This window comes from Erwinia sp. E_sp_B01_1 (genome assembly GCF_036865545.1).
In the GTDB taxonomy this organism is placed as follows: domain Bacteria; phylum Pseudomonadota; class Gammaproteobacteria; order Enterobacterales; family Enterobacteriaceae; genus Erwinia.
In genome coordinates this window covers 4,024,101-4,081,544 of the sequence record NZ_CP142208.1, presented here as the reverse complement: position 1 = coordinate 4,081,544, position 57,444 = coordinate 4,024,101, and the positions used below count along the sequence as shown (strand labels likewise).

The window sequence follows — 57,444 nt, the reverse complement described above, 5'->3', positions numbered from 1 at the left end:
TTGCTGGGCATCAGTGCCGGATGGGCACAGATTTTATTTGGGGGTGAAACGGGCAGGGCAGTCACAGTATACGCCGGTGATGCCGTGTTAATTCCGGCTGGCGTCGGCCATCAGCAACTGGCCGCCAGCGAAGACTTCTTTGCCGTAGGCGCTTATCCTCGTGGCATGCAGCCCGAAACCCACCGGGATGAGCCGCAGGTGATGAACCAGGCTTTACTGGAAATCAAGCGGGTCCCACTGCCGCAGACCGATCCGATCACCGGCAAAGAGGGCGCAGTGACTGAAATCTGGCATCCTCTGGCGCAAAACTGATAGCTTTTTAAACGCACCTTTTCGGTGCGTTTCCTTTCCTGCCTTCCTTTCATGGACCGATGCCACACGGCTATATCCAGTCATGCTGCGGAGTAAAACTGGCGCTGCATCGACCCCCTCCTGTCTGCGATGTGGACTGGCACGTTTTGTGCAGATTCAGAGACGGGTTCACTGAAAGTGGAAGGGAAATCATGAATCAAGGCTATGAAGTCGCATCAGGTTTTTATGATGAAATGCTGCTGGGCAGTGGACAGCATCGCCAGCACTATCGCGATTACTGGCACTGGCTGCAGAAATCTGACCACCAGGCCTTCATCCGCAAACGGGAAGAGGCCGAACTGCTGTTTCACCGCGTAGGGATTACCTTCAACGTTTACGGTGAAGAGGGTGGCGCAGAGAGAGTGATCCCCTTCGACAGCGTGCCGCGTATTATTCCGGCCAGCGAATGGGCAATGCTCGACAAAGGGATCCGCCAGAGAGTTCAGGCGCTTAACGCTTTTCTTCATGACATCTATCACGAGCAGCATATTCTCAAAGCGGGGATTATCCCGGCGGAGCAGGTGCTGGTGAATGACCAGTATCAGCCCTGTATGCAGGGGATCGCTCTGCACCGGGGTATCTATGCGCACATCTGTGGCGTGGATATGGTTCGCAACAGTGATGGGGAATACTACGTGCTGGAGGACAACCTGCGTACCCCGTCGGGCGTCTCCTACATGCTGGAAAACCGCAAAATGATGATGCGGCTCTATCCTGAACTGTTCGCGCAACAGCGTATCGCTCCCGTAGAACGTTATCCATCCCATCTGCTGCAAACCCTGCGCGAAAGCTCTCCGGTCAACGATCCTGTGGTGGTTGTGCTGACGCCGGGACGGTTCAACAGCGCCTATTTCGAACACAGTTTCCTGGCCCAGCAAATGGGCGTGGAGCTGGTTGAGAGTGCCGATCTCTTTGTGAAAGATGGCGCGGTCATGATGCGAACCACCGCCGGGCCGTGCAAAGTCGATGTGATTTATCGCCGTGTGGACGATGCGTTCCTTGACCCACTGGCCTTCCGGGCAGACTCCATGCTGGGGGTGCCAGGGCTGTTGTCGGTTTACCGGGCCGGGAATGTGGTGCTGGCTAATGCCATAGGGACCGGCGTGGCGGATGATAAATCGATCTATCCCTACGTGCCGGATATGGTGAAGTTCTACCTCTCTGAAGAGCCGATCCTGAACAATGTGCCGACCTGGCAGTGCCGCCGGCCTGACGAGCTCTCCTGGGTACTGGCGAACCTGGCAAAGCTGGTGGTGAAAGAGGTGCACGGGGCGGGCGGCTACGGCATGTTGATTGGCCCCGTCGCCAGCCAGAAGCAGCTGGATGAGTTCCGTTCCCTGTTACTTGCCAGGCCGCATAACTACATTGCCCAGGAGACGCTGGCGCTTTCAACCTGTCCGACTTTTGTTGGCCAGGGGCTGGCACCCCGGCATATCGATTTACGGCCCTTTGCCCTGAGCGGCGCGGAGATCCGTCTGGTGCCGGGCGGCCTGACCCGCGTGGCGCTGGCTGAAGGATCGCTGGTGGTGAACTCGTCGCAGGGCGGAGGCACCAAAGATACCTGGGTTCTGGAGGATGACGCATGCTGAGTCGCACAGCCAGTGGCCTGTACTGGATGGCGCGCTATCTGGAGCGTGCCGAAAATATTGCCCGCGTGCTGGACGTGACGAATCGCCTGTCATTGATGCCGGTTCGTAGCAGCCTGGATGATGAACTGCGCGTGCCGCTGAATCTTACCAGCACCAGCGAGCTGTTCTGGACGCTGAACGATCGGCTGACCATGCCGCAATTGTTCAACTTTTTTGTGCTTGATGAGCGCAATCCCGGCAGTATTTTTTGCTGTTGGGAATCCGCCTGGAACAATGCCCATGCCGTGCGTGGCAGCCTCTCTTCTGAAGTGTGGGAAAGCATCAACTCCAGCTGGATTGAGATGCGTAAGCTACGCCGCAAAGGGGTGGACAGCAGCGGAGCCGACGCCTTTTTTGACTGGGTAAAAGAGCGTTCGCATCTGTTCCGTGGCGCCATGTTTGGCACGCTGATGCGTGGTGATGCCATGAGCTTTATCCGGCTGGGAACCTTGCTGGAGCGGGCAGACTGCACCGCGCGATTGCTGGATGTCACCCTCTCTCTGACCGAGCAGGATGATGATTCGGTGCGGGAATATTATCGCCTGGATACCTTGCTGCGATCGGTTTCGGCCCGCGAGGCTTATCACACTATCTACAGGCAGCAGCTCGCCAGTGGCAGCGTCAACGAGATGTTGATCCTGCGCGAAGAGAGCCCGCGATCCCTGAGATCCTGCATTGAAGAGATCGTCAACCAGCTGAATCTGATCGGCGGCAGTGGTGAAAACCGCCCACGCCTGCTGGTGGCGATGCTCTATGCGCAGCTACGCTTCACCTCTTATGACTCGCTGGTCAGTGCAGGGATCCACAGCTGGCTACGCAATTTTCTGGGCGATCTGGGCACCATTGCAGAGAGCATTCAACAGACTTACCTGGAGGCCAAATGAAACTGGATATTGCCCATAAAACCTGTTTCAGCTATCAAAGCCTGGTGAAGCAAAGCACCCAGTATCTGCGGCTGACGCCGCAGGATTCCATTCATCAGCAGATCCTTTCGTGGGATCTCTACCTGCCTGAACAGGCTATCTGCACTACAGATACCTATGGCAACGTGCTGCATGTGCTGACGCTGGATACGCCCCATCAGTCAATTGAGATTGAAGCGCGTGGGGTGGTTGAAATTCTGGATGACGGCGATCTGTCGCCCGATCCTGACAGCCGTCTTTCCCCTCTGGTGTTCCTGCGTCTCACGCCGCTGACCCAGCCTGATGCCGCTATCCGGGATTTTGCCCAGCGCTATTTCCGGCCGGAGGCACCGCTTGCGGGGCTGGATCGCCTGATGGATGAACTGCTGCTGAAGATGCCTTACCAGCCCGGCAGCACCATAGTGACGGATAGCGCGGCAAAAGTGTTTGCAGCGGGAACCGGGGTCTGTCAGGACCACAGCCATGTGTTCCTGGCCTGCTGCCGCAGTCTGCATATCCCGGCTCGCTATGTAAGCGGATACCTTTATACTGATTCAGTAGAGCATGTGGCGACCCACGCCTGGGTTGAAGCCTGGGTGGAGGGAAGCTGGCACAGCTTTGACATCACCAACAATACCCGCAGCACCCGACAGCATCTCAAACTGGCGATAGGCGTCGACTATATGGACGCCTGTCCGGTCAGGGGGATGAGGCTTGGTGGCGGCAACGAAGACATGCTGGCAGTGGCTGCGGTGCAACTGGTGAATTCGCAGCAGTAATAATCTTATCGGGCAAACTATGACTTACTGTGTGGCAATGCGTTTATCGTCAGGGATGATTTTTGTATCGGACTCCCGGACTAATGCGGGAGTCGACCATATCTCTTCCTTCCGGAAGCTGCACGTTTTTCAGCAGGATGATGAGCGTACGCTGGTGCTGCAAAGCGCCGGTAATCTCGCCACCACACAAAGTGCCCTCAGCCTGCTCAGGCGAGGGTGCGAAGACGCCAGCAAGCCTAACCTGATGAGCTGTAGCAACATGTATGACGTGGCTCTGCTGGTGGGGGAAACCCTGCGTGAAGTCATCAAGCGTGACGGGGAGGAGTTTGGTGGCACGCTGATGCTGGGCGGGCAAATCAGAGGCGAGGAGCCACGGCTGTTCCAGATTTATCCCCAGGGAAATTTTATTGAATCCAGCACTGATACGCCCTATTTCCAGATAGGCGAGAGCAAATACGGCAAACCGATTATCGACCGGGTACTGCGTTTTGATACGCCGCTGGACCAGGCGATGCAGTGCGCGTTGATCTCAATGGATTCCACGCTCGCCAGTAATATCTCCGTAGGCTTGCCGCTGGATGTGATGATCTATCCCTGCGACAGCTACAGCACCGCACAGCAGTACCATATCACTGAAAAACATCCCTATTACTCGCAGATTCGCCAGCTATGGAGCGCCGGTCTGCTAAGCGTATTTGCCCAGCTTCCTCCGTTGCAACTGGACGACTAACCGCTTTCCTGAAGGCGGCACGTCTGCCGCCTTTTACTTACTCTCTGCCAGCTTCATCAGTTTGCCGCTCTGAACCGCCAGGTGCCGTGCTGGCTCCTGATACTCCGGGCTTACTGAATTTGCCGCGTTGGGCTGACATGCGCCAGGGCGATCCTCACTCTCAGCCAGCCGCATCAGCATCCGGTGGCCAATATCATTGTCCCAGTTAAAGCTGTTCTGCAGCACGACTATGGCCGTGCGGTGTTTGATATCCATCCCGATATAACTGGCATAGCCCCCGATAAACCCGGACTGATACATGATGCTCTGGCCATTGATATTGTTGCTCAGCCAGGCCAGCGCGGAGGAGTCGTTTTGCGGCTCCTTAAAGCGAATGGTGGTCGCATCGTCAAAAGCCCGATCAAGGCTGACACTGCCGCTGCCATTAAGATGCGCATCAAGGTAGGTCAGCAGATCGTTGGCGCTGGACCACAGCGACGCGGCTCCCACCATATAGCCGGAAAAATGCCAGTCTGGCACTCTCTCTCCCCGACGAACAAATTTCGGCTGATCGCCCGCATGTCCTCTGGCCCGCTGTGCGTAACCCGGCAATATTTGCGGAACATATCCGGTATGTTTCAGGCCAAGAGCCGCGATGATTTGCTGCCCGGCGATCGTCTGGGGCGGCTGCCCGCTGTGCTTCGCGATCGCGTAATCCAGCAGGGAGTAGCCAAGGTTGGAATAGATAACTGAACGCCGGGCAGGGCGATGGAAATCGCTCAGGTAAGCTGTGAAATCGCCTTTATCCAGATCGTCGTAAAAAGGCTCTCCGGTAAAGAGATAGCGGGCTAATTTCCCCAGCATTGGCAGCGTATCCACCTGCCGTGGCAGACCTGAAGTGTGGGTGGCCAGCTCAGAAAGGGTGATCTGACCTGCATCTTTGCTTAACGGAATCTCACTGCCCAGCATCTCACGCAGGGTGCTGCTCCAGTTCAGCCTGCCCTGTTCCACCAGCAGGGCGGCACTTTCAGCGGTGAATCCTTTGGTGACGGACCCTACGGCAAACAGCGTGTCACCTGTCACCGGAATTTTGTGGTCGTTATCGGTATAGCCGTAACTGAACACCTGGCGCTGGCCGTTATGCAATAACGCCACCACCACGCCGGGGGTGCGATGCTGGTCAATCAGCGGCTGCGCCAGGGCATCAATCTGATGCTGAACAGAGATATGGCAGGTTGCCAGCAGGCTGGCCTGCTCAGAAGTGTCGATATTATTGCTGGAGAGGGAAGCGCAGCCGCTGAGCAGCAAACATCCGGAGAGCAACAGGGATTTCAGGTTTGTCATAGTGCCATGCCGTACTGATGATTTTGGCTGCCGCGTGGTATTTAGCTTCATCAGTAAGACATCAGCGTGATATTCCACGCCAGATTTCCGTTAATGCCAAAGAATTACGTCTGCAGTTAATTAAAATAATCAATCAAAATAATGGGTTAGATTTAGTTCTATTTTAACCTGGTGTGAATGTGTACGGCAAGCGCAGTGGCCTGATGATGTTGCACTATAAACTGTGAGGCCGGTCAAATAATTAACCCACTGAAAAACAGTAAAAAACCGCCTGGTGCCACAGAGTACCGCTTAGCCCGCCTGAACAACCACTGAGTCATTTATTCCCCCGGCAGGAGCAGAAATTAGCCAACATAGTACCGGCCCACGGGGCGGCTCTTTTCTGATAAATGGTCTTGATAAGCCAGTCAAAATATCACTGCCGTTTGATTCTTTATTAACATCAGGCATCTCAATATGATCGGAAAAAAATAACCAGGCATCTGCCCTGGGCGATTATCGGCCTTATCGGGGCTTTCTGTCTGGCAACGGTGGCCTTACGCCGGGGTGAACACGTCAGTGCGCTGTGGATTGTCGTCGCCTCTGTGTCGGTTTATCTGGTGGCTTACCGCTATTACAGCCTCTATATCGCGCAAAAGGTCATGAAGCTTGACCCAACCCGCGCGACGCCAGCCGTTATCAATAATGACGGGCTGAATTACGTCCCCACCAATAAATTTGTCCTGTTTGGTCACCACTTCGCGGCAATCGCCGGGGCTGGTCCGCTGGTGGGGCCGGTGCTGGCGGCACAGATGGGCTATTTGCCGGGCGTTCTCTGGCTGCTGGCCGGTGTGGTGCTGGCCGGCGCGGTGCAGGACTTTATGGTGCTGTTTATCTCTTCCCGTCGAAACGGTGCCTCTCTGGGGGAAATGGTGAAGGAGGAGATGGGGGCAGTACCGGGAACCATCGCGCTGTTCGGCTGTTTTATCATTATGATCATTATCCTGGCGGTGCTGGCGCTGATCGTGGTGAAAGCGCTGGCCGAAAGCCCCTGGGGCGTGTTTACCGTCTGCTCAACGGTGCCGATTGCCCTGTTTATGGGTATTTATATGCGCTTTCTGCGCCCTGGCCGGGTGGGTGAAATCTCCGTCATCGGCATTATTCTGCTGGTTGCCTCTATCTGGTTCGGTGGCGTGATTGCTCATGATCCCTACTGGGGACCGGCGCTGACCTTTAAAGACACCACCATCACCTTTACGCTGATTGGCTATGCGTTTGTCTCTGCGCTGCTGCCGGTCTGGCTGATTCTGGCCCCGCGCGACTATCTGGCAACCTTCCTGAAAATCGGCGTGATCATCGGGCTGGCGCTGGGGATCATCATCCTGAATCCGGACCTGAAAATGCCGGCAATGACCCAGTACATCGATGGCACCGGGCCACTGTGGAAGGGAGCATTGTTCCCATTCCTGTTTATTACCATTGCCTGCGGGGCCGTTTCCGGCTTCCATGCCCTGATTGCTTCGGGCACCACACCCAAGCTGCTGGCCTTCGAAACTGAAGCGCGGTTTATCGGATATGGTGCCATGCTTATGGAATCCTTTGTGGCGGTAATGGCTCTGGTGGCGGCTTCCATTATTGAGCCTGGCCTCTACTTTGCCATGAACACGCCACCGGCCGGGCTGGGCATCACTATGCCCAACCTGCACGAATTGGGCTCGGCCAATGCGGCAGCGATCATGGCACAACTGCATGAAGTCACGGCGCATGCGGCGGCCACGGTCAGCGCCTGGGGCTTTGTGATCTCCCCTGAGCAGATTTTGCAAACGGCGAAAGATATTGGCGAACCTTCAGTCCTTAACAGGGCGGGTGGCGCACCGACTCTGGCAGTGGGGATTGCGATGGTGTTCCATAAGATTGTACCGGTAGCGGATATGGGCTTCTGGTACCACTTTGGCATCCTGTTTGAAGCGCTGTTTATCCTGACCGCACTGGACGCGGGCACCCGTTCCGGACGCTTTATGCTGCAGGATCTGTTGGGGAATTTTGTTCCCTTCCTGAAAAAAACGGATTCGCTGGTAGCGGGGATCATCGGCACAGCTGGTTGTGTGGGACTCTGGGGCTACCTGCTCTATCAGGGCGTGGTGGATCCGCTTGGCGGCGTGAAAAGCCTGTGGCCACTGTTCGGTATTTCGAACCAGATGCTGGCGGCAGTGGCTCTGGTGCTGGTGACCGTCATCCTGGTCAAAATGCAGCGTACCCGATATATCTGGGTGACGGTGGTTCCCGCCAGCTGGCTGCTGATCTGTACCACCTGGGCGCTGGCAATGAAACTCTTCAGCAGCAGGCCAGAGATGGAAGGTTTCTTCTATATGGCAAAAGAGTACAAAGCTCGTGTTCTTGCCGGTGAAGGCGAACTCACAGCCCAGCAAATTGCCAACATGAATCACATTGTGGTCAATAATTACACCAATGCAGGGCTGAGTATTCTGTTCCTGGTGGTAGTCTACAGCATTATCTTTTACGGCATCCGCGCCGCAATCAGGGCGCGCCGCTCTCCGGAGCGTACGGATAAAGAGACGCCGTATGTCGCGATACCGGAAGAGGGTGTGAAAATATCTTCCGGCCACTGACAGTCCTTGAAGCCCCGCTCAGGCGGGGCCGTCCAGTCGGGAGACGTTATGTTTGGTAATTTAGGCGAAGCAAAAAAATACCTGGGCCAGGCCGCCAAAATGCTGATCGGCATTCCCGATTACGATACCTATGTTCAGCATATGCAAACCAACCATCCGGACAAACCGGTCATGACCTATAACGAGTTTTTCCGCGAACGCCAGCAGGCCCGTTACGGTGGTGATGGAAAGGGCGGCATGCGCTGTTGCTGAGAAATACAGGAGAGTGGGCATGACCCAGATTGCGGTAACGGTATTAACCGGATTTTTAGGGGCAGGCAAGACCACGCTGTTGCGCCATATTCTTCATGAGCAGCACGGCTACAAAATTGCAGTGATAGAGAATGAGTTTGGTGAAGTCCCTGTCGATGATCAGTTGATCGTCGCCCAGGCCACCCAGCTCAGAACGCTGAGTAACGGCTGCATTTGCTGCACCCGCTCGACTGAACTTGAAGAGACGCTGCTGGACCTGCTTGCCAGCCTGGATCGTGGGGAAGCAGAGTTTGACCGGTTAATCATTGAGTGTACCGGAATGGCCGATCCGGGGCCGATCGTTCAGGCGTTTTTTACCCATGAAACGCTGTGCGAGCGCTATCTGCTGGATGGCGTTATCACCCTGGTGGATGCCGTCCATGCGGAACAGCAGCTGGATAAATTCACCGTGGCACAGTCTCAGGTGGGTTACGCCGATCGTTTGTTGCTGACCAAAACGGATCTGGCAGGAGAGAGCAGTGAGTTGACTGCGCGGCTGCAACGTATCAACGCTCGGGCGCCTGTTTGTCCGGTGGTAAATGGCAGAATTGATCTGGCGCTGCTGTTTAACACCCGGGGGTTTATGCTGGAGGAAAACGTGGTCCAGACCGGGCAGCGCTTCCACTTTATTTCTTCGCAGCAGAACGAAGTCACTTCAGTGGTGGTGGCGCTGGACTATCCGGTGGTGCTTGAAGAGGTTTCTGCCGTGATGGAAAAGCTGCTGGTGAGCTTTGCGGATAACCTGTTGCGCTATAAAGGCATGCTGTGGATTGCTGGCGACTCACGCCGTCTGTTATTCCAGGGCGTGCAGCGCCTCTACAGTGCAGACTGGGATCGTGAGTGGCAGGTTGATGAGACGCCGCAAAGTCAGCTGGTCTTTATTGGCATTCAGCTACCTGAGCAGGCGATTCGCCAGGCTTTCGCAGGCTTACGCCAGAACCCGGATGCGGCGCTTACAGCCCCAGGCTTTTCTTCAGCGGTCTCAGGTAACGACGACTGACCGGCTTGATAAGGCTGTTGTGCAATATTTTACAGCCCCAGGCTTTTCTTCAGTGGTTTCAGGTAACGACGACTGACCGGTACGGTAAGCCCGCTGCGCAGTAACAACTCCGCCTGGCCATTATCCTCCAGGCGGATCTCCTTCAGATGCGCCATATTCACCAGATACTGGCGATGGCAGCGCAGTAAAGCAGTCCGTCCCTCCAGCGTGCGTAGCGTCAACTCGGTGATCCCCTCATTACCGGCGGCGCTGGTGACGTATATTCCGCTCAGGCGGCTGCTGACAAAGGCGACATCCTCCATCGGTAACAGATAAATACGGCTGTGACCGCTACAGGGAATAAACTGCAAAGGCTGCTGGCTTTCCGGCAGTAGCGACAGATCCTGAGGTTTCTGCTCCTGACGCAAACGGGTCAGGGTTTTCGCCAGGCGCTCAGCGGCCACGGGCTTAAGTAAATAGTCAAAAGCGTGTTCCTCGAAGGCTTTCACTGCGTACTCATCAAAAGCGGTCAGAAAAACGATCCGGGGGCGGCGGGCATCATCCAGCATGCTCACCATTTCCAGCCCGTTGATGCGTGGCATCTGGATATCCACAAACAGCACGTCGGGCTGCAAGCGGTGAACCGCGGCAATCGCCTCAACGGCGTTGGCGCACTCTCCGACAATGTCGATATCCTGTTCATCCTGTAACAGAATGCGCAGGTTTTCCCTCGCCAGGGGTTCATCATCGACAATCATTATTCTCAACATGGCGTCTCCAGCCTCAGGCTGTACAGGTTATGCCGTGCCAGCCGATTCTCACCGACAATCATTATTCTCAACATATTCCTTCCTCCAGCGGCAGCCGCAGGATGATGCGGGTTGACTGCTCCGGTTCGCAATGCACGGTGATGCCGTAATCATCGCCAAAATGGGCCCGTAACCGCTTATCCACCAGGTTCATCCCTAATCCCTGCGTATTCTGAGGCTGATAAAGCCCGGCGTTATCCTCTATGGCCAGAAGCAGATGCCCCTGTTCCTGCCGCGCCTGGATAAAAACGTCACCTCTGCCAAGCTGCTGTGAAGTGCCGTGCTTTATCGCGTTTTCAACCAGCGGTTGCAGGCTGAAAGCGGGTAGCTGGCAATGTGATAATGCGTCCGGAATCTCTATCCGCACGTTAAGCTGTGACTGAAAGCGCGCCTTTTCAATTTGCAGGTAGGCATTCACATGTTCAATTTCGTCGGCCAGCGTCACTATCTCCGAGGGGCGCTTGAGATTTTTACGGAAAAACGTCGACAAATCCTGCACCAGCAGTCCGGCCTGATCCCTGTCGCGACGGATCACCGCAACCAGCGTATTCAGCGCATTAAACAGAAAATGCGGGTTAACCTGAGCGTGCAGCAGTTTAATTTCCGACTGAGCCAGCAGCGCCTTTTGCTGTTCGTACTTACCGGCAAGAATCTGTGCCGACAGCAACTGGGCAATACCTTCACCCAGCGTGCGGTTGATCGAACTGAACAGCCGGTTTTTGGCTTCATAGAGTTTGATGGTGCCGATCACCCGTTGATTCTCACCCCTCAGCGGGATCACCAGGGTGGAACCCAGCTTGCATTGAGGATCGATCGAGCAGCAGTAGGGGACTTCATTGCCGTCGGCATACACCACTTCTCCGGTATCGATCGCGCGAAAGGTATAAGCGGAGGAAATGGCCGTGCCCGGCAGATGATGGTCATCGCCAGTACCGGTGAAGGCCAGCAGTTTTTCGCGATCGGTGATAGCAACCGCGCCAATCTCCAGCCCGGAATAGATGACCTGAGCCACTTTCAGGCTGTTCTCTTCGTTAAACCCCTGCCGCAGGATCCCCTCAGTAGAGGCCGCAACCCTGAGGGCTACCGCCGAAAAAGCCGAGGTATATTTCTCAAACATCGCCCGCTTATCCAGCAGGATACGCATAAACATCGCGGCCCCCAGCGTGTTGGTGACCATCATCGGCGCAGCAATGCTTTGCACCAGGTGCAGTGCGTCCTGAAACGGACGGGCGATCAGTAAAATGATCGCCATCTGCACCAGTTCGGCAATAAAAGTAATTACGCCCGCCGTCAGGGGGCTGAAGACTTTATCGGCACGGCCCATTCTGATCAGCACGCTGTGCATCAGGCCGCCCAACAGCCCCTCGGCAATGGTAGAGATCATACAGCTCAGCGCCGTCATCCCGCCAAGAGAGTAACGATGCAACCCTCCGGTCAGGCCCACCAGACCGCCCACCACCGGGCCGCCCAGTAAGCCGCCGATCACCGCCCCGATAGCGCGCGTATTGGCTATTGAGTCTTCGATATGCAACCCGAAATAAGTGCCCATGATGCAGAAAATTGAGAAGGTGATATAGCAGAGAAGCTTGTGCGGCAGGCGCACGGTAACCTGCATTAAAGGGATAAAAAGGCGGGTTTTGCTCATAAGCCAGGCGATGACCAGAAACACGCACATCTGTTGTAAAAGCAGTAAAATCAGATCGACTTCGTACATGCCCGCCGCTGCCCGTCAGGAAAAAAGGCAACATACGCGAAAACCAGCACCATTGGATTGTGTGGCGGCACAAAATCCTGGAAACGTGATCCACATCGCCCAGGGCAGACGTGTCGGGACCAGGGACAATCCCTTGTTCAGGCGCGGATCAAACTCTCCAACGGAATGCCAAATTGCTTATGCAGGTTCCGAATCATATTAAGGCTCAGGCTGCGTTTTTTAGTCAGTACTTCATACACCCGATTTGATTTACCGATCGCCGGTTCCAGATCTTTCACCGTGAGCCCCCGTTGTTCCATATGAAACTTGATGGCCTCAATCGCATCTGGAGGGACGACGGGATAATATTTTTTTCGTAAGCTTCAATCAGCAGACAGGTGATTTCAAAAAAATCACCCTCAGGCGTGCCCATCGCAGGCTCATTGTCGAACAAAGGGGAAACAGCTTTTAAAGCAGCCTGATAATCTTGTTCTGTATGAATGGGTTTGATGTTCATCATTTACTCCGGTTCAACCGTTTCGGCGTTAATAACGTCATATTGCTTATGCGTGCCGATAAATTTTACAAACACCCATCCACGTTGGTACGCGATAGCCGCTATCAGCCGGTAATTGTTTCCTTTAATATTGAATACCACGCGCCGGTTTTTCAAAATGCTGGCGCTTCGGTAATGTTCTTTTATCTTTGCGGGTGTCTTCCATGCCGCCTTTCTGACTTCATCCACCCACGCCTTGATCGGTTGCTCTGCATCCGGGTAGTTCGCCCAGAAGCTGCGCAGTGTTGCCAGCGTGATTATTTTCATACGGCGACAATAGTCCCAATAAGGGACTTTTTCAACTACTACATCCCATTTTGGGACCTAAGTTATCAACCGAGAATAATTTGCCAGGCAGAGCGGGGAAGGGGGCTGAAGTCTTTGATCAACAGCGCATTGAGCATCGGCCGGTTAGCAGGATCGTTCACCACCTGTGTCAGGCCATCACGCAGCGCAGCAACTCTTTCTACAGGTGTCTCTGCTGAGGTAATTAACGGCAAACCAGGAACGCTGGCGGTGCGATCAATAATTTTCAGACCGGCCAGTTCGGCAGGAAAGTCCCGCAGCAGCAAGGCCCAGCTGACACAGTCGATGGCCGCTATGTCTGCTGCACCCTCGCGCACCAGTGCAACTGAACGGCGGTGGCCGCCGGAGGGGGCAGTGGCTGAAAAGAAGTTCGGGCCGCCCGTCATCTTCATAATGGCCTGCCAGCCAGACTGGGAATCTTCGCTGTTAAAAGCCAGCCTGCGGCCCTGAAAATCGGCCAGCGACTGGCCTTTCTCTTCTTCCCGCACCACAATCCAGCTGCGGTAGTCTGGCCCCTCGCAACCCGGAGCAGCGTAATGAAATGCACCCACTACCTGCACCCCGGTCAGTTTAGTGGCCAGCGGATAGCCGCAGGTCTGGCTGAGCAATAAATCGCTGCGTTGCCAGTGCGGTAATAGGGGATCAGGCCAGCTCAGGTTTGCTGGCAGAGGCAGTGAGGGCAGAGCCATCCTCAACTTCTGCCAGAAGCCCTCCACCTGAGGAGGAGAAAAGGGGTACATCGGCAGTGACGCTATCATCAGCAGGACTCGCTTGATTGGCAAAAGGGTGGATTTTTACCCCGATGGGGGTCAGGAAAAAGGCCAGCCAGGCGCTGTACCCTTCAACAACATAGCCTTCGCTGCGTTGCTGATAAGCTTCACGATCTGCCAGATAAACCTCACGCAGGCCATACCAGGGCAACCCCGGCAGGTCGTGATGAACCAAATGATAGTTCAGATTTAAAAACAGCAGCCGCCAGAACGGACCTGCTTCATTCAGAACGGAACGGGCCTCAGGATTCACTTCAGCCCTGTGCTCATAAAAAGAGCGGATTTTTGTCAGGCCAAGGCTGGGATAACTCACGGCCAGCAGATACCACCCAAAAGAAATACCCTGTTGGTGCAGCCAGAAAAAAGCCCCGCCAGCAGCAGGGCATGAAGCAACCACATCTGCTGCTCCTGCTTATCGCCGGCCAGCATTTTTCGTGTAGCGTCTTTCAGGGTCCCGGCAATATCCAGCAGTGGGCCAAGCAGGACACGGCCAGGCAACGTATTCCTTACCGCAGCAAGCAGCGGAAACAACCTGGGATAACGCTGCCATTGTGCCGCACTGTAATACAAGGTTTCGGGATCCTGATCCGGCAGAGTCAAAAACTCGTTACGGTGGTGCTGAAGATGCGAGTCACGGTAGAGGCGGTAAGGATACCAGACCGCTAATGGCAGCTGTCCAAACAGCTGATTTACCCTTTCCCAGCGGGTGGGGTGGCCGTGAATCAATTCATGCTGAAGAGACATGTACCAGGTAGTCAGCAGGATCAGCAGAGGTGTGCCAGCCCAGGGGCCGAGGGCCTGCCAGTTTGCCACCACGCAAAACCAGCCGCTGTAAACAGCCACTATCAGGGCCCAGGTTGGGAGTTCACTGCGCCACAGCCAGTGGGTTTCCCGCTGTTTTATAGCTTTGCGTTGCTGTGCATTCAGATAATAAGCCATGACGGCCCCCCCAGAAGAAGAGTTTTCAGTATGCCGGAGGGGGAAAAAGGGCGGAAATAGCGAAAATGCAGGAGGTTATGCAGCAGACGGCATTACGCCCGTTAGCGAAGCAACATCATGCGATAAAGAGCGCCTTCCCTGTTCTGATTCATGCTGATGACAAGCAGAATGTGAAATTTATCCGGTGAAATAAGCAGCTAAACATCAGCTATTCCTCGCCTCAATCCAGCGTGCATTATGGCAAATTTATGCTCAGCAAAATGGGCTTTTCTTTACTGCCTGAGGCGTTGTGACGGCTTTCATCAGGACGATATCAGGTTCAGGCCGGACTTTATCACCCACCTGAACAGAGAGTATATGAGAGCAAATTCACTGATTACAGGGTGTGAAAAATGATTGAGCTTGCTGATTTAAAAGTATTTTTACAGGATCCGGAATTAACAAAGACCCTGGATGAAGTCTGGGATCGCGTCAGTGACGACTTTATCTCAGCACAGGCTGAATTACCGCCTGAGCTGGCGATGGCGCGAAAAGAGCTGTCGTTTCACAGTCACGTAAAATGCCTCGGATACCTTTGCTGGTTGCTTTCCAATGCCAATGCTGAGGGCGACATCATTGAAATCGGCGTCTGGAAAGGCAAATCCACCTCGTTTATGAATGAGGTCTGCCAGCGTAAAAGAAGGATTATCAGTATTGATCCAATGGAACTGCCGAAACAGGAGCTTGAGCTGGGTTTTTACCACCAGAAACTCTTTCCGGAAGTGCATCTGATTCGGGGGTATTCCGAACTCAGCGTGGAGCGCGTTAAGGCGTTAGCACCAAGAACAGCACTGTTACACATTGATGGCGGACATCAGGGACGTCACGTCTTACTCGATTTTCTGCTCTATTCTCCGACCGTCATACAGGGCGGATTCATTGTCTTTGATGACTATCGGGATCATCAGTATTCCCCGGAAGTTGGCCCGGCTGTGGATCTGCTACGCGCGGGCGGCTATTTCTCTGCCTATGACGTAATTGGCAGCATTCCTGGTTTTGAAAACAGCTATTTACTACAAAAGAAATAATCCTGCCACAGCGGGTGGCTTGCCCGCTGTCACCCTTCTGTCATCTACCCTGGCAGGCACTGCCTTAACGTCTTCAGTTTTATAAGGAACGGCAATGCGCCCTCGTTATTCCCTGCTGGCCGCAGCCCAGGGCGCTTATCCAGATGGGCACACCAACACCGCCTGTACCGGTGCTCTGCTGCTGGATGAGAGACTGCCTTAAAGCCCTCTTTTCGGACCTGACCTCAGTACAATTGATAAATATAAATTGTCGATTATCGTGGTACAGTACTTTCATCTTCCCTGGCTAAGAGTGCAGCATGATGTCGCTCAACGTGTCACTTCACCGTTATCAACCCCGTTTTCAGCAGGCCGTTCTGGCGTTGATTTTGCCCATTCAGACGCAGGAATTTGGCATTGCCATTACCGCCGAACAGCAGCCGGATCTTAACGAAATTGAGCAGTATTATCAGCGCGGAACAGGCGATTTCTGGCTGGCGCTGGCCGGGGATCGGGTTGTGGGATCTATCGGTCTGAAGGATATCGGTCTGCAACAGGCTGCACTGCGAAAGATGTTTGTGGCCAGCGACTATCGCGGCAAACAGCATGGCGTAGCGAATGCGCTGTTAAATACGCTGCTTGGCCATGCCAGCCAGCGTAAGCTGAAGGATATCTGGCTGGGCACCACCGACAAATTTATCGCCGCACACCGATTTTACGAGAAAAACGGTTTTCGTGACGTCAGTGTAAACGCTCTGCCTTCTGCGTTTCCGCTGATGCAGGTCGACACTAAATTCTATCGTTTGTCGCTGCCGAAGTAGGACGCTGGAGTCTGCAAAGGGTGATCGGCGGCGCTGACAGGCAGTAATGAGAAAGGAGCCCTGAAGGCTCCTTTTTAACGGTCTGTGAGCAAGTGACGCTCTTCGCCAGGGGCGATTAAGACTGAGGATTGCTGGTGCTGCTCATTTTCATCAGGTCTTTATCGACGAAGAACATACCCTGTCCACCGGTACCCACCAGCGCCAGTTTATCCAGCACTGATTTGAACAGTTTCTCTTCTTCATGCTGCTCGGAAACGTACCATTGCAGGAAGTTAAAGGTCGAATAGTCCTGGGTAGTCATGGCTGCATGAGCCAGCTCGTTGATTTTACTGGTGATCAGCTTTTCGTGCTCGTAAGCCTGTTCCAGCACTTCATTCAGCGAGTTAAAGGTAACCGGCGGGGCCGCAATGGAACCCAGAACCGGCATGGCTCCGGTGTCACTGAGGTAGTTGAACAGACGCTGCATGTGCTGCATCTCTTCTGCTGAGTGCTCACGCATAAACGCTGCAGCGCCCTCAAAGCCTTTATCAGCACACCAGGCACTCATTTGCAGATAAAGATTGGCAGAAAAGAACTCAAGATTTAATTGATCGTTCAGTTTGGCGGTCATATCAGCAGTCAGCATAGTGGCTCCATTAGGTAATATTTTTTTCAGCGTTAATGGTGGGCATTATGCACGTCTGTTGTTGAAATAAAAACCATTTAATGGCTTTTTTATCCCCCGACGTTATCTGCATAACACTCTGATAGTTAAGTGATAATTATTTACGTTGTAATATTAACTATTCCGCTAAATAAATGGTTTTGATAACCATTACCATTGTTATTTGATACCGCGATTTCCTGCATCTTTCTTTTAAAAACGGGAATTGATTCTGTCTGATAAAGAAAAAATTTATCTCAAAGGCCGTGAGGGCCGGGGCGCGCTTAACGATTTTCCCCCCGTAGCCAGCAAAGTGCTCAGGCCAGAGAAGGGGCTGACCATTCTGCTCAGGGGACCGTTCCACGCCACCCGGTGAGCCAGGCGGCGAGCGTATCATTAAGGCATCGACCATACGCTCTTCGCATCGCGGCCTGAAGGCCCTCACGCGAAGCTTAAAAGCTCGCCGGGAATCTGCCTCAACGACTGTATATCCGCAGACAAACGATCCGTTAAAAAATGAAGACTCAGAGAATTAACGTCGAAAGGTTTTTCCGGCATTCTTTGACGGGGAGGAGGGGAGATGTTCAGAAAATCAGTTCTCCGCTTAAAAAAACGAGAGCAGAAAAATCTGAAAAAAATAACGTTTTTTATAAGTTAAAACTGAAAAGTTTGTTTTTTATTAGCCTGGTAAGTAAATATTACTAAATGCGGAAGTTAACAGAATGAATTTATTGAGAATAAAAAAATAAAAATATTTAAATCTTATGTTCGAACTCAATGAGGGTTTTCATCTCTATCCCCAATCCTCTCGCCAGGATAGCGATAACTTCCAAAGTCGGGTTGCGCAAACCTCGTTCAATTCCAGAAACATAGGTGCGATCCAAGCCGCATTTTAATGCAAAAGCTTCTTGCGACAAGCCTGCCTGCAGTCTGAGTTGTTTTACTCTTTTTCCAAAAAGAATTTTAATGGTGTTTAGTTTTTCCATCTGCTCAGCATTGCGCTTTGTAGTCTTTTAGTCCACGGACTATTAGTCACAATTGAAAAATATCGTGGTATCATTGTGACTCATCGTCTACAAGTGAGACTTTTATCCGCAACGCTGAGAAGAACTATGAATCGAGTGGATTGGCACCCCGCAGATATTATCGCGGCATTAAAGAAAAAAGGAACAACCTTATCGGCTTTATCCCGCGATTCCGGGCTGGCCTCTTCAACCTTATCCAACGCTTTACGCCGTCCCTGGCCTAAAGGAGAGCAGTTGATAGCGGCTGCCCTGGATGAGACACCAGAACAGATTTGGCCTACGCGATACAAATCAAAAAAATAGTCCTTCTCGCGTTGATTCACCTCCGGCTGCGGGCTTTTTGCGCCTGACGGGCGCTTTTATGCCGCCTGTTTACGGCTCATCCACCGCACCACCATGCTGCCCAAACCTGCCGCGGTCAGCAGCATAACCACGCCTTGCCAGCCCGCTTTTTCAAGGATCAGGCTGCCAAGTGCCGAACCTGTCGCCATGCCGATAAAGACACCGGTAAACATCAGCGCGTTAAGACGGCTGCGGGCGGCTGGTTCCAGGCTAAAGATGATGGACTGATGCGAGACCAGCGTTGACTGGACGCCAAAATCAAAGCCGATGGCCGAAACCACAATCAACGCCAGCTGCCACGGCGCCGGTAACAACGGCAGCAGAAACATCGCCGCAAAAGAGAGAGTAGCCAGAGAGGTGCCGATGCGTGTCACCAGTTCGGGACCACGACGATCTGCAAGCGTTCCGGCCAGCGGTGCTGCCAGTGCGCCTGCGGCACCCGCCAGACCAAACATCCCGGCGGTGGCGCTTCCCAGGTGATAAACGTCATGTAACATCACCGCCAGCGTGGACCAGAAGGCACTGAAGCCTACAGAGAGCAGAGCCTGGGCCAGCGTGGCTCTGCGCAGCGGTTTATAAGCGGTCCAGAGATGACGCATCGACGCCAGCAAGGCGGGATAACTCAGGGGAGTGCTGGCAGGAATCGCAGGAAGGCTGCGCCAGATCACCAGAGTAATAGTGACAACCATCACTGCGGCAGCGACGAACATACTGCGCCAGCCAAAATACTCGGCCACAAAACCACTCAATACCCTGGAAAGCAGAATGCCCAACAGCAGACCGGTCATCACAGTGCCAACCGTCTTGCCCCGTTGTGCCGCAGGCGAGAGCGTCGCGGCAGCCGGAACGATATCCTGGGCCATGGTAGCCGCAATGCCTACCGCCAGACTGGCGACCATCAGCATGGTGATACTGCCGCTGAAGGCGCTGAGCAGTAAAGCTAACGTCAGCAGCAGGCCTTTCAGAATAATGATCTGGCGGCGATCATGGCGATCGCCCAGCGGAGCCAGCAATAAAATCCCCAGCGCGTAGCCAATCTGGGTCAGAGTGGGCACCAGCCCAACAAGACCGACGCCGGCATGTAACTCATTGACCAGAATCCCGAGCATAGGCTGGCTGTAATAAATAGAGGCTACGGCGAATCCGGCTCCGGTAGCGAGCATCAGCACAGTGCTGCCGCTGACCTTTTGCTCTGAAGTAGGGACTGACTCTGTAAGGGACATAGGGTTTACCTGTTGTGCGATGATGATCACATTTTTACCCTATTCAGCGCTTCAGGGTAGCCCCCCGGCCAGTAGAACTGTTATACGTTGTACGTATGAATGAATCCTCTCTGTCAGGCATTGATCGCATAGAGTTAATGCAAACTTTTGTACGGATAGTCGAAGCGGGCAGTTTGTCTGCGGCGGCTGTGCGTCTCAACACCACCCAGCCTACCGTCAGCCGACGGCTGCAATCCCTTGAGCGTCTGCTGGGCGTAAAGCTGCTGCAACGCACCACCCACATCATGAAGCTGACGGAAGACGGTGAACGCTGTTTCACTCATGCCAGGGCGCTGGTGGAGAGATGGCAGGCGATCGAGGACGATCTGCGGGGATCGGCAGAGGAACCTAAAGGCACGCTGCGGGTGCTGGTCCCGCACGCTTTTGGGCAGGATCAGATGATTGCGCCCCTGCAGGAATACCTGCGTAACTATCCCAAAATGACCGTGGAATGGATGCTCAGCGACCGGCGTCCGGAATTTATTGCAGAGGGAATAGACTGTGCTGTTCACGTGGGGGCGATGACGGATCCTTCCGTGGTTGCGGTGCTGGTGGCAGAAGTTCCACGCATCCTGATCGCCTCGCCCGCCCTGTTAAAAGACCGCCCGGTAGCAGAACATCCAGCCGCGCTGGCCGATTTTCCCTGGGTTGCCCTGAGCACTTTTTATCGTCAGGAAGTGGTGCTGAATAACGGGCAGGGGGAAACGCAGCGCATTGATATTCGTCCACAGTTGCTGACCGACAGCCTCTATGCGCTGCGCCATTCTGTGCTGGCAGGCATGGGCATCGGGATTGCCTCGTCATGGGTGGTAAAAGAGGACATTGAACAGGGAAGATTACGGCACCTCTGCCCGGCGTGGCATGCAGCGCCCCTCCCCGTCTATCTGGTTTATCCTTATGCACGCTTCTATCCGGCCAAACTGCGAACCTTTCTGGCACTGATGCGCGAAGTGCTGCCCGTGCTTGGGGGCACACAGGCACCGCGGGGATAAAACAGGATTATGTATTGCTCAGCCAGCACCAGCGCTGCTTTTCACTGCTGAAAAGGCGGAAATAGCGCTGGAGACTGTCATGAGACATTGCGCTGATAACTTCGGGCGTCAAAACCGGCAGAGCAAGCTGCTGATAACCCCAGTGCTCAAGACATTGTCCGGGGTTTTCTGGCCTGAGGGGGGCAAAGCGTTGATGAGGTCCGCGCGCTTTTCTTCGAGCCAGAGGCTTGAAATTTCCCGCATAAAATCAGCCATATTTGCTATAAAATCCAGGATATGGTGCGAAAGCTGGCTTAAATTCAACGTCGGTGATTGCAGGGCAAAAAGGATCCCCGCTTCCCCGGCTGAAAAATGAAAGCGGCAACTCACCACGTAACCGATGTTCAGTTCAACACGCAATCGCTGAAAAAAACGCGGCTCAAACAGCGCGGCCAGTAGCTGCCATGCTGCCAGGCACCCGGCGCTGATTTCCGCCAGCGGGCAGAACAGCAGCACGGCGGTATCCTGAGCCGTAGCCGGAAAAACCCGATGATGGCCACCAGCACTACCGGGCAATCTGGTTTCAGGCATTGAACTGACACCGCCAGGCCAGAGGGAAAGCAGGCGCGATAAAGCCTGATGCAAATCCTCCTCTCCCCCATACAGAACAGCCTGCCAGGGCTGGTCCGGCAAAGAGTCAGGCGTTGCTGCCTGCAAGCCGGAAGTCAGCGTCTTGCCTGGCGTTTCCTGAGTTGAGCCTGAGTCCGCCGGTTGATCTGTCAGGTAAGCCTCACCGGTAAGCCTGTCCGGAAGATGGGCCAGCAAAGCCCGGATGGCAATGTCCGCATTTATCGCGCGGCATGCTTTGCGGAACAGGCGATCGCCCTGAGCCGCTACCGTGGCTGAAGGGTGGCTTAATGCGTCTGTCACGGCGGCAAGAACAGTTTGCAGCAGTGCGGGCGTTCCACTTAGCTGAAGAAGCCAGATGCCCTGTTGCTGCCCCCAGTGTAGCTCGCCACCCTGATGCTGACAAAGCCCGGAAACCGGTTGCAGCGCCGCTTCGATCAGGCAGGCTGCACGGCGCGTAAGCGGCTCTCCGGGACAGGGGTTAATCAGCAGCAAAGGCGTGCCTGAGGCGGGGATCTGCCTTAGCGGAGCCGTCTCGTCAGGCAACGGCGGAAGCGTCAGCGGCAGAGTGTCGGAATAAAAAGCGTTGCTGAAATCCGGAAAGGCATCGCCGACGGGCTGGTGATCGCAGGGAGACTCTCCTTTCCTGATGGCACAGGCCTGCCGTTGCACCGCATCGGTGATCGGCGGCGGGGCTGTCATGGCGGTGTTGGCAGGCTCAGGCAGAGCAGTAACCGACGCTTCCTGATTGCCAGCCGCGCGTTCTGGCCAGGCAATAATCCCGCTATTCAGGGTAAAGCCCTGCACCTGAACGGGGCTGGCAGCCACGATCGGGCTGACCCACAGGCGTGTTGGCGGCCTGGAGAGCAAGGTTGCCATCAGCGCCTGCCAGCTTTCAGCTAACCCCGCTTCGTTATCCGGCGGAATCAGACCAAAGGCTCTGGCACGGAGCTGATCCAGGCTTGCGAGCTGGCGAAACCGGCGTCCTGCCAGGCGGGCGTAGTGCTTAAGCCGGGTACTCTCCAGACGGGCAGCGTAGCTGAGCCAGGGGTAAAATATCGCTTCAATGGCCGCAGGATTTGCGGCTTCGCAAAGCTCAAACATCACGCCAGTCAGCGACTGCCGGGGACTGCGCCAGGGTTCGGTCAGTTGCAGCGAATCGCAAAGTTCTCCCTCCCGCAGCCTGGCCAGCAGGCTGTGCGCTGCGTTATCACTCAGCATTTCGCGCAGCATCGACAACAGGGGACGATGTTCCGCCGCAACAGCAAAACTCAGGCAGAGGCGTTCAGCCGTGCCACAGTTCAGGCCATAGCTGTGGCGGGTGTTAAGACTGAGCACAGGCTGAGCTGACTGGGGTCCGGTGGGCACAGGGCTGAAGGCGCTGGCGACGGATTGTGCAAGCCGGGCCAGCGTCTCCAGAGACTGCGGCCCCTGGAGCCACAACTCCAGCCCGTCAGCACGGAAAAACCGTTGATGATATGCCTTAAGGGCCAGTTGCAGTGCGGAGTAATCCTCGCCAAAAGCTTGCCGATTGCCGACATGAAAATCGTGCAGCCGCTGGGGCGTGACAATCGCCTGACTTAACGCCGCCTCACAAAGCGTGTCGGTATGCCGGGTCAGCATCTGGAACTCTGCGTCAATCACGGCCGCTTCCTGGCGCACGGACTCAAGGGCCAGCAGCGGCCTGGCAAGCATATCAACCAGCCTTGGCAGGCCTTCTGCCAGCCGATCGGCGGCAATATCAAAAAACCAGGCTGTATAATGGGCGTGGGTGGTCGCGTTCAGTCGTGCGCCGGAGGCTGGCCCCCAGGCCATCAGCCGCTGTTCGGCCCGATAGTTTTCGCTTCCGGCAAACAGGACGTGCTCAAGCAGGTGCGCCAGCCCCGGCCAGCGGGCTGGCGCGTCGTGACTTCCTGCGGAGAGCTGAAACAGGGCAGCAGCCCGGCTGGCGTTGGGATCGTGGATCAGATTGACCCGCAAACCGTTCGACAGGATCAGGCGTTGCAAACCGGCTGCTGCCTGCACGATCAGGACTCTGTCATAAAGATCAGCTTAGAGTTGGCGCGATTGCGGAACTGCAAGTGGCTGATCTGCATGTTGGTACAGTTTGCCTGTTCACGCGCTTCCAGTATTTTACCGTGATGAGGCGATTTAGAGCAGACCGGGTCGGTGTTATCCGCATTGCCGGTCAGCATAAAGGCCTGACAACGGCAGCCGCCAAAATCTTTCTCTTTTTCAGAGCAGGAGCGGCAGGGTTCCGGCATCCAGTCAAAGCCACGGTATTTATTAAAACCAAACGACTCATACCAGATTTCCTGCAGGGTATTCTCCAGCACGGAAGGGAACTGAACCGGCAACTGGCGGGCGCTGTGGCAGGGCAGGGCGGTGCCTTCCGGCGTGACGCTGAGGAAGATAGCGCCCCAGCCTCCCATACACCCTTTTGGCCGCTCTTCGTAATAGTCTGGCGTTACAAACAGCAGGTTTGCCAGATTGCCGCTGGCCGCCATTTTCTGGCGATACTCGTGAACCACCTCTTCGGCCCGCGCAATCTGTTCGCGGGTGGGCAGAAGGCCTTCACGGTTAAGCTGTGCCCAGCCGTAGAACTGGCAGGTAGCCAGCTCAACATCATCCGCTTCCAGCTCGATACAGAGCTCAATGATGCGATCGATCTGATCAATGTTATGACGGTGCAGGACAAAGTTCAGCACCATCGGATAGCCGTGGGCCTTCACCGCTTTGGCCATCGCCAGTTTGGTCTGGAACGCTTTCTGTGACCCGGCCAGGGCGGCATTCAGGGTCTCATCGCTGGCCTGGAAGCTGATCTGGATATGATCCAGCCCGGCTTCGGCAAAAGCGTCGATCTTTTTCTCAGTCAGGCCGATACCGGAGGTGATCAGGTTGGTGTAAAAGCCGAGGTCGCGCGCGGCCTTGATCAATTCAGGCAGATCCTTACGCACCAGCGGTTCGCCGCCGGAGAAGCCAAGCTGCACGGCACCCATCTGGCGGGCCTGCTTAAACACCTCAATCCATTGCTCAGTGGTCAGCTCTTTTTCCTGCTGGGCAAAGTCCAGCGGGTTAGAGCAGTAAGGGCACTGCAAAGGGCAGCGGTAGGTCAGTTCTGCCAGCAACCAGAGCGGCGGACTGACCTGAGTTTTAGGCTGGTTCACGGAAAATTATCCACTTTTGTTCATAAGCCTGGCCGAAGAACTCCTTCACATCGTCGCCCACGCCACCGGCATCGGGGAACTGGGCATCCAGCCCGGCAATCAGATCGGCAACTGAACGCACGCCGTCTACCTGTTGCAGGATAGCCGTGGCGCTCTCATTGAGTTTAGCCATTCCCTCCGGATAAAGGATCACATGGCAATCCTGCGTTGGTTCCCACTGCAAACGGTAGCCACGGCGAAAAGCCGGGATTTGCTGTTCATGAATGTCCATCACAGGAGTCTCTCTTTGTGCCAGGCCATCTTGTCGGTCACGGTGTGGTAAGGCGGACGGTGCAGCTCATAGGCCATGGTCATCGAATCCAGCATGCTCCAGAGGATATCCAGTTTGAATTGCAGGATTTCCAGCATGCGCTGCTGCTTCTCTACCGTGGTGCAGTAGTCCAGCGCCAGCTGTAAGCCATGTTCCACATCGCGGTTTGCCTGGCTGAGTCGGCTGCGGAAGTAGCCGTAGCCTTCGGTTTCAATCCACTGATAGTGCTGCGGCCAGGTGTCGAGACGCGCCTGATGGATTTGCGGGGCAAACAGTTCGGTCAGTGAACTGCAAGCCGCTTCCTGCCACACCGCACGGCGGGCAAAGCTGACATAGGCATCCACGGCAAATCGCACGCCGGGCAGCACCATACGCTCAGAAAGCAGCATGTCACGATCCAGGCCCACGGCTTCGCCCAGACGCAGCCAGGCTTCGATTCCCCCTTCGCTGCCTTCATGCCCGTCGTGATCCAGAATACGCTGCACCCACTTACGGCGGGTTTTGGGATCCGGACAGTTGGCCATGATCGCAGCATCTTTCAACGGGATGCTGGTCTGGTAATAAAAACGGTTCGCCACCCAGCCCTGAATCTGCTCACGCGTGGCTTTCCCATTATGCATCGCAATGTGGTACGGATGATGAATATGGTAATAAGCGCCTTTGGCGCGCAGAGCCTGTTCGAATGCTTCAGGCGTCATCGGCTCGGTTGGAAAAGTATCTGGCGTCATAATTATCTAAACCTCAATCACCATGCCGTCCCAGCTGACTTCAATGCCCAGCTGCGTCAGCATCTGACGTTCAGCCGACTCTTCATCCAGGATCGGGTTGGTGTTATTGATATGAATCAGAATTTTACGTTCTGCCGGCAGCGAAGCCAGCAGCGCAATCAGCCCCTGTTCTTCCGCCAGGGCCAGATGGCCCATATCTTTGCCGGTGTTGCGACCGACACCCGTGGTGGCCAGTTCGTTGTCCTGCCACAGGGTGCCATCAATCAGCAGGCAGTCGGCTTTTTTCAGCCAGCCCAATAGCTCGCCGTCCGGCTCACCCAGACCAGGCGCATACATCAGCGTCTTACCGGTACGGGTATCTTCAATAAACAGCGCGATATTGTGGCCAGGCAGCGGTTTACCCCGGTACGCAGAGTACGGTGGGGCATTGCTGAGCAGCGGGATAGCGGTGAACTTCAGGGCCGGACAGACGGCAACGGAGAATGCTTCCCCTGGCGTAATGGCATTGTGGATCAGCCCGCCGTTCCAGTGAGTCAGCATGGTAAATACCGGGAAACCGGTCGTCAGATCGTCATGCACTTCCGGGGTACACCAGACCTGGTGCGGACAGCCTTCACGCAGGCTGAGCAAGCCAGCGGTGTGATCAATCTGGCTGTCGGTCAGGATAATGGAACCAATAGCCGTGCCGCGCAGCACATCTTTTTTGATCAGCGCCGGCGTGGAGGCCAGCTGCTGGGCGATGTCTGGTGAGGCGTTACACAACACAAAGTTGATGCCATCATCACTGAGGGCAATGGAGGATTGGGTGCGTGCCGAGGTTTTAAGGGTGCCGTTACGCACGCCCTGACAGTTTCTGCAGTTGCAGTTCCATTGAGGGAAACCGCCACCCGCCGCAGAGCCGAGAACGTTAATCTGCATGTGTGAACCAGGATCGAGACAGGGAAGATGCCCACGGCAGGCCGTGGGCATAAGAGATTAACGGTTGGAGATGTACAGAGTCACTTCCAGACCTAAGCGTAAATCAACAAATTTTGGTTTAGTCCACATAGTGAAATCCTCATGGTGTTAACGGAAAATTAAAGATTCTGCGATATTAAGTTCGGCAGGTAATACGCTTGTTGTCAAATATCTCAGAATTGGCGCGCAAATGTTGCGCCTAAGCCTGAATGATATCAACCCTGTAAGCAGCAGGGGTACTGGGGAAGGAACACCAGAACGTTCCAGGTGGTTCATTCTCCCCAGGTTTTTTTCAGTGCGGCCAGCCAGTTGCGCCAGCTGATTTTTTCAATCAGTTGCTGAGAGTAGCCCGCTGACTGCATCGCCTCAATAAGCCGGGGCAGGCCAGAGACATCCTTCAGGCCATCCGGCACGCTGATGCCGTCGAAATCTGAACCCAGCCCCACACGATCCTCGCCCAGAATCGCCATCAGCCCTTCAAGATGACGAAGAATGTCATCAAGCGGCGTATCGCTGTCACGCTTGCCGTCTGCCCGCAGGAAGGCGTTGCCAAAATTCACGCCCACAAAGCCGTCACTCTCCGCTATGGCCTCAAGCTGGCTGCCGGTGAGATTGCGTGGCTGCGGGCAGAGGTCATGCACATTGGAATGGGTGGCAACCAGCGGTGCGGTGCTGAGACGCGCGGTCTGCCAGAAGGCTTTTTCATTCATGTGCGACAGGTCGATCAACACTTTCTTCTGGTTGCAGGTTCGCAGCAGCTCCAGACCCAAAGGCGTCAGGCCTTCACCCGTGTCGGGAGAGCCGGGAAAGGAACCCGTCACCCCCACGCCAAAACGGTTAGGCAGATTCCACAGCGGACCCAGACTGCGCAGGCCAGCATCAATCCAGCGATCCAGCTGGCTGAGCTGCTCATCCAGCGCTTCCGCGCCTTCTATATGCAGCACCATCGCCAGCACGCCCTGAGAGAGGCACTGTTCGATCTCACCTGCCGTCCGGCAGATTTTTGCCCGGCCTGATGATTCGGCTTCAATCCTGTGCAGCAGGGCAATCTGCGCGTCTGTGATAGCCAAAGGATCGTGTTGCGCCTCGTCATACGTTGCGCTGCCCTGTTTCACAAACTGCGCCGGAGGCACAAATACCGCAAACAATCCCCCGGCGAAACCGCCCTGACGCATGCGTGCCATATCCAGATGCCCCGGAAGCGAGCCCTGCAGAAACTGCGTGACGGGATCCTGCTCTGCGGGCATCCACAGGCGCAGTAGCAGATCGTTGTGGCCGTCAAAAACCGGCGTGGAGAAGGCAGGGCTGTCAGTCATGGTTATCGGATTATGGCTCAGCCGGGTCAGGCTCAAAAAAGGGGTTGAGAAGGATCATACGCATTTTCCCCCGGCCTGCGGCGTTAAAAAGTGCGGTGAAACAGAGATAAAACGTAAAGAAATGCCTGAATGCCTCCGCTTCGTCTGAGAAAGGGGCGGAGCGGCTTGACGGAAAGCCTGATCTACCTGACTGTTACTAAGAATCATTTCCCCCTGGCGCAACACAGGAGCACTGAGATGGCCCGTCTGACCGCGAAAGATTTCTCCCCTGAGCTGCTTGAGATTTACGATTACTACGTTCACGGCAAAATTAACAAGCGTGAGTTTCTCTCTCTGGCCGGCAAGTTTGCGGTGGGCGGGCTCACTGCCGCTACCTTGCTGACTTCGCTAAGCCCCAATTACGCGCTGGCGGAGCAGGTCGAGTTTACCGACCCGGACATCCTGCCGGAATACATTCACTACCCCTCGCCCAACGGCAACAAAACCGTGCGCGGATATCTGGTTCGTCCGGCCAAAGCGACCGGAAAAGTCCCTGCGGTGGTGGTGGTTCATGAGAACCGGGGACTGAATCCCTATATTGAAGATGTGGCTCGCCGCGTGGCAAAAGCGGGTTTTATTGCGCTGGCTCCCGATGGGCTGAGCGTGATGGGCGGCTATCCCGGCAATGATGAAAAAGGCCGGGAGATGCAGGCGCAGATAGATCCGACGAAGTTAATGAACGACTTCTTTGCCGCCATTGAATTTATGATGCAGGACGAGCGAACGACCGGAAAAGTGGGGATCACCGGTTTCTGCTACGGCGGTGGAGTGGCAAATGCCGCTGCTGTAGCTTATCCGGAGCTGGCTGCGGCCGTACCCTTTTATGGCCGCCAGCCGGAGGCAAAAGATGTGTCACGCATTAAAGCCCCGTTACTGATTCACTATGCCGGGCTGGATACGCGCATCAACGAAGGCTGGCCCGCTTATGAGGCCGCGCTGAAGGCGGAGCAGAAGGTTTATGAAGCGCATATTTACCCCGAAGTGAACCACGGATTCCACAACGACTCCACGCCGCGTTACGACAAAAAAGCCGCTGAGCTGGCCTGGGAAAGAACCCTCGGCTGGTTCAATAAGTATCTGGTTTAGCGCGGTTCTGTAAAAGAGGCCCTCAACTGGCCATTTTCGTTTCGGCCAGTCGCTGGGTCTCTTCGGAACGCAGGGTGCCGGGCGTCTTGCCAAGGGTGCGTTTAAATGCCCGGCTGAAGGCGGCGAGGGAGCCGTAACCCAGTCGCCAGGCGACGGTTTCTATCGCCTCGCCATCCCGCCCGATCCACTGCACCGCCAGCTGCATTCTTAACTCCGTCAGGTAACGCACCGGCGTCATGCCGGTCACGGCCAGGAAGCGTTCGGCGAAGACGGAGCGCGAACTGCCCATCTCGGCAGCCAACTGGGCCACGGTCCAGTTTTTGCCAGGTTCCCGGTGTAACGCAACCAGTGCTCTGCCGAGACGGGGATCGCGCAGTGCCTGAAGCCAGCCACCCGCCTGTCCACAGCCAGACTCTACCCAGCCCCGCACGATAAAAGAGGCCACCACATCCGCCAGTCGGGAAAGGATCCCGGCATAACCGGCCCGACGGCTCAGGGATTCCCGCTCCATCGCATCCAGCATCGGCTGAACTTCGGGATATTTATGCATCAGCGTGTCGGCCAGCAGCACCTCAGGCATAGCGCTGATCAACATCTGCATCCCGCCAAGGTCAAATTCCATGCAGCCACTGAAAATCAGGGCGCCGGGTTCCTCTTTTGACTCCTCAGGGCAGGCTTTTACACAGCTGAAATTGTTGCAGACCGGTGTCGTGTTGAACGAACGGACATCCGTACAGGCCACTTCTGGCGATGAGATCAACGCATGATCGATACCGTGTGGCAGCAGTAACGCATCACCGGTATTCAGGGTATAAAGCCTGCCGTGATGCGTGCGAAGCATCACCGGACCACGGCTGATAAAGTGAAACTGAGCACGGCCCGGGGCATTTTCAAAACCGACACCAAAAGGCGCGGCCAGCTCAATGCGTTTGTACTGCACGCCCATCAGGCGCATTCCCAGCAGCAGTTCACTGGCCAGGTCATGCTGTTCTGTGATCATGATCGTGAGATCTCCGGACGATGAGTCAATAATTACGGATTTTATATCATAGACCATCCGATCCTTGCCGATTATTCTTTACGCTGACTTCTCTGACGGACACCACATCATGCACACTCACCATCCGGAAAGCCCGGAACAACAAAAACCCCAGTGGGGTGCCGTATTTTCAATGGCGCTCGGCGTCTTTGGGCTGGTCACAGCCGAGTTCCTGCCTGCCAGCCTGTTAACGCCAATGGCCGCGAGCCTTGGCGTGACCGAAGGCACAACCGGACAGGCGGTGACCATCACCGCTATTTTTGCCCTGTTAACCAGCTTCTTTATTGCCTCAGCCACACGAAAAATGGATCGCCGTGCGGTGATGCTGGGTTTTTCTGTGATGCTGATTGTGTCAAACCTGCTGGTGGCTTTTGCCCCTAATCTCAGCTTTATTCTGGCAGGCCGCGTGTTGCTGGGGATCGCCATCGGTGGGTTCTGGACGCTGGCGGCGGCAACGACGATGCGACTGGTGCCGGAAGCCATGCTGCCACGGGCGCTCTCCATCGTGTTCAGCGGCGTCTCAGTGGCGACCATAGTGGCTGCGCCGATGGGCAGCTACTTCGGCCATCTGATTGGCTGGCGCAACGTGTTTGTGGCGGCTTCAGCTATTGGCTTACTGGCGCTGAGCTGGCAGGTAATGGCTTTACCCAAAATGTCCTCGAATCATTCCGGAAGCGGCAGCTCGATCTTCTCGCTGGTCAGAAGGCCCGGTATGCAGACGGCGCTGTTGGCCATCATCCTGCTGTTCTCGGGTCACTTCGCCTTCTTCACTTATCTGCGGCCTTTCCTGGAGAGCGTGACCGGCGTGGGCGTTAACGGACTTTCTGCCATTCTGCTGGGATTTGGTGTGGCCAACTTTGCCGGAACGCTGATTGCGGGCGTTTTGCTTGAGCGTAACCTGCACCGGACGTTAATTGCCATGCCACTGGCGATGGGCCTGATGGGCGTTGGACTGGTTGCCATGGGCCCGGCACCGATGGTGGACGCTGTGCTGGTTGCCTTATGGGGTATGGCTTTCGGCGCGGTGCCGGTTGGCTGGTCGACCTGGCTTACCCGTACGTTACCGGACGAAGCAGAAAGCGGCGGCGGCTTGCTGGTGGCTTCCATTCAGTTAGCCATCACCATAGGTGCGGCTGCGGGCGGGGTGATCTTCAACATCACCGGCGCGAAAGGGGTCTTTATGGGCAGTGCAGTAGCGCTTTTAATTGCTACCCTGACGGTCTATGCGGCATTACGATCCCGGCCAGCCATCGCCTGAGCCTGCACTGTGTTAATCCCTTAAAAAGGAACCCCAGGGTTCCTTTTTTTCAGTTAAATCAGATCGGTGGAGCCGACGTCGGTATTTTTGCGGTCCGCCACTTCTTTCAGCAACGCCACAATAAAGATCATCATGCCCAATACTGGCAGGATTGCGCCGTAGCTGGCGGTCTGCGTCATCGGATAGCCCTGTTGCACCACGTAAGCCCCCAGGAAAGCCCCCAGCGCGTTGGCAATGTTAAACGCTGAGTGATTCAGCGTGGCCGCCAGCGTCTGCGCTTTCCCTGCCACCTGCATCAGGCGCACCTGAAGCGGCGCGCAGAGCGCGAGGTTGGTGCCCACCAGGAAAGCGCCGATCATCAGGCCTGTTACCGTGCCAATCATCAGGGGGAACAGGGTCAGGACGATCACGCTCCACGCCAGGATGCAGAAAATGGAGAGCATGATTTTGCCATCGGCCATACGGCCACCGGCCAGATTTCCCAGCACCATGCCCAGACCAAAAGCAAACAGCACAAAGGGCAGCCAGAAGGTAGAGAGGTGCGCTGCCATCGTCAGGATTGGTGTGATGTAGCTGATCACCGCAAACATTCCGCCAAAGCCAATCGCCGCAATGCCCAGCGTCAGCCACAGACGAAGGTTGGCCAGTCCGCGAATCTCCTTCAGCGGGGAGCTTTGTTCTTCTTCTTTCTGTACCGGGAACAGCCTGTAAATCAGCAGCGCATCAATCAGCGACAGCAGGGAGACGCAGGCAAAGGCCCAACGCCAGTCCAGATGCTCACCCAGCAGGGTGGCGGCGGGATTGCCCAGCAATGAGGCCAGCGTCAGGCCCAGCATCACCTTGCCAACCGCCTGTCCACGGCGATTCTCTTCAACCAGAGAAGCCGCAGCCAGAGCTGCCACGCCCAGGAACGCCCCGTGCGGTAATCCGCTGAGGAAACGTGAAATCACCAGCATATGGGCATTGCTGGCCAGCATGCTGCTGACGTTGCCGAACAGAAACAGCGTAATGAAAATCATCAGCTGATGTTTACGGCACAGACGCGCGGTACTCAGCGAAAACAGCGGTGCACCCACCACCACGCCAAGCGCGTAATAACTGATAAATTTACTGCCTTCGGCGAGGCTGACCTGCATCGCGCTGGAGACCTGCGGCAGCAGTCCCATGATCACGAATTCACTCAGGCCAATGGCAAATGCCCCTAACGCCAGGGAAAAGAGTAGCGGCCCAACGCGATGGAGGGGTGTAGAAGAACGAACAGTTTCCATATAAAAAAAGCACTTAATAGTTAACGATGAATGCAGTAGCCCGGTCACGAGGTGTGATCAGGGCGCGGGTGTTATTTTTTGTCGATATGTCCCAGATCCCGCTCTGGAAAGCAGTAATTACGCACACGTTGCTTCAGCTCTTTGGCTTCCGGAAAGCCGCCGTCCGTCTTGCGATCCCAGATGAGCTGCCCATCAATCTTTATCTGATAAATCCCGCCAGTGCCGGGCACCAGTGAAACGGACGCCAGATCGGTACTGAAAGTATGCAGCAATTCCTGAGCCATCCAGCCTGCACGCAGCAGCCAGTTGCACTGAGAACAATAGTGAATGGTAATCGCCGGGGAAGTTTTCATGATGATAAGGCCAGACGCGGGAATGGAGCGCTATCTTCGTGCGGACTCCCCGGCGCTGTCAAGCCCGGGGCTAAGAGCCCTTTTCTAAAGATTGTGAATTAATTATGGAGGTTATTGATATAGCGAATCGAACTCATTATCATTCGTATTTGACAGTTGTCACGGAATGACCTACATAACGCCGGAATGCGTGAGTTTATTTCGCAGTTATTTTCACCTGCGGCCGCAATGTATGAGTCGATATTACTAAAAATATAAAGGCTTACTAAGATGCATAACAATTTAACTTCTAAGGGATTTATACAAAAAACGTTGCTGCTTGGCACGCTTGCCTCCAGCGGTTTCGCTTTTGCTGAGGTGCCCACTTCTGACCCGCTTCCCGAGGCCACATCTGATACTCAACTGGCGCTCTCTGACAGCAAACCCCGTTTTTCAGAGCCAACAATGACGGTGACCGCACCGGAGCCAGAAAAAAAGCGGGCAGCAAAACCACCCTCACCGCTGCAGAGATGCAGAATAAAGGCACCACTGATTTTGGATCGGTGATGCGTTATGAACCCCTGATCGGCGCTACTGGTACCAGCGGTGGCTCTTCAGCCGGGAAAAGTGGGTTCGACCGCAGTGGCTACACCGGCTACAACATTCGCGGGCTGGAGAGTAACCGGGTAGGGCTGGATGTGGACGGCATACCGCAGCCTGATGCAACGGGCAGGAGTTACGCCAGCCGCGCCGGGTTAAATACCTTTGGCATAGGCCGGGATTATCTCGACCCCTATATGTATGGCCTGGTAGAGATTGAATCCGGTGCGACCTCCACGGAAAAAGCCAATAACGCCCTTGGCGGTGCGGTCTCCTTCCTGACAAAATCGCCGGATGACTACCTCTCTCCCTACAAATCGACCTATTTTGGTTACCAGACGGACTATGACTCTGCCAACCGCAGCTGGCATAACGGCATCACCGCTGCCGCTGGCGATGAAACGCTACGAGGGATCTTTGTCTTCAGCCGTCGTGACGGACAGGAAACCCGTAACAACAGCGGCACGCTGGACGCTTATCCGGAAAACTGGCACTCCAATGCGCTGATGACTTCCGGGATCTGGCAGCCCAACGACGATCATAAGCTGACCGGAACCCTGGACTATTACGACAAAACCACGCACAGCCATTACGACACCTGGGATACTTCGGGCAATTCGATTCTGGGAACATCCCAGCAGCAGAGCAATACCCGTCGCTGGGGTGTCAGCCTTAAGGATGAGTGGACGCCAGCCAACGCCTTTGTCGACAGCCTGACCAGTAAAGTCTACTACCAGCAGACGCAGGCGCATGACAATACCTGGATGCCCACCAGTTCCGGCAGCATGGAGCGCGTTTACTCTGACTACAACGTGAATACCTGGGGATTTGAAACCCAGCTGATGAAGAACCTTGGCCGGCATGAGCTGAGCGGCGGCCTTAACGGGCGAGTCACTGAAACAGAACGTCCGTTCCGTCAGGAACCAGCACCGAGTTCTTACTCTGTCATTATGCAACCTGACGCAGACAGCCGCAGCTATGCGCTGGGCGGCTTCGTGCAGGACCGCATCCAGTTTGATCTGGATGGTCATAATTTTGATATCGTGCCGGGCGTGCGCGTGGCGCATCAGACTACTAAACCTCAGAACCTTGCCAGCCTGACCACCGGCAGTGACGTGCTGGATGAATCCGGTGTGGAAACGCTGTATGGCAAAGAGAACTCCGATACCCAGGTTCTGCCCTCTCTGAGCTTTAATTACGACATCACGCCGTCGCTGATGACCTATATCCTCTACAAGCGCGGCGCGCAGTTCCCTAATGCCAGCCAGCTTTACGGTTCCTGGAACCTGGGGTCAAGCTATGCCGGGCCAGTGCAGTATGCGCTGATTGGTAACAGCGATCTGAAAACGGAAACCAGCAATAACCTCGAGTGGGGCATGAAAGGGCAGGTGGTTGATGGGGTGTCGCTGAAGACGGCGGTGTTCTACAACACCTATAAAAACTTCATCGCCAATACCCGTTACAGCCGGGCAAACAACCCGTCGAAATTCACTAATGTACCTGCAAATATCTACACTATTTATCAGGCAGAAAACCGCGATAAGGCTTATATCTATGGCGGTGAAGTCTCGACAAAAGTGAATTTTGGCACCTGGTATGAAGAGGTGAACGGGCTGAGTGCAACCTTCGCGCTGGGTTACAGCAAGGGCAAATCGAAATCCTCTTACGCCGGCGACAGCTATGTTGACCTCGACAGCGTGGCGCCGATGAAAGCGATTGTGGGCGTGGCCTGGGATGATCCGGCGAAGCGTTATGGTGCCGCCGTTACCGCCACCTTCGTCAAAGGGAAAAAGGCCGAGGCGACCAGTCGCGAAAGCTTCACCAATAACGCTGGCGCGACGCTGCCGGACTCCAGCACCGACTATATGCGGGTGCCGGGCTACGGTATGGTAGATATGACCGCTTACTGGCAGGCAGCGAAAAACGTCAAAATCAGCGGGGGTATCTACAACCTGACCGATCGCAAATACTGGGACTACCTCAGCAGCCGTCAGCTAACTGACACCAATAACCAGGATGCGTATGACAAGGCGCTGGCCGTGATGCCGGGCAGAACCTGGCAGCTGGGTGTAAATATCGATTTCTGATCCCCTTAATCATGACAACTTTGCCCCGCCTCTGTGCGGGGCTTATCAGGAGAGCAAATGGACATGAATACTCTTTATCAGCGTTATCAGGCAGCAAAAGCAGAGCACCCCAAAAAATATGCCCGCGACCTGGCGGGGCTGCTGGCCGTCAGCGAAGCGGAGCTGACCCATGCCCGCACCCTGGAGGAGGCCGTCGCGCTGCGTCCGGATTTCGCGGCGCTGTTGCGGGCGCTGGAAGCGGTGGGGGAAACCAAATCCATCACCCGCAATGCCTTTGCCGTGCATGAGCAGGTGGGACGCTATGAAAACCTGCATCTGGGCGGCCACGGCGGGTTAATCCTGAACCCGCGAGCGCTGGATCAACGCCTGTTCCCCTTCCAGTGGAAAAGCGCTTTTTCGCTGGTTGAGAAAAGCGAACGCGGCGACCGTAACAGCATCCAGATTTTTGACGGGCAGGGCGATGCGATCCTGAAAATCTATACCACCGGCAACACCGATATGGCGGCGTGGCGCGCGCTGATTGACGCCTTCAGGCTGGAAACCACGCCGGAACTCCAGGTCAGCCCGGCTGAGCCGGTTAACTACGCCAGCCTGCCGGATGCCGCGCTGATTGAGCAGGAGTGGCGGGCAATGACCGATGTCCATCAGTTCTTCGGCCTGTTGAAACGTCACAATATCTCCCGTCAGCAGGCTTTCCGCTCGGTTGCCAGCGATCTGGCCCTGAAGGTGGATAACGGCTCACTGAACGCGCTTTTGACCCAGGCGAAAAGCGACGGTAATGAGATCATGATTTTCATCGGTAACCGGGGCTGCGTGCAGATTTTCACCGGCATCGTTGAGAAGCTGATGCCGGTAGAGAACTGGCTCAATATTTTCAATCCGACCTTCACCCTGCATCTGATGGAAAACACCATCGCTGAAAGTTGGATCACCCGTAAACCCACAGCCAACGGCATGGTCACCAGCCTGGAGTTGTTCGCGGCTGACGGCACGCAAATTGCGCAGCTTTATGGCCAGCGTACCGAAGGCGAGCCTGAACAGACCCGCTGGCGGGAACAGCTTGCCGCGCTGGCAGGTGTGGGAGCGGCGGCATGAAACTCTGGCTGATAGCCCTGATAGCGCTGCCGTTTTCACTGCTGGCTGAAGAGCGCGTGGTGTCGATTGGCGGTGACATTACGGAGATCGTTTATGCGCTGGGCGCGCAGCAGAACCTGGTCGCGCGGGACAGCACCAGCCTGCAACCGGCTCTGGCGACCAGGCTGCCCGACGTGGGCTATATGCGTCAGCTCAATGCCGAAGGGATCCTGGCCATGAAGCCGACGCTGGTGATAGCCAGCGAGCTGGCAAAACCCTCTCTGGCGCTGCAGCAGGTGGAGCAGGCTGGCGTGAAAGTGATTACGGTCACCGGCAAGCCTGAACTCAGTGCCGTTCACAGCAAAATTGCCACCGTCGCGGCTGCGCTGCACCGTGAAGAGCAGGGAGAAGAGCTGCAGGCGAAGCTGGATAAACAGCTTGCCGGCCTCTCCGGTAAACCGCTGCCGGTTAAAGTGCTCTACATCCTCAATCACAGCGGCATGAAAGCTCAGGGAGCAGGGACTGGCACGGCGGCCGACGGAGCTATTCGCGCGGCTGGCCTGCAAAACGCCCTCGGCAATATTCCGCATTATCAGCCGCTGACGCAGGAAGGCATTGTGGCGAGTGCGCCTCAGCTGATTGTGATCGGCGCAGAGGGGTTGCGGACAATGGGTGATGAAGAGGATCTGTGGAAGCTCCCCGGACTGGCGCTGACCCCGGCAGGCAGGCAGCACAATGTGCTGGTGGTCAATGAGATGGCCCTGCTGGGTTTTGGGCTGCAAACGCCGGATGCTGTTGCCAGACTGCGCAAGGCAGCTGAAGCGCTGGTGAAATGAGCGCGATAAACGTGCAGCGTGGGCTGCTGGTGATGGCCGCCCTGATGGTGGCGATACTGCTGTTAGCGGCCAATGTCGGGCCTGTGCGCCTGTCGTTGCCGATGGTCTGGCAGGCCCCCCGGGAGAGTATGATCTGGCAGGTCTGGTGGAATATCCGGCTGCCCCGTGTGCTGCTGGCAGTGCTGGTAGGCTCAGCGCTGGCTCTTTCGGGAGGCGTCATGCAGGGGCTGTTTCGTAATCCGCTGGCCGATCCGGGCTTGCTGGGCATCAGCAGCGGGGCAGCATTAATGCTCGCTATTGCTGTGGTCATCCCCTTCTCTTTGCCAGCAGCGCTGGCGCTATGGTGGCCGATGCTGGCTGCCTTTGCCGGGAGCCTGACAGTCACTGCGGTGATTTTTACCCTCACGAAATACACCAGCAGTACGCTGTCACGCCTGCTGCTGGTAGGCATTGCCATCAATGCAATCTGCGGGGCTGCGGTGGGCGTGCTCTCGTGGATCAGTAACGATCAGCAACTCCGTCAGCTTTCGCTGTGGGGGATGGGGTCGCTGGGGCAGGCACAATGGTCAACGGTGTTGGTCAGCGCTGCGGTCATTATCCCGGCGATCCTGGCGACTCAGTGGCAGGCACGACGCCTGAATTTACTGCAGCTGGGCGATGAAGAGGCCCACTACCTGGGCGTGGACGTCAAGCGGACCCAGCGTATTTTGATGGTGCTCAGCGCCCTGCTGGTAGCCGCAGCGGTTGCCGTCAGTGGGGTAATAGGTTTTATCGGGCTGGTCGTGCCGCACCTGATCAGAATGTGCATCGGCAGCGATCACCGCTGGCTTCTGCCGGGGGCTGGGCTTGCCGGGGCGATCCTGGTGCTGATTGCCGATACGCTGGCCCGCACGGTAGTGGCTCCGGCAGAAATGCCTGTCGGGCTGCTGACCAGCCTGCTGGGGGCACCCTGGTTTTTATGGCTGATATTACGGCGACAGGAAGCCCGCTATGAGTGAACTTCAGGGTAAAAATCTGGGCTGGCGCGTCGGCTCCAGATTGCTGATCGACGATGTTTCTCTGACGCTGCGCGCCGGAGAGATGGTTTCGCTGATCGGCCCTAACGGGGCAGGAAAATCGACCCTGATGCGGCTCCTCACCGGTTTTCTGGAACCTGACACCGGCGGCTGCCTGCTGGAAGGCAAGCCGCTGGCAAGCTGGCCGCGTGAACGACTGGCTCAGACCCGCGCAGTGATGCGTCAGCAAAGTCACGTTGAGTTTCCTCTCAGGGTCAGGGAAGTGGTGGCGATGGGGCGGGCTCCCTGGCCTGAGCAGGGCAGTCAGGCTGTGATGGAAGAGGTAATGGCGCTGACCGGTTGCGATGTGCTGGCGGAGAGGGATTACCGCCATTTATCCGGGGGAGAGAAGCAGCGAGTACAGTTGGCGAGGGCGCTGGCCCAGTTGTGGCATCAGGAGGGGCCCCGGGGCTGGCTGTTTCTGGATGAGCCAACCTCGGCGCTGGATTTGTACCATCAGCAGCATGCCTTACGGCTGCTGCATCAGTTGACGCGCCAGGGCCGGCTCACCGTGTGCTGCGTGCTGCACGATCTTAATCTGGCTGCGCTCTGGTCAGACAGCCTGCTGCTGCTGCACAAAGGCCGCCTGGTAGCGAGCGGAACGCCAGCAGAAGTGATGACAGAGGCGGTATTAACGCGCTGGTATCAGGCCGATCTCAACGTGCATCATCACAGCCAGGATGCCGTCCCGCAAATAGTCCTGCGCCGCTAGGTTAGCTGGCTGAGGGGTGCCTCCTGTCCGATCTGCTGTGCAAACAGCAGTTCAGGCGGCTGGGGGCGACTGAGCAGGAAGCCCTGTAGCTTGTCGCAGCCGGACGCTTCAAGCGCCAGACGCTGCTGTTCTGTTTCCACCCCTTCCGCCGTCACGGATAAGCCCAGCGAATGCCCCAGTTTGATAACTGAAGAGACAATGGTGTTTGCCTGCTCCTGAATACCCAGCAGTTGGGTAAAGCAGCGATCGATTTTCAGGGTATCCACCGGGAACTGGGTGAGGTAGCTCAGGCTTGAATAGCCGGTACCAAAATCGTCGAGAGCGATTCTGAAGCCCGCCGCGCGCAGGGTCTGAATGGTATGCAGAGCCTGCTGACGATCTTCCAGCATCACGCCTTCGGTGATCTCCAGCTCAATCTGTCTCGGGTCCACGGCTTGCTGTTGGACTATCTCTTGCAGCCGGGCGATAAAATTCCCGGCGAGGAATTGCAGAGGGGAGACGTTTACCGACATGCTGAGGTGGGGGCAACGCTTAGCCATGGCGAAAGCCTGTTGCAACACCCAGTCACCCAGCGGAATAATCAGCCCGGTCTCTTCGGCGACGGGAATAAACTCTGCCGGAGAAACAGGCCCAAGAACCGGATGATGCCAGCGCAACAGCGCCTCAATCCCCAGCATGTTTTTGCCGGTGATATTCATGATTGGCTGATACCACAGCGCCAGGCCCTGAGGCGCTTCCAGTGCCCGTCGGAGCGCTTCTGCCAGCTGCTGACGCTTGATCAAGGCTTCGCCCAGCGCCGGGACAAACATACGGTAGCGCCCGCGCCCTTCGGATTTAGCCGCGTAGAGGGCAATATCAGCTTTGCGCATCAGCTCCGGTGGTTCGGAAGCGTGCAGTGGGGCTATCGCAACGCCGATACTGACCCCGACCCACAGCCGGTTACCCTGAAGCATTACCGGGGAAGTGAGCTGAGTGATGATCTTCTGGCAGAGCTGGGTGATCTGCTGGTCACTCTTCAGATTGTTCACTATCACTATAAACTCATCGCCGCCCAGTCTTCCGACAACGTCTTCTTGCTGCAACAGGGCCGTAAGACGCTGGCTGACCTCGATAATCAGTTCGTCCCCGGTAGCGTGCCCATAGGTGTCATTGATCATTTTGAAACGGTCGAGATCCAGCAGCAGCAATGCTGTCTGCCCCTGTTCTGTGGAGAGCATATCCAGCCTCTGCGTCAGCTTATCCTCCATCGCTGCACGGTTGGGCAGCCCGGTCAGCACATCCTGCTTCGCCAGGCGATGAGCCTGAGCCTCGCTGGCCTCCAGCCTGAACATGCTTTCTGACAGTTTTAGCGAAGATAACCACAGGCGACGCGTCATATTGATACACATCAGGGTGATCGCCAGCATCGCCAGCAAGACCAGCGGGCCGGTGACCATCAGCATCTGGGTACCGGGTTTCATCGGTTGCCAGGAGACGTAGCTGACCGGGATATTCAGATGGGATGTCAGCAGAAAACCGGCGCTGTTGGCTTTTTCAGCATTGCTGGGCGTAAAGCGGAACTGGCTGACCACGCCCCGGTGTTCCAGGTAGTCGACAAAGCTGTAATGGATGTAGCGTATAAAAATCAGCGTGTTGCCCTGGGTTCCCGGCACTTTCCCTAACGCAATCTCGGCCAGGCGGCCATTAATGCGAATAAAATCACCGGTAAATGCGGGGGAGGAGGAAAGGTGGTGAAGGCTGTTCAGCCACGGAAGCAACTGGCGCTGAACTATCTCATAACGATCGGCAGAAACGGATTGGCCGGCAAACCAGGCGGACAGAGGCCGGTCCTGGCTGTCAAGCAGATAGACTTCATCATCACCTGCAAGGATTTTCAGCCAGCGTCCAAAGGGGGAGTCTGTCCCGGGCGAGGCGGTGAACTGCCTGAGTAAATCGGGCCAGCTCAGCAGATCCTGATGCTGCCGGAGGTAGTCAGCCAGATGTTGGGAAAAGATATTCTCAATCACCTGGTGCTGCTTTTCCTGCGCTTTGGCGTTGCTTTCGGTTGTCACCCACCAGGCGGTAAAGCCGCAGGCAAGAAATGTGAACAGCACCACCCCTATCATCGGCGTGAGAACGTTACGGATAAAGTGGCGTCGTAGCCCGGCCACCAGGCGATGTTCCTTAATCATTTACTTTCCAGCAAAAAATGAATCATTCGCCATTGCACGCAGGCCTCACGAGGCTAAGACATTACCTCATAGTCCTGTATCGGCAAAGAGCAACATCTTCTTTAGCGGGGAATTTTCATGACCTACTGTGCGGTGAAGTTGCTGGTGGGATCGGCGGTAACCGGCATTGGTGCCACATCTGGCGGCAGGAAGATGTGATCCATGATATTTCTCACCACTGGCGCTGCGGTCACGCCGTTAATGCCGCCGTTTTCCAGGATGATAGCCATCGCCACTTTGGGGTTGTTGAACGGTGCGAAAGCCGTGTAGAACACATGGTCACGCAGACGAATGGGGATCATTTTGGCGTTATAGACCTGATTTTGTTTGAGGCTGAAAACCTGCGAGGTGCCGCTTTTCGCCGCAATGCCGTAAGGCGCGGTATGGAAATATTTGTACCCGGTGCCATTGGCGGCATTTGCCATGCCGAACATCGCGTGACGCACCAGGCTCCAGAATGGCGAACCGGCATCGCCAACCTGTTCCTGAGGTAAGGTGGGTTTCCAGGGAGTAATGTTTTTACCCTGTTTTTGTTCATACAGCAGGTGAGGCTGGATCACCCGGCCATTATTGATCAGCGTATCCAGCGCTTTCACCATCTGGATAGGCGTGGCAATCCAGTAGCCCTGACCAATCCCCACTGACACCGTATCGCCCTGATACCAGGCTTTTTTATGGACTTTTTGCTTCCATTCCCGGCTGGGTAGCAGGCCGTTGTACTCTTCATTCAGATCGATGCCGGTAGATTTGCCGTAGCCGAACTGGCTGAGCATGGTATGAATACGATCGATACCCATCATAAACGCCACCTGATAGAAGAAGGTGTCGGCGGATTCTTCAATAGCGCGTGTGACGTCCAGCATGCCGTGGCCCGATTTTTTCCAGTCGCGGTACTTACGCTGGGTGCCTGGCAGTGTCCAGGTTGCTGCACCAAAGAAGCTGGTTTGGGGAGTGATGACGTGCGTCAGAAGGGCTGACATTGCCATGTAGGGTTTCACGGTGGAAGCAGGAGGGTACAGGCCCTGGGTCACGCGGTTAATCAGCGGCAGATCCTTGTTGGCCAGCAGTTCTTTATAGGCTTTGTAGCTGATCCCTTTTACAAAGGGATTCGGGTCGTAGCTGGGGCTGGAAACCATGGCCAGCACCTGACCATCTTTCGGATTCTCAATCAGCACGGCAGCGCGCTGTCCGGCCAGTTGCGTTTCCACATATTGCTGAAGGTGGAGGTCCAGCGTTAAGTAGAGGTTTTTACCTGCCACCGGGGGAACCTCTTTCAATACGCGGATCACCCGGCCATGATTATCCACTTCGACTTCCTGATAACCCGTTTTGCCATGCAGAACCGACTCGTAATAGCCTTCGATGCCCTGTTTACCGATATTATGATCGGCCGCATAGTTGGCACTGATGCCCTGTTTATCAAGCCGTTTGTAGTCGCTGTCGTTTATTTTCGACACGTAACCAATCACATGCGCCAAATCGGGGCCGTAAGGATACTGGCGATCTTCATAACTGTTCACGTCCACGCCGTCAAAGCGATACTGGTTTACCGAGAATCGTGCCACCTGTTCGTCGGTGAGTTCGGTTTTCAGTACCACGGGTTTATAGCGGCTGGAAGCATGTAGCGTGCGGTTGAAGGTCTCGATTTCATCAGGGGAAAGATCGACAACCGGCGTCAGTTCGGCCAGCAGCGTCTTGATATCGTTAACTTTATAAGGCAGGATTTCGATGTCATACCAGGTCACGTTTTTCACCAGGGGTATGCCATTGCGATCGTAAATAATCCCACGCGTGGGCGCAATCGGGATCATTTTGATGTCATTTTGATTTGAGCGGGTCTGATAATACTGATTCTGTTCAATCTGCACATGGTACAGATTCACCACCAGGGTGACGAAACCTGCCACTACCATCCCAAAGGCTACCAATGCCCTGCGAACAAAAAGTTTTTCTTCTTCTGCAAAATCTTTGAATTTCATTAACGGGCAATCGCATTATTTTTAGTCGTTTTCCCGCCTAATGATAGAGATAACCCGACAAATCACGACCCGAAAGATGCATATACGCCGGATAAAGTGTGACATTTATTGAAGATGTTACAAAAAAGACATCCTGCTAAAGGAAAATAGCCTGAGCCAGGCAAATTCACGGAATAGTATCAGGCGGCAAGCAAGGCTGAGTCCCGTTGGCGCTGCAACTGGGGCAGGGCACTGCCTTTAAGCACGGATGGGCCATATTGCCAGCGCCATCCGTACCGGGATTCAGGGCTTAAGCAAACGCGGCGGCAATGGCGGAGCCGAGATCCTGAGTATTGCCGGTGCCACCCATATCTGGCGTCAGGGCGCTTTTGTCATCGCTGGTAGCCAGCACTTTCTCGATAGCCTTTACCACGGCTTCTGCGGCTTCGGCGTGCCCCAGGTGTTCCAGCATCATCGCACCACACCAGATCTGGCCGACCGGGTTGGCGATATTTTTACCGGCGATATCGGGCGCGGAGCCGTGTACCGGTTCGAACAGGCTGGGGAACTTGCCTTCAGGGTTGATATTGGCCGAAGGCGCAATGCCGATAGTGCCGGTACAGGCTGGTCCGAGATCCGAGAGGATATCGCCGAACAGGTTACTCGCCACCACCACATCAAAGCGATCGGGATGTAAGACGAAGTGGGCGGTGAGAATATCAATATGGTATTTGTCGACGCGCACCTCCGGGTAGCTGCCGCTCATCTCTTCCACACGGCTGTCCCACCACGGCATGGTAATCGCAATGCCGTTGGATTTGGTCGCTGAAGTCAGGTGTTTTTTTGGCCGCTTTTGCGCCAGCTCGTAAGCAAACTTCAGAATGCGATCCGTGCCGATCCGCGTCATCACCGTTTCCTGGATCACGATCTCACGATCGGTACCGGGGAACATTGTCCCCCCGACGCTGGAATATTCGCCTTCGGTGTTTTCCCGCACCACGTAAAAATCGATATCACCAGGTTTTCGATCCGCCAGCGGCGCTTTAACGCCCGCCAGCAGCCGGACAGGGCGAAGATTTACGTACTGATCGAACTGACGACGGAATTGCAGCAGCGAGCCCCAAAGCGAGACGTGATCCGGTACCACTTCGGGCCAGCCCACCGCGCCAAAGTAGATGGCATCAAAGGATTTCAGCGTCTCGAACCAGTCATCCGGCAGCATTTTTCCGTGCTGCTGGTAATACTCTGCGCTGGCAAAATCAAACCACTGCCACTCAAAAGCGATACCAGACTGACGGGCTACGGCATCCATCACTTTGACACCTTCCGGCATCACTTCTTTACCGATGCCGTCGCCAGGGATGACGGCAATCCTGTACTTCGCTAAAGCCATATGACTCTCCTTTGGGGAACACCTTTTCACTCAGAGTGTATTGCAGCATTATGGTTAAATAATTAGCCTGGAATTCAATCTAATGTTGAATAAAAGTAAAGAATTCAGCACATCCACCGATGACCTGCTTTTTTTATGCGTATTGCTGCCCTCTCCAGCCTGACGGAAGTGGCGCTTGAGCTGGGATTAAGCCTGCCTGCGATCAGTAAGCGGCTGACGCATCTGGAGAAAAGGCTGGGCGTGCAGCTGGTGAAGCGGACAACCCGGCGGCTCGAACTGACGCCGGAAGGGACGCTTTATCTTGAAGGCGCCAGACCTATTCTGAATCAGCTGGCTGAGCTGGAGGATGCCGTCAGCCGGCAGAGCGATGTCCTGCGGGGTAGCCTGAATATCAATGCGTCGCTGGGGTTTGGCCGGCGGCATATTGCGCCTCTGGTGTCTGCTTTTGCTGCGCGTCATCCTGAGCTGGTTATCAGCCTGCAGCTTTCCAGCCAGCCGCTGAATTTTCTGAACGCGGGGTTTGATGTGGATATTCGCGTCGGCCAGGCCCCCGATTCAAGGCTGATTGCCCGGCGCATTGCGGCAAATTTTCGCGTGGTCTGTGCCGCACCAGCCTATCTCGCGCGGCAGGGCACGCCACAAACCCTTGAAGAGCTGGCGCATCATAACTGCATCCTGTTGCAGCAGCATGAGTCCGATTTCGCCATCTGGCGGTTCAGGCAGGCTGGCCGGGAGTTGAGTCAAAAAGTTCAGGGAAGCCTGACCACCAATGATGGTGAAGTGGCCATGCGCCTGGCGCTGGATGGGCACGGGCTGATTCTCCGCTCCTGGTGGGATGCTCAGGAAGCGATAGAGGCGGGAAAGCTGGTACAGATACTCACGGATTATCAGGCGCCTACCGCCGACATCTATGCGGTTTATCCTCATAACAAACAGATCCCCAGACGGGTCAGGGCATTTGTAGACTACCTGAGTGAACGACTTACCCCGCCAGGCTAATTATCCGAATGGTGCCGGGAATGCAATTTCTCAGAGAGAGGCAGGGCGTTCTCTTGCTTTCGGCAGCAGTGATAACAGGCTTTCACCTTTTTCCCGAAGCGCACCTGGGCGACCGTTAACGCCTGCGATCCGTTATACAAACTGCCGATAAAGGTCAGCGTCTCTTTAGGCGGCATGACCGGACATTCCGCCCGATGTAGCATATAAAATCCCATCTGATCGGTTTGCTGTGTAACGTAAAAATAGTTGGCAGGCATTTTATCGCTCCCACTATAAAAAGGTCTGAAAAACATGGCCGTATTTTCTTGTCAGAATTGATTAAATCGTATTATATATCGGCCAACTGACGTCCCCGGATTTTACAGATTAAGCCCCGGTTGGGTAGTTAAGGCTGGATAATGAATTGCAGGTTTTCAGACGTCTGGTGCTGATATTTATCCTGTGATTCTTTGAGGGGTTCTGGCGAGGATTTAAAAATTTTAACTTTATTTCTTTTGCTGGTGTTATTTTATAGATGGCTGAATTTTAAGATTTTATTGGGTTGTCATTCTCTGGTGCATTGATTATAAAGACTATTAACGGGCCATTTCATAAAAAACCTCTTCCTCATTTACTGAATTATAGCGGAAAGGGTAAAGGTAAATCTTATTCCTCCTGCTGATTCTCCCAGCGGGGAAAAGATTACCGGTATTGATGGCAGGAATAGCAATAACCTTAGAAAAGGTTATATATAAAAATAATAGCCCCCTTTTTTGAAATTTATGCCAGCTTCAACGGCTGGCACAGAGCCTTTTTTCGCATTCCGGGCAGGATGGCTGTCAGTTATTACCGGGTAACATCAGAGGCAGACAGGCCTCCAGACCCTGACGTGTTTGCTTTTTCTGTTCGGGTGACAGGGCAAAATAACGCAGGCTTGCCCCCAGGGCTGACTGACGATCAAACGCCACTTTATCGAAGGCATAGGAGGAATTTTCATTGATGATCACCGCCTGCATTTTTTTGACAAACTCATCCTGATTTTTCGGCTCACCCAGATCGTTAATCAATACGCAGGTGGCGGCAAAGTAGTGCAGGTTCTGTTTATGGGGCTTGTAAGCCATAAACAGGGCAACGGCGATAACAATCAGGATCAGAATGGCGAGGAGTTTTGTTTTCATCATGTCGGTTGAGGCTGAAAATTTGCGCAGAGCTTAACGTGTGAGTTTGCCCGCTGCCAGGTAAAAAATGGCTTTGTTGAAGTTTAGTACGGACTTTTCTGAACTGAACTCCGGCTGTAGCCTGGTTAACCGCATCAGAGGAGGAGCTGGCCGCTTCGCACCTTACAGATTTTTAAGGGTTAATGCGCTATTCTGACCCTACTTTCCGCCAACTCAATGACTGTCGTCCATGCATAATCGCCTGACCATCAAAGATATTGCCCGCCTCAGCGGCGTGGGGAAATCAACGGTTTCCCGCGTCATCAATGGCGAGGCAAGCGTCAGTCAGAGCACCCGCGAGCGAGTGGAAGCGGTGATCCTGCAACAGGGGTTCACCCCCTCCAAATCCGCCCGTGCCATGCGTGGACAAAGCGACAAAGTGGTGGGCATTATTGTTTCCCGCCTTGATTCGCCCGCTGAAAACCAGGCCGTGCGCGCCATGTTGCCTTTGCTTTATCAGCAGGGGTTTGACCCGATCATGATGGAAAGCCAGTTCGATACCCGGCTGGTAGAAGAGCACCTTCATATGCTCGCGCAGCGTCATGTGGATGGCGTGATCCTGTTCGGTTTTAACGGGCTGATGCAGGAGATGCTCACGCCGTGGCAGGAAAAAATGGTGGTGATGGTACGCAATTATCCGGGTTTCTCCTCGGTCTGTTACGATGATGCGGGCGCGGTAAATTTGCTGATGGATCACCTTTACGCCGGGGCGCATCGTCACATCAGCTATCTTGGCGTTGAGCAATATGATGCCACCACGGGGGCCTGCCGCTACCAGGCCTATCTGGATGCCTGTACTCGTCTGAATTTACTCCCTGAAGCGACGCTGGGGGAGTTAAGTTATCAGAACGGTTTTGATCGTGTGGCCGGAGTGATCGCTCCTGATACCACCGCACTGGTTTGCGCTTCTGACAGCCTTGCGCTGGGGGCCACCAAATATCTGCAGCAACAGCATCTGACCGGTATTCAGGTCTGTTCAATCGGTAATACGCCGCTGTTAAATTTTCTGTTTCCGGAAACGTTATCGGTAGAGTTTGGCTACGGCAGCGCGGGCCGCCATGCTGTCCGGCAACTGCTGGCTCAGCTGGCGGGCGATACCGGTATGCGTCATATCCTGATCCCCTGTACGCTTTCCTGATTTCCTCCCTGTTTAGCCTCTGCTGATCTTTTAGCATCGGAACAATATGTGATCGCCACTCCAGATTGGGAACGTTCCCGTTTATTTGATAAATCAGAGCGACTAAGCTCCAGCCACCATTCGATCCGGCTAAATCAGACAGCATTTTCTGTCAGGACGTCTGCATTCAGGGATTGAATTAAAAGGGAATAATAAAAGGACTTTAGCTATGAGTATTCATCAGCAGGATATCGATCGCCTGATCGAGTTTGTTGGAGGCAAAGATAATATTGCCTCTGTCAGTCATTGCATCACCCGGTTACGTTTTGTTCTGGTCGCCCCCAGCCTTGCCAGCCCGTCGAAGCTGGAGGCGTTACCGATGGTAAAAGGTTCTTTCACTAATGCCGGGCAATTTCAGGTCGTGATAGGGCCGGAGGTGGAGGAGTATTACCGGGCATTAATCGCAACCACCAGCCTGGACGGGGCCAGTAAAGAGCAGGCTAAAATAGCCGCACGACAAAATATGGCCTGGAGTGAGCGGGCCATTTCTCACTTCTCTGAAATCTTCTCGCCTTTATTACCTGCGCTGATCAGCGGTGGCCTGATCCTGGGGTTCCGTAACGTCATCGGCGACATCCCCTTCTCCGACGGGCAAACGCTGGCCCAATCCCATGCGGTGTGGAAAAACATCTACGACTTTCTATGGTTGCTGGGTGAAGCCATCTTTATGTTCCTGCCCGTAGCGGTCTGCTGGTCGACGGTGAAAAAAATGGGCGGGACGCCGGTACTCGGGATTGTGCTGGGCGTTACCCTGGTCTCTCCCCAGTTAATGAACTCCTACCTTCTGGGGCAGCAGCTACCGGAAAGCTGGAATTTTGGCTGGTTTGCTATCGAGAAAGTGGGTTACCAGGCGCAGGTGATCCCCTCCATTCTGGCGGGCATGGCGCTGGGCTGGATTGAAACGCAGCTTAAAAAATGGATCCCGGCCTACCTCTATCTGGTGATTGTGCCGCTGGCTTCTCTGCTGCTGGCGGTGTTCCTGGCCCATACCCTGATTGGCCCGTTCGGCAGAATGATCGGTGATGGCGTCGCCTGGGCGGTAAAAGCGGTGATGACCGGAAGCCTGGCTCCAATTGGTGCCGCAGTGTTTGGTTTTCTTTATGCGCCGCTGGTGATCACCGGGGTGCATCAGACCACTCTGGCAATCGATATGCAGATGATCCACAGCATGGGCAGCACGCCGTTGTGGCCGATGATTGCCCTGTCGAATATTGCTCAGGCCTCGGCGGTGCTCGCCATCATCATCATCAGCCGCAAGGCTAACGAGCGGGACATTTCTGTGCCGGCGGCCATCTCCGCTTATCTGGGCGTTACCGAACCCGCCATGTACGGCATCAACCTGAAATATCGCTTTCCGATGGTGTGCGCCATGGTGGGGTCCGCGCTGGCCGGCCTGATTTGCGGCTTCAACGGCGTGCTCGCTAACGGCATCGGCGTGGGGGGCCTGCCGGGGATCCTGTCGATCAAACCGCAGTTCTGGACGATCTATTCGCTGTCGATGCTGGTGGCCGTGGCGGTTCCGTTAGGGCTGACCGTGCTGGTCTACAAACGCAAAGAGCGCCGTGGCGAGTTGCCGGTTTAGCTTTTCCCTCTCTGGCCCGGCTTCCCGGGCCGCTTACCCTTTTATAAGGCCGGCTTTATGAACCAACCTATTCCCTGGTGGCAAAACGGGGTTATTTACCAGATTTACCCGAAGAGTTTTCAGGACAGCACCGGCAATGGCCACGGCGATCTCAATGGCGTTATCCAACGGCTGGATTATCTGCAGGCGCTGGGCGTTGATGCTCTCTGGTTAACGCCGGTGTATGTTTCGCCCCAGGTCGATAATGGCTACGACGTGGCTGACTATTGCGATATCGATCCCGCTTACGGCACCCTGGCCGATTTTGAAAAACTGGTGGCCGAGGCACACCGTCGCCAGATACGCATTGTGATGGATATGGTCTTTAACCATACCTCTACTGACCACCCCTGGTTCAAGGCAGCGGCCAGTCCTCAGAGTCCTTACCGTCCGTTTTATATCTGGCGCGAAGGCCACGCGAGAGCATTACCGAATAACTGGCGTTCAAAGTTTGGCGGCCCCGCCTGGCAGCTCGAGAAACCTGGAGGTCAGTATTACCTGCATCTCTATGCACCGGAGCAGGCCGATCTGAACTGGGAACATCCTCCTGTTCGTGAAGAGCTAAAAAAAATCTGCCGCTTCTGGGCGGATAAAGGAGTGGATGGCCTGCGGCTGGACGTGATCAACCTGGTCTCCAGGCATCAGGATCTGCCTGAGGATGAGACGGGCGATGGCCGGCGTTTTTATACTGATGGCCCCTTTATTCATGAATATCTCCGTGAAATGAGCCGTGATGTCTTTCAGCCGCTGGGGCTGATGACGGTAGGAGAGATGTCCTCCACCACGCTTGAGAACTGCCAGCAGTACGCCGCAAAGGATGGCAGTGAACTCTCGATGACCTTTAATTTTCACCATTTGAAAGTCGACTACACGCTGGGGGAGAAATGGACGGTCGCCGCACCTGATTTTGTGGAGCTGAAACGGATTTTCAACCACTGGCAGCAGGGAATGCATAACCGCGCCTGGAACGCGCTGTTCTGGTGTAACCACGATCAGCCGCGCATCGTTTCCCGTTTTGGCGATGAAGGCGAGTGGCGGGTTCCTGCCGCCAAAATGCTGGCCATGACGTTACACGGCATGCAGGGCACGCCGTATATTTTTCAGGGGGAGGAGATTGGCATGACCAGTCCGGGGTATACCCGCCTCGATCAATATCGTGATGTGGAAAGCCTGAATATGTTTGCCGAAAAAACGGAGGAGGGCGTCTACGCTCCTGACATTCTGGCGATCCTCGCCAGAAAATCCCGTGATAACGGTCGCTCGCCCATGCAGTGGGATGCTTCGGAGAATGCGGGCTTTAGTACTGGGCGACCCTGGATTGGCTGCGCGCAGAATTATCCGCTTATCAATGCCGAAGCCGCACAGGGCGACCCCGATTCTGTCTTCCACACCTATCGCCAGCTGATTGCCCTGCGTAAACGCTACCCCCTGCTGACTTTGGGAGACTATCAGGATCTGCAACCTGAGCACCCGGCATTCTGGTGCTACCAGCGCACCTGGCAGGGGCAGTCTCTGCTGGTGGTTGCCAGTCTCAGCCGTGAGCCGTTGCTCTGGCAGGCTGAAGGCATCAGCGCCTCTCCCCACTGGCAATTATTAATGGGGAATTACGCCAGCACCCCCGACCGGCCAGAAGCGCACATTTTTAAACCTTATGAAGCCGCCTGGTGGTGGCGGCCAGAGTAGCCTGGCTGACCTTGCGGCATCAGGTCAGCGTGCGGAGAATACTCAGTTTGCGCCTGCGTCTTTCGCTCCAGACGGTAAAGATCCCCGCTGCAGCCACCACTGCAGCGCCTGCTATGGTCGGGATCCCAGGGAAACTGTTCAGGAACAGGTAGCCAATCAGCATTGACCAGACCAGCGTGGTGTAGTCAAAAGGGGCCAGCAGCGAGGCATCAGCATAGCGCAGGCTGAGCGTAACCAGGATTTGCGCCATCCCCCCAAAGAAGCCACAGCCCACCAACAGCAAAAGCTGCATCCGGTCTGGCACTACCCAGCCAAAGAAAAGGGTGGAAAGGCCAATCAGCATGGTCATCAAAGAAAAGTAGAAGACAATCGCGCCGGGATGTTCAATGCCATTCAGGAACCGAATCTGCACCAGAGAAACGGCGGTGCACAGGGCGGCCATCAGCGCGAGCAGAATGCCAAGTCCTGCAGTCAGGTCAACTCCGCTTCCCGCCAGCACCGATCCCCCCTCACTGAGATAAGCCGAGAGCATAATCAGGATCCCTGAAAAGCCAATAACCACCGCCAGCCAGCGTGAAGCGCTTACGCTCTCTTTTAACAGCAGCGCAGCCAGAATCACGGTAAACAGTGGGGCGGCATAGCTGATGGCCGTCGCGTCTGCCAGAGAAATATAGACCAGCGCCATATAGTTGAAGTACATGCCGCCGGTGCCGGAGAATCCCCGAATCAAATGGCCGAACAGGTTGCGTGTTTTAATCTGCGGCAAAATGTTGCCCTGGAGCTTAAGCCAGAACAGCAGCGGAAACAGGGCGACAAAGGAGCGAAAGAAAATAACCTCTCCGGTAGGGATGCTACCTTCCAGTCCTTTCACGCAGGCAAGCATTAATGTTGCACAAAGCGCTGACAATAATTTCAGCAACACACCCAGTCTGGAGTTCATCATTACCCTTTCTTTTAACGCTGGCGGGACGAAAGTCAGGGTTACCTTAGAGGGTGTGAATACCGGGGGTTAAGATAATTTCGCTCTGCCCGGATAGTTTTTGCTTATAACACCGGACGAATTTCGCGCAGATACCGTCATATAAAATACATATCCCCACACAGGGTTTCCCTCTTATACAAGCCAAAATGGGGCTTATATAGTCGGGTTGTTGCCTGAAGGCAGCAAAACAGAACCGAACCACCTAATTTGCTCATCCTGAGCCAGGGGACGAAAGTCATCGCAGGCTAAAAATACCGGGGACTTACTGATGAAACTGAAGTTACTGTCTTGCACCATGCTGGCTCTGCCAGTGATGATGGCTTTCTCTTCTGCGCAGGCTGATGCCCTGTCAGATATTCAGGCTCGCGGGCAGCTGAACTGTGCTGTTTACTCAGATGTTCCCCCGTTTTCCTCTCCGGACCCTAAAACCCGCCAGCTGGTGGGAATGGATGTGGATCTCTGCACTGCGCTGGCTAAGCAGATGGGACTGAAGCTCAACCTGATGCCCACCTCTGTTGAAGCCCGCATTGCGGTGATAGCCACCGGTCGTGCTGACGTCCTGGTCGCTAATCTTGCCTATACAAAAACCCGTGGCAAACAGATCCAGTTCAGCGACCCTTACTACGTTGCCAAAGAGATGCTGGTGGTCAAGAAGCCGAATGCGGATAAAAGCCGCGCCGACTTTAAAGGCAAACGCATCAGCGCCACCAAGGGCACCACCTCTGAACAGTCTATTCACCTTGCAGGGGCTAAAGCGGTGACTTTCCAGGACACGGCCTCTGCGTTCCTGGCGCTGGAGCAGAATAAAGCGGTAGGGTTTGTCACCAACACCATGACCGGCATCAAGATGATTTCTCAGGCGGGCAAAGATGGCATTGAGCTTGGCATGATTAAAGAGCCTATGGCGCTGGAGCCGATTGGTGTCGGCATGAAGAAAGAAGAGCCTGCGTTGCTGGCAAAAGTGAACACCAGTCTGAAAACCATGGATGATGATGGCACCATTGATCACATCTGGGATACGTGGATCGGCCCGAATACCGAATACAAAATGGTGCGGGAAGAGAGGGTCCAGCCACTGTCCAGCCTGAAATTCGAGCCTCTGGAATAACTGATGACAATGCTGTTTCGCGAGGCGTCTGAGGGCGCTTCTTTGCCTTTGATTAACTGCGACAGCGTGAAGATTTCCACCATCGGCAGCCGTGCCTGGCTGGTTGAGGCACCCGGTGACTTTGATCTGCCAGCGCAACGGCGGATTTGGTCGCTGGCCTCTTCACTCAGCTCACATCCTGAAGTGGAATCTCTGATCCCTGGCGTAACTAATCTTCTGGTTATATTCCGGCAAACGCCGGTCAGTGAGGCGATGACGATTACGCTTCTGAAGGAGCGTTGGGAACAGGCCCGCTCTGTCGATCCTCAGGGGAAACTCATCACTATTCCGGTGATCTACGGTGGTGAACATGCCACCGATCTGCAGGCGGTCTGCCAGCATACCGGCCTGAGTGCCCGTGAAGTGATCCGCCGCCATTCGCAGGGCAGTTATACCGTATTCGCCCTGGGCAGCGCGCCCGGTTTTGGCTACCTGCATGGCCTTGATCCCACTCTTGCCACGCCAAGAAAGAAAGTACCTTCACTGCATATGCTGAAAGGCACGGTGACAATTGGCGGAGCGCAGGCCGGGATATCAGCACTCACCGGGCCCAATGGCTGGAACGCCATCGGCTTTGCCGAGCTGAATGTCTTTGACCCGCAGGCTGAGCAACCCGCGTTGATGGCTCCCGGTGACCGCGTGCGGTTCATAGCTGAAAGGACAGAACTGTGATTGAAATCGTGAAAACCGGTGCCCTGAATACCGTCCAGGATCTGGGGCGCAGTGGCTATCGTCATATGGGCGTTTCGCTTAGTGGGGTGATGGATCCGCTGGCGTTACGCGCAGGTAATATTCTGCTGGGCAACGAGGAAAATGCGGCCGGTATTGAAATACAGCTTTTTCCCTTCCGCGTACGATTTTTGCGGGAGACCAGTATTGTTCTGACCGGCGCTGACTGCCGTGCTCAGCTTGATGGTGAAGAGTTGCCGCCCTGGTGGGGGTGTTCCGTCAGGGCAGGGCAGGAACTGGAATTACGTTTCCCCCGCCAGGGCGCACGCAGCTATCTTTGCGTAGCGGGCGGTATTGATGTCCCGGTAGTGATGGGATCGAGGAGCACCGCGCTGCGGGGTAATTTTGGCGGCCATCAGGGGCGTTCCTTGCAGAAGGGGGATCTGCTGCCTCTGGGCGATACCCAAGCTCTGCCTTTGCCTGAAGAGGGCATGGGAATTGAGCCACCGGGCGTTGCTCTTGCCACCGTGTTTCCCACCAGTGCAAAAGGGCTGGTGCAGCTACGGGCTATACCTTCCGGGGAGTATGAGCTGTTCTCCGCCGATCATCAGCGATTCTGGCAGCAGGCCTGGCAGGTATCGCTACAAAGTAACCGCACTGGTTATCGTCTTGCGGGTGAGCCTATTTTTCCCTCCGAAGAAGTGGAGATGCGCTCTTACGGGCTGGTGCCTGGCATTGTGCAGGTGCCGCCTGCTGGCGAACCTATCATCCAGCTCAGCGATGCGAATACGGCCGGAGGCTATCCCAAAATGGCGGGGATCATTGAGGAAGATTTGTGGCGGCTTGGCCAGGTTCAGCCGGGTCAGTTTATCCAGCTGGTGAAGAGTGATTCACGAGAAGCCATCCGCGTTGCCGCTGAAGTTAACCGCTGGCTGGAACGGCTTCGCAATAGTTGCCTGCCGCTGAAAAAAGTGGTCGGCCTGTAGTCACTAAATCTTTCATCTGAACAACATAAAAACAGGGCAATTTCTCAGTTGCCCTGTTTTTATGCGTCGTTATCTAGTTGTAATACCAGATCAGTAAAAATACGGACAGCATAAGCGGCCCGTAATTTCTGACTCATCTCTACCTTTAACGGATCCCTGCGCAGAAGGCGGCGATGCGGTCACAGCCATCCTGCAACACTTCCAGACTGGTGGCATAAGAGAGGCGGAAGTAAGGGCTCATGCCATAAGCCGCGCCCTGTACCGTCACCACATGGTGCTCTTCAATCAGAGCCAGCACAAAGTCTGCATCGTTACTGATGAGGCGACCCCCAGCGGTAGTTTTGCCGATAAACGCGGCGATATTCACAAAAAGATAGAACGCACCCTGAGGTTTATGGCAACTGATCCCTTCCACTGAGGTGAGCCGTTCCAGGACATAATCGCGACGCTGACGATATATTTCCGCGCGTTCCTGCAGTAAATCCTGTGGTCCTTCGAGTACGGCAACGGCCGCGGCCTGAGTCAGAGTGGTGACTCCGCCGCTGTTCTGAGTATTTACGTTGCTCATCGCTTTGATCAACGCCTGCGGGCCGCCGCAGAATCCCAGCCTCCAGCCGGTCATTGAGTAAGCTTTAGATACGCCGTTCACCGTCAGCACACGATCCATCAGGCGGGGTTCCACCTCGGCAAGCGTAAAGAAGGTAACGTCGTCATAGATCAGATGCTCGTAAATATCATCAGTCAGGATCCAGATTTGCGGATAACGCAACATTACCTCACCAATGGCCTCAAGCTCTTTACGGGTGGCAACGGAACCGGTGGGATTGCTGGGGTAATTCAGCAGCAGCCATTTGGTTTTATCGGTGATCGCCGCTTCCAGATCGGCGGGATAAGGTTTGAAGCCATTCTCCTGCGGGCAGGCAACCGGCACCGGCGTCCCCCCGGCAAATTTCACGATGTCGGCATAGCTTATCCATGATGGCGAAGGGATGATCACTTCGTCCCCGGGATTGATCGTCGCCATCATGGCATTAAAGATAATCTGTTTGGCTCCCCCGCCGTCAGGATCTGGCTGACGTCGTAATCCAGATTGTTATCGCGCTGGAATTTCTTGCGGATAGCGTTTCTTAACGCCGGCGTGCCGTCAGTCGGTGGATATCGCGTATCGCCTGCCAGAGCTGCGGCATGGGCGGCTTCAATAGCGTGGACAGGGGTAGGGAAATCCGGCTCGCCAGTCGAAAGCGCTACGACATGCACGCCTCCGGCTGCAAGGTCTCTGGCCTTTTGCGTCATGGCTACAGAGGCAGAAACGGTAACGTTTTTTAAACGATCGGCAATATCAGGCATGGTACTGGGGTTCCAGATTTCAGGGCAATGTCTGCCGCCACCGGGTTCTGACCGGTTAGCAGCCCGGGTAACTGTCAGGCAGAGAGCGTGGTGCAATACAGAAGGGTAATAACGAAAGGGGCGGGCGGGCCAATAGCGCTTTGTTTTGATGACATAACACAAAACGATAGCTGAGAAGGAAAGATGCCCGGCAGGAGGAAACTTGCACCAAAGAGGTGCGCAAGCCTGTCAGCCTTGCCGCTGCCGGATTCTCTTTGTGGCAACCCTGATGGCTGAATGACAGCGCTGGCGGCATATGGGTATGTCTGGCATTAATTTTGCTTATACCAGCCTATGTTAAGTGTTTTGAGGACGTGGCTATGAATCTCCGCCGGCTGAAGTACTTCATTAAAATTGTCGATGTGGGAAGCCTGACCCAGGCCGCAGATATTTTGCACATCGCTCAACCAGCACTGAGTCAGCAACTGGCAACGCTGGAAGGGGAAGTGAATCAGCAGTTGTTGATCCGCACTAAACGCGGGGTCACGCCAACGGAAGCAGGCAAGACGCTCTATGTTCACGCTCAGACGATCCTCCGTCAGTGCGAGCAAGCGCAAAGCGCCATAGATGGCTCCGGCCTGGCCCTCTCCGGCAGCGTGTCGGTGGGGCTGGCACCGGGAACGGCCGCTCAGCAGCTGGCATTACCGCTGATGGAAGAAGTGCACCGACAGTACCCCGGCATCGTCCTCTATTTCAATGAGAACTTTGGTACCACGCTTAGCGAGCTGATTATGAATGGCCGGATGGATATGGCCGTCATCTATGGCAATC

49 protein-coding genes and 5 pseudogenes (2 of these 54 running past the window's edge) are annotated in these 57,444 nt (G+C 55.2%); 27 read left to right on the top strand and 27 right to left on the bottom strand.

Features of this window, described 5'->3' with window-relative positions:
• From VRC33_RS19030 to VRC33_RS19010, 5 genes are all read left to right on the top strand, one after another.
• Positions 1 to 312: the 3' portion of a hypothetical protein gene (locus VRC33_RS19030; RefSeq protein WP_338558306.1), read on the top strand. The gene continues 276 nt to the left of window position 1, outside the view; 312 of the gene's 588 nt are visible here — the last part of the coding sequence; the start codon falls outside the window, past its left edge; its stop codon occupies positions 310 to 312.
• A gap of 191 nt (positions 313 to 503) precedes the next feature.
• A complete protein-coding gene (locus VRC33_RS19025; RefSeq protein WP_338558304.1) occupies positions 504 to 1,940 on the top strand; it encodes a circularly permuted type 2 ATP-grasp protein in 1,437 nt (478 codons plus the stop codon).
• Positions 1,934 to 2,863 (top strand): alpha-E domain-containing protein, encoded by a 930-nt coding sequence (locus VRC33_RS19020; protein ID WP_338558302.1) that lies wholly within the window; start codon positions 1,934 to 1,936, stop codon positions 2,861 to 2,863. Before VRC33_RS19025 ends, VRC33_RS19020 begins: the two co-directional genes overlap by 7 nt.
• The gene (locus VRC33_RS19015; RefSeq protein ID WP_338558300.1) at positions 2,860 to 3,660 is read left to right on the top strand and encodes a transglutaminase family protein; all 801 of its coding nucleotides are present in this window, start codon (positions 2,860 to 2,862) and stop codon (positions 3,658 to 3,660) included. Before VRC33_RS19020 ends, VRC33_RS19015 begins: the two co-directional genes overlap by 4 nt.
• 19 nt (positions 3,661 to 3,679) lie before the next feature.
• Complete coding sequence (locus VRC33_RS19010; protein WP_338558298.1) at positions 3,680 to 4,390, top strand: proteasome-type protease; 711 nt, start codon at positions 3,680 to 3,682, stop codon at positions 4,388 to 4,390.
• Positions 4,391 to 4,423: 33 nt separating this feature from the next.
• On the opposite strand, the gene VRC33_RS19005 is transcribed toward VRC33_RS19010, so the two are convergent.
• Positions 4,424 to 5,713: a serine hydrolase domain-containing protein gene (locus tag VRC33_RS19005; RefSeq protein ID WP_338558296.1), complete on the bottom strand. Its 1,290-nt coding sequence runs from the start codon at positions 5,711 to 5,713 to the stop codon at positions 4,424 to 4,426.
• A gap of 470 nt (positions 5,714 to 6,183) precedes the next feature.
• Between VRC33_RS19005 and VRC33_RS19000 the strand changes: the two genes are divergently transcribed.
• From VRC33_RS19000 to yjiA, 3 genes are read left to right on the top strand one after another with little or no spacing between them, the layout of a single operon-like run.
• Entirely contained in the window at positions 6,184 to 8,322 is a 2,139-nt protein-coding gene (locus tag VRC33_RS19000) for a carbon starvation CstA family protein (protein ID WP_338564915.1), read from the top strand.
• Between the two features lie 48 nt (positions 8,323 to 8,370).
• Entirely contained in the window at positions 8,371 to 8,574 is a 204-nt protein-coding gene (locus VRC33_RS18995; protein WP_338558292.1) for a YbdD/YjiX family protein, read from the top strand.
• Positions 8,575 to 8,593: 19 nt separating this feature from the next.
• The gene (yjiA, locus tag VRC33_RS18990) at positions 8,594 to 9,613 is read left to right on the top strand and encodes a GTPase (protein ID WP_338558290.1); all 1,020 of its coding nucleotides are present in this window, start codon (positions 8,594 to 8,596) and stop codon (positions 9,611 to 9,613) included.
• A gap of 29 nt (positions 9,614 to 9,642) precedes the next feature.
• Here yjiA and btsR read toward each other — a convergent pair whose 3' ends face one another.
• The 6 genes and pseudogenes from btsR to VRC33_RS18960 form a co-directional block, all read right to left on the bottom strand.
• On the bottom strand, positions 9,643 to 10,362 hold the full coding sequence (btsR, locus tag VRC33_RS18985) for a two-component system response regulator BtsR (protein WP_338558288.1): 720 nt from the start codon (positions 10,360 to 10,362) through the stop codon (positions 9,643 to 9,645).
• Positions 10,363 to 10,429: 67 nt separating this feature from the next.
• The gene (locus tag VRC33_RS18980; RefSeq protein WP_338558285.1) at positions 10,430 to 12,115 is read right to left on the bottom strand and encodes a sensor histidine kinase; all 1,686 of its coding nucleotides are present in this window, start codon (positions 12,113 to 12,115) and stop codon (positions 10,430 to 10,432) included.
• Positions 12,116 to 12,252: 137 nt separating this feature from the next.
• Positions 12,253 to 12,611 (bottom strand): annotated as a pseudogene (locus VRC33_RS18975) (transcriptional regulator).
• Between the two features lie 3 nt (positions 12,612 to 12,614).
• The gene (locus VRC33_RS18970) at positions 12,615 to 12,917 is read right to left on the bottom strand and encodes a type II toxin-antitoxin system HigB family toxin (protein ID WP_338558283.1); all 303 of its coding nucleotides are present in this window, start codon (positions 12,915 to 12,917) and stop codon (positions 12,615 to 12,617) included.
• Between the two features lie 65 nt (positions 12,918 to 12,982).
• On the bottom strand, positions 12,983 to 13,645 hold the full coding sequence (locus VRC33_RS18965) for a PhnD/SsuA/transferrin family substrate-binding protein (RefSeq protein ID WP_338567418.1): 663 nt from the start codon (positions 13,643 to 13,645) through the stop codon (positions 12,983 to 12,985).
• A pseudogene (locus tag VRC33_RS18960) lies at positions 13,599 to 14,665 on the bottom strand (fatty acid desaturase). The gene VRC33_RS18965 and the pseudogene VRC33_RS18960 overlap by 47 nt, the downstream one beginning before the upstream one ends.
• Positions 14,666 to 15,057: 392 nt before the next feature.
• Here VRC33_RS18960 and VRC33_RS18955 point away from each other — a divergent pair.
• Entirely contained in the window at positions 15,058 to 15,732 is a 675-nt protein-coding gene (locus tag VRC33_RS18955; protein ID WP_338558278.1) for a CmcI family methyltransferase, read from the top strand.
• A gap of 299 nt (positions 15,733 to 16,031) precedes the next feature.
• Positions 16,032 to 16,532, top strand: a complete 501-nt coding sequence (locus tag VRC33_RS18950; RefSeq protein WP_338558275.1) for a GNAT family N-acetyltransferase — start codon at positions 16,032 to 16,034, stop codon at positions 16,530 to 16,532.
• A 115-nt stretch (positions 16,533 to 16,647) separates the two neighbouring features.
• Here VRC33_RS18950 and ftnA read toward each other — a convergent pair whose 3' ends face one another.
• Positions 16,648 to 17,157: a non-heme ferritin gene (gene ftnA, locus VRC33_RS18945; protein ID WP_338558272.1), complete on the bottom strand. Its 510-nt coding sequence runs from the start codon at positions 17,155 to 17,157 to the stop codon at positions 16,648 to 16,650.
• Positions 17,158 to 17,930: 773 nt separating this feature from the next.
• Entirely contained in the window at positions 17,931 to 18,161 is a 231-nt protein-coding gene (locus VRC33_RS18940; protein ID WP_338558269.1) for a helix-turn-helix transcriptional regulator, read from the bottom strand.
• 126 nt (positions 18,162 to 18,287) lie between these two features.
• Here VRC33_RS18940 and VRC33_RS18935 point away from each other — a divergent pair, with 126 nt between their 5' ends.
• Complete coding sequence (locus VRC33_RS18935) at positions 18,288 to 18,503, top strand: helix-turn-helix transcriptional regulator (protein WP_338558267.1); 216 nt, start codon at positions 18,288 to 18,290, stop codon at positions 18,501 to 18,503.
• A 56-nt stretch (positions 18,504 to 18,559) separates the two neighbouring features.
• Here VRC33_RS18935 and VRC33_RS18930 read toward each other — a convergent pair whose 3' ends face one another.
• Positions 18,560 to 19,765 (bottom strand): MFS transporter, encoded by a 1,206-nt coding sequence (locus VRC33_RS18930; RefSeq protein ID WP_338558265.1) that lies wholly within the window; start codon positions 19,763 to 19,765, stop codon positions 18,560 to 18,562.
• Between the two features lie 95 nt (positions 19,766 to 19,860).
• On the opposite strand from VRC33_RS18930, the gene VRC33_RS18925 reads away from it, so the two are divergent.
• Positions 19,861 to 20,796, top strand: coding sequence for a LysR family transcriptional regulator (locus VRC33_RS18925; protein WP_338558262.1), 936 nt, complete (start codon positions 19,861 to 19,863; stop codon positions 20,794 to 20,796).
• A 108-nt stretch (positions 20,797 to 20,904) separates the two neighbouring features.
• Here the strand turns inward: VRC33_RS18925 and pqqF are convergent, their stop codons facing one another.
• From pqqF to VRC33_RS18890, 7 genes are all read right to left on the bottom strand, one after another.
• The gene (gene pqqF / locus VRC33_RS18920) at positions 20,905 to 23,427 is read right to left on the bottom strand and encodes a pyrroloquinoline quinone biosynthesis protein PqqF (RefSeq protein ID WP_338558259.1); all 2,523 of its coding nucleotides are present in this window, start codon (positions 23,425 to 23,427) and stop codon (positions 20,905 to 20,907) included.
• 2 nt (positions 23,428 to 23,429) lie between these two features.
• The gene (gene pqqE / locus VRC33_RS18915) at positions 23,430 to 24,569 is read right to left on the bottom strand and encodes a pyrroloquinoline quinone biosynthesis protein PqqE (RefSeq protein ID WP_338558256.1); all 1,140 of its coding nucleotides are present in this window, start codon (positions 24,567 to 24,569) and stop codon (positions 23,430 to 23,432) included.
• On the bottom strand, positions 24,556 to 24,834 hold the full coding sequence (gene pqqD / locus VRC33_RS18910; RefSeq protein ID WP_338564365.1) for a pyrroloquinoline quinone biosynthesis peptide chaperone PqqD: 279 nt from the start codon (positions 24,832 to 24,834) through the stop codon (positions 24,556 to 24,558). Before pqqD ends, pqqE begins: the two co-directional genes overlap by 14 nt.
• A 5-nt stretch (positions 24,835 to 24,839) precedes the next feature.
• On the bottom strand, positions 24,840 to 25,607 hold the full coding sequence (gene pqqC, locus VRC33_RS18905) for a pyrroloquinoline-quinone synthase PqqC (protein ID WP_338558254.1): 768 nt from the start codon (positions 25,605 to 25,607) through the stop codon (positions 24,840 to 24,842).
• A gap of 6 nt (positions 25,608 to 25,613) precedes the next feature.
• A complete protein-coding gene (gene pqqB, locus VRC33_RS18900) occupies positions 25,614 to 26,525 on the bottom strand; it encodes a pyrroloquinoline quinone biosynthesis protein PqqB (protein WP_338558252.1) in 912 nt (303 codons plus the stop codon).
• Between the two features lie 57 nt (positions 26,526 to 26,582).
• The gene (pqqA, locus tag VRC33_RS18895; protein WP_071822147.1) at positions 26,583 to 26,654 is read right to left on the bottom strand and encodes a pyrroloquinoline quinone precursor peptide PqqA; all 72 of its coding nucleotides are present in this window, start codon (positions 26,652 to 26,654) and stop codon (positions 26,583 to 26,585) included.
• Between the two features lie 182 nt (positions 26,655 to 26,836).
• Entirely contained in the window at positions 26,837 to 27,880 is a 1,044-nt protein-coding gene (locus VRC33_RS18890; protein WP_338564363.1) for a dipeptidase, read from the bottom strand.
• A 237-nt stretch (positions 27,881 to 28,117) separates the two neighbouring features.
• Here VRC33_RS18890 and yghX point away from each other — a divergent pair, with 237 nt between their 5' ends.
• Positions 28,118 to 29,005, top strand: coding sequence for a YghX family hydrolase (gene yghX / locus VRC33_RS18885; RefSeq protein ID WP_338558250.1), 888 nt, complete (start codon positions 28,118 to 28,120; stop codon positions 29,003 to 29,005).
• 22 nt (positions 29,006 to 29,027) lie between these two features.
• On the opposite strand, the gene VRC33_RS18880 is transcribed toward yghX, so the two are convergent.
• Positions 29,028 to 30,005 (bottom strand): AraC family transcriptional regulator, encoded by a 978-nt coding sequence (locus VRC33_RS18880; RefSeq protein ID WP_338558246.1) that lies wholly within the window; start codon positions 30,003 to 30,005, stop codon positions 29,028 to 29,030.
• A 109-nt stretch (positions 30,006 to 30,114) separates the two neighbouring features.
• Here VRC33_RS18880 and VRC33_RS18875 point away from each other — a divergent pair, with 109 nt between their 5' ends.
• Positions 30,115 to 31,302, top strand: coding sequence for an MFS transporter (locus VRC33_RS18875; protein ID WP_338558244.1), 1,188 nt, complete (start codon positions 30,115 to 30,117; stop codon positions 31,300 to 31,302).
• 53 nt (positions 31,303 to 31,355) lie between these two features.
• Here the strand turns inward: VRC33_RS18875 and VRC33_RS18870 are convergent, their stop codons facing one another.
• Together VRC33_RS18870 and VRC33_RS18865 are read right to left on the bottom strand one after the other, a co-directional pair.
• On the bottom strand, positions 31,356 to 32,570 hold the full coding sequence (locus tag VRC33_RS18870; protein WP_338558242.1) for an MFS transporter: 1,215 nt from the start codon (positions 32,568 to 32,570) through the stop codon (positions 31,356 to 31,358).
• Positions 32,571 to 32,641: 71 nt separating this feature from the next.
• Positions 32,642 to 32,923, bottom strand: a complete 282-nt coding sequence (locus tag VRC33_RS18865; RefSeq protein ID WP_338558240.1) for a SelT/SelW/SelH family protein — start codon at positions 32,921 to 32,923, stop codon at positions 32,642 to 32,644.
• A gap of 270 nt (positions 32,924 to 33,193) precedes the next feature.
• Here VRC33_RS18865 and VRC33_RS18860 point away from each other — a divergent pair.
• The 5 genes and pseudogenes from VRC33_RS18860 (at position 33,194) to VRC33_RS18840 (ending at position 39,266) form a co-directional block, all read left to right on the top strand.
• A pseudogene (locus VRC33_RS18860) lies at positions 33,194 to 35,589 on the top strand (TonB-dependent receptor).
• Positions 35,590 to 35,652: 63 nt separating this feature from the next.
• The gene (locus tag VRC33_RS18855; RefSeq protein ID WP_338564361.1) at positions 35,653 to 36,684 is read left to right on the top strand and encodes a ChuX/HutX family heme-like substrate-binding protein; all 1,032 of its coding nucleotides are present in this window, start codon (positions 35,653 to 35,655) and stop codon (positions 36,682 to 36,684) included.
• Positions 36,681 to 37,499 carry a hemin ABC transporter substrate-binding protein gene (locus VRC33_RS18850; RefSeq protein WP_338558237.1) on the top strand — a complete coding sequence of 273 codons (819 nt, stop codon included), beginning with the start codon at positions 36,681 to 36,683 and terminating at the stop codon, positions 37,497 to 37,499. Before VRC33_RS18855 ends, VRC33_RS18850 begins: the two co-directional genes overlap by 4 nt.
• Positions 37,496 to 38,497, top strand: a complete 1,002-nt coding sequence (locus tag VRC33_RS18845) for an iron ABC transporter permease (RefSeq protein WP_338558235.1) — start codon at positions 37,496 to 37,498, stop codon at positions 38,495 to 38,497. Before VRC33_RS18850 ends, VRC33_RS18845 begins: the two co-directional genes overlap by 4 nt.
• Positions 38,490 to 39,266, top strand: coding sequence for a heme ABC transporter ATP-binding protein (locus VRC33_RS18840; RefSeq protein ID WP_338567414.1), 777 nt, complete (start codon positions 38,490 to 38,492; stop codon positions 39,264 to 39,266). The genes VRC33_RS18845 and VRC33_RS18840 overlap by 8 nt, the downstream gene beginning before the upstream one ends.
• Here the strand turns inward: VRC33_RS18840 and VRC33_RS18835 are convergent.
• The 3 genes from VRC33_RS18835 to VRC33_RS18825 form a co-directional block, all read right to left on the bottom strand.
• Positions 39,263 to 41,437, bottom strand: a complete 2,175-nt coding sequence (locus VRC33_RS18835) for an EAL domain-containing protein (protein WP_338558233.1) — start codon at positions 41,435 to 41,437, stop codon at positions 39,263 to 39,265. The two genes, VRC33_RS18840 and VRC33_RS18835, sit on opposite strands and share 4 nt — an antisense overlap.
• Before the next feature lie 122 nt (positions 41,438 to 41,559).
• On the bottom strand, positions 41,560 to 43,455 hold the full coding sequence (mrdA, locus tag VRC33_RS18830; RefSeq protein WP_338558231.1) for a penicillin-binding protein 2: 1,896 nt from the start codon (positions 43,453 to 43,455) through the stop codon (positions 41,560 to 41,562).
• Positions 43,456 to 43,744: 289 nt separating this feature from the next.
• Positions 43,745 to 44,827, bottom strand: coding sequence for a tartrate dehydrogenase (locus VRC33_RS18825; protein WP_338558229.1), 1,083 nt, complete (start codon positions 44,825 to 44,827; stop codon positions 43,745 to 43,747).
• A gap of 82 nt (positions 44,828 to 44,909) precedes the next feature.
• Between VRC33_RS18825 and VRC33_RS18820 the strand changes: the two are divergent.
• Positions 44,910 to 45,826, top strand: a pseudogene (locus VRC33_RS18820) (LysR substrate-binding domain-containing protein).
• Here the strand turns inward: VRC33_RS18820 and VRC33_RS18815 are convergent.
• Together VRC33_RS18815 and VRC33_RS18810 are read right to left on the bottom strand one after the other, a co-directional pair.
• A complete protein-coding gene (locus VRC33_RS18815) occupies positions 45,823 to 46,083 on the bottom strand; it encodes a hypothetical protein (RefSeq protein ID WP_338558227.1) in 261 nt (86 codons plus the stop codon). The pseudogene VRC33_RS18820 and the gene VRC33_RS18815 sit on opposite strands and share 4 nt — an antisense overlap.
• A 561-nt stretch (positions 46,084 to 46,644) precedes the next feature.
• Positions 46,645 to 46,986: a hypothetical protein gene (locus VRC33_RS18810; RefSeq protein ID WP_338558224.1), complete on the bottom strand. Its 342-nt coding sequence runs from the start codon at positions 46,984 to 46,986 to the stop codon at positions 46,645 to 46,647.
• Between the two features lie 226 nt (positions 46,987 to 47,212).
• Between VRC33_RS18810 and treR the strand changes: the two genes are divergently transcribed.
• From treR to treC, 3 genes are all read left to right on the top strand, one after another.
• Positions 47,213 to 48,160 (top strand): trehalose operon repressor TreR, encoded by a 948-nt coding sequence (gene treR / locus VRC33_RS18805; protein ID WP_338558222.1) that lies wholly within the window; start codon positions 47,213 to 47,215, stop codon positions 48,158 to 48,160.
• Positions 48,161 to 48,368: 208 nt separating this feature from the next.
• Positions 48,369 to 49,781, top strand: coding sequence for a PTS trehalose transporter subunit IIBC (gene treB / locus VRC33_RS18800; protein ID WP_338558220.1), 1,413 nt, complete (start codon positions 48,369 to 48,371; stop codon positions 49,779 to 49,781).
• Between the two features lie 57 nt (positions 49,782 to 49,838).
• Positions 49,839 to 51,503 (top strand): alpha,alpha-phosphotrehalase, encoded by a 1,665-nt coding sequence (gene treC, locus VRC33_RS18795; RefSeq protein ID WP_338567412.1) that lies wholly within the window; start codon positions 49,839 to 49,841, stop codon positions 51,501 to 51,503.
• Positions 51,504 to 51,522: 19 nt separating this feature from the next.
• On the opposite strand, the gene VRC33_RS18790 is transcribed toward treC, so the two are convergent.
• Positions 51,523 to 52,443, bottom strand: coding sequence for a DMT family transporter (locus VRC33_RS18790; RefSeq protein ID WP_338564359.1), 921 nt, complete (start codon positions 52,441 to 52,443; stop codon positions 51,523 to 51,525).
• Positions 52,444 to 52,753: 310 nt separating this feature from the next.
• Between VRC33_RS18790 and VRC33_RS18785 the strand changes: the two genes are divergently transcribed.
• The 3 genes from VRC33_RS18785 to VRC33_RS18775 are packed head-to-tail and all read left to right on the top strand — an operon-like array spanning position 52,754 to position 55,287.
• Positions 52,754 to 53,593 carry an ABC transporter substrate-binding protein gene (locus VRC33_RS18785; RefSeq protein ID WP_338558218.1) on the top strand — a complete coding sequence of 280 codons (840 nt, stop codon included), beginning with the start codon at positions 52,754 to 52,756 and terminating at the stop codon, positions 53,591 to 53,593.
• Positions 53,594 to 53,602: 9 nt separating this feature from the next.
• Positions 53,603 to 54,304: a 5-oxoprolinase subunit PxpB gene (gene pxpB, locus VRC33_RS18780; RefSeq protein ID WP_338564357.1), complete on the top strand. Its 702-nt coding sequence runs from the start codon at positions 53,603 to 53,605 to the stop codon at positions 54,302 to 54,304.
• Positions 54,301 to 55,287, top strand: coding sequence for a biotin-dependent carboxyltransferase family protein (locus VRC33_RS18775; RefSeq protein ID WP_338558216.1), 987 nt, complete (start codon positions 54,301 to 54,303; stop codon positions 55,285 to 55,287). Before pxpB ends, VRC33_RS18775 begins: the two co-directional genes overlap by 4 nt.
• A gap of 145 nt (positions 55,288 to 55,432) precedes the next feature.
• Here VRC33_RS18775 and VRC33_RS18770 read toward each other — a convergent pair.
• Positions 55,433 to 56,634, bottom strand: a pseudogene (locus tag VRC33_RS18770) (pyridoxal phosphate-dependent aminotransferase).
• A 359-nt stretch (positions 56,635 to 56,993) separates the two neighbouring features.
• Between VRC33_RS18770 and nac the strand changes: the two are divergent.
• A protein-coding gene (nac, locus tag VRC33_RS18765; protein ID WP_338558210.1) for a nitrogen assimilation transcriptional regulator NAC crosses the window boundary here: on the top strand, positions 56,994 to 57,444 show its beginning. It continues 473 nt past the right edge of the window; only the first 451 of its 924 coding nucleotides appear in the window; the start codon lies at positions 56,994 to 56,996; its stop codon lies off the right edge, out of view.

Excerpts from the sequence above, each read along its gene's own strand:
- VRC33_RS18855 (WP_338564361.1), top strand. The coding sequence starts at position 35,653 with ATGAATACTCTTTATCAGCGTTATCAGGCAGCAAAAGCAGAGCACCCC.
- treB (WP_338558220.1), top strand. The coding sequence starts at position 48,369 with ATGAGTATTCATCAGCAGGATATCGATCGCCTGATCGAGTTTGTTGGA.
- VRC33_RS19015 (WP_338558300.1), top strand. The coding sequence starts at position 2,860 with ATGAAACTGGATATTGCCCATAAAACCTGTTTCAGCTATCAAAGCCTG.
- VRC33_RS18875 (WP_338558244.1), top strand. The coding sequence starts at position 30,115 with ATGCACACTCACCATCCGGAAAGCCCGGAACAACAAAAACCCCAGTGG.
- VRC33_RS18850 (WP_338558237.1), top strand. The coding sequence starts at position 36,681 with ATGAAACTCTGGCTGATAGCCCTGATAGCGCTGCCGTTTTCACTGCTG.
- pqqB (WP_338558252.1), bottom strand. The coding sequence starts at position 26,525 with ATGCAGATTAACGTTCTCGGCTCTGCGGCGGGTGGCGGTTTCCCTCAA.
- VRC33_RS18935 (WP_338558267.1), top strand. The coding sequence starts at position 18,288 with ATGAATCGAGTGGATTGGCACCCCGCAGATATTATCGCGGCATTAAAG.
- VRC33_RS19010 (WP_338558298.1), top strand. The coding sequence starts at position 3,680 with ATGACTTACTGTGTGGCAATGCGTTTATCGTCAGGGATGATTTTTGTA.
- VRC33_RS18865 (WP_338558240.1), bottom strand. The coding sequence starts at position 32,923 with ATGAAAACTTCCCCGGCGATTACCATTCACTATTGTTCTCAGTGCAAC.
- VRC33_RS19020 (WP_338558302.1), top strand. The coding sequence starts at position 1,934 with ATGCTGAGTCGCACAGCCAGTGGCCTGTACTGGATGGCGCGCTATCTG.
- VRC33_RS18845 (WP_338558235.1), top strand. The coding sequence starts at position 37,496 with ATGAGCGCGATAAACGTGCAGCGTGGGCTGCTGGTGATGGCCGCCCTG.
- btsR (WP_338558288.1), bottom strand. The coding sequence starts at position 10,362 with ATGTTGAGAATAATGATTGTCGATGATGAACCCCTGGCGAGGGAAAAC.
- yjiA (WP_338558290.1), top strand. The coding sequence starts at position 8,594 with ATGACCCAGATTGCGGTAACGGTATTAACCGGATTTTTAGGGGCAGGC.
- VRC33_RS18870 (WP_338558242.1), bottom strand. The coding sequence starts at position 32,570 with ATGGAAACTGTTCGTTCTTCTACACCCCTCCATCGCGTTGGGCCGCTA.
- VRC33_RS18970 (WP_338558283.1), bottom strand. The coding sequence starts at position 12,917 with ATGAAAATAATCACGCTGGCAACACTGCGCAGCTTCTGGGCGAACTAC.
- VRC33_RS18790 (WP_338564359.1), bottom strand. The coding sequence starts at position 52,443 with ATGAACTCCAGACTGGGTGTGTTGCTGAAATTATTGTCAGCGCTTTGT.
- VRC33_RS18955 (WP_338558278.1), top strand. The coding sequence starts at position 15,058 with ATGATTGAGCTTGCTGATTTAAAAGTATTTTTACAGGATCCGGAATTA.
- VRC33_RS18835 (WP_338558233.1), bottom strand. The coding sequence starts at position 41,437 with ATGATTAAGGAACATCGCCTGGTGGCCGGGCTACGACGCCACTTTATC.
- VRC33_RS18840 (WP_338567414.1), top strand. The coding sequence starts at position 38,490 with ATGAGTGAACTTCAGGGTAAAAATCTGGGCTGGCGCGTCGGCTCCAGA.
- VRC33_RS18815 (WP_338558227.1), bottom strand. The coding sequence starts at position 46,083 with ATGCCTGCCAACTATTTTTACGTTACACAGCAAACCGATCAGATGGGA.
- ftnA (WP_338558272.1), bottom strand. The coding sequence starts at position 17,157 with ATGCTGACTGCTGATATGACCGCCAAACTGAACGATCAATTAAATCTT.
- VRC33_RS18940 (WP_338558269.1), bottom strand. The coding sequence starts at position 18,161 with ATGGAAAAACTAAACACCATTAAAATTCTTTTTGGAAAAAGAGTAAAA.
- treR (WP_338558222.1), top strand. The coding sequence starts at position 47,213 with ATGCATAATCGCCTGACCATCAAAGATATTGCCCGCCTCAGCGGCGTG.
- treC (WP_338567412.1), top strand. The coding sequence starts at position 49,839 with ATGAACCAACCTATTCCCTGGTGGCAAAACGGGGTTATTTACCAGATT.
- VRC33_RS18825 (WP_338558229.1), bottom strand. The coding sequence starts at position 44,827 with ATGGCTTTAGCGAAGTACAGGATTGCCGTCATCCCTGGCGACGGCATC.
- VRC33_RS18890 (WP_338564363.1), bottom strand. The coding sequence starts at position 27,880 with ATGACTGACAGCCCTGCCTTCTCCACGCCGGTTTTTGACGGCCACAAC.
- VRC33_RS18880 (WP_338558246.1), bottom strand. The coding sequence starts at position 30,005 with ATGATCACAGAACAGCATGACCTGGCCAGTGAACTGCTGCTGGGAATG.
- VRC33_RS19025 (WP_338558304.1), top strand. The coding sequence starts at position 504 with ATGAATCAAGGCTATGAAGTCGCATCAGGTTTTTATGATGAAATGCTG.
- pqqC (WP_338558254.1), bottom strand. The coding sequence starts at position 25,607 with ATGACGCCAGATACTTTTCCAACCGAGCCGATGACGCCTGAAGCATTC.
- VRC33_RS18785 (WP_338558218.1), top strand. The coding sequence starts at position 52,754 with ATGAAACTGAAGTTACTGTCTTGCACCATGCTGGCTCTGCCAGTGATG.
- VRC33_RS18810 (WP_338558224.1), bottom strand. The coding sequence starts at position 46,986 with ATGATGAAAACAAAACTCCTCGCCATTCTGATCCTGATTGTTATCGCC.
- VRC33_RS18930 (WP_338558265.1), bottom strand. The coding sequence starts at position 19,765 with ATGTCCCTTACAGAGTCAGTCCCTACTTCAGAGCAAAAGGTCAGCGGC.
- VRC33_RS18995 (WP_338558292.1), top strand. The coding sequence starts at position 8,371 with ATGTTTGGTAATTTAGGCGAAGCAAAAAAATACCTGGGCCAGGCCGCC.
- mrdA (WP_338558231.1), bottom strand. The coding sequence starts at position 43,455 with ATGAAATTCAAAGATTTTGCAGAAGAAGAAAAACTTTTTGTTCGCAGG.
- VRC33_RS18980 (WP_338558285.1), bottom strand. The coding sequence starts at position 12,115 with ATGTACGAAGTCGATCTGATTTTACTGCTTTTACAACAGATGTGCGTG.
- VRC33_RS18925 (WP_338558262.1), top strand. The coding sequence starts at position 19,861 with ATGAATGAATCCTCTCTGTCAGGCATTGATCGCATAGAGTTAATGCAA.
- pxpB (WP_338564357.1), top strand. The coding sequence starts at position 53,603 with ATGCTGTTTCGCGAGGCGTCTGAGGGCGCTTCTTTGCCTTTGATTAAC.
- VRC33_RS19005 (WP_338558296.1), bottom strand. The coding sequence starts at position 5,713 with ATGACAAACCTGAAATCCCTGTTGCTCTCCGGATGTTTGCTGCTCAGC.
- VRC33_RS18965 (WP_338567418.1), bottom strand. The coding sequence starts at position 13,645 with ATGGCTCTGCCCTCACTGCCTCTGCCAGCAAACCTGAGCTGGCCTGAT.
- VRC33_RS18950 (WP_338558275.1), top strand. The coding sequence starts at position 16,032 with ATGATGTCGCTCAACGTGTCACTTCACCGTTATCAACCCCGTTTTCAG.
- yghX (WP_338558250.1), top strand. The coding sequence starts at position 28,118 with ATGGCCCGTCTGACCGCGAAAGATTTCTCCCCTGAGCTGCTTGAGATT.